The following is a 56,064-nucleotide window of genomic DNA, read 5'->3' as shown; positions in this document are numbered from 1 at the left end:
CCCGGTAATCTGCGTCGCCGCCTCCGAACACAGGAACACCACCGTGCCGCCCAGTTGCCCGACCGTTGCGAATTCGCGGCTCGGCTGCCGCTCCAGCATCACCTTCTTGATCACCTCGTCCCGGCCCATGCCGTATTTCTCCATGGTGGCCGGAATCTGCGCCTCGACGAGCGGTGTCAAAACATAGCCCGGGCAGATCGCATTGCAGGTGATCGGCTCTTGCGCGGTTTCCAGCGCCACGGTCTTGGACATGCCCACAACCCCGTGCTTGGCCGCGACATAGGCCGCCTTGAAGGGCGACGCGGTCAAGCCATGTGCGCTGGCGATATTGACCACCCGTCCCCAGCCCCGCTTGCGCATGTGCGGCAGTGCGGCGGCGGTGGTATGAAAGGCCGAATTCATGTTGATCGCGATGATCGCATCCCACTTGTCCACCGGGAATTCGTCAATCGGTGCCACGTGCTGGATCCCGGCATTGTTCACCAGAATGTCACAACCGCCCGCCTGTTCGATCAGCGCACGGCACTCCGCGCCCCTGGACATATCCGCCTTGACATAGCGCGCCTCAACCCCGAATTCCCGCGCGACCTCGGCGGCCAGCGCGTGGTCTTCGTCGCTGTCGGTGAACGAATTCAACACCACGTTCGCGCCCGCGCGCGCCAGTTCCCGCGCGATCCCAAGCCCGATGCCCGAATTGGATCCTGTGATGATCGCCGTCTTGCCGTTCAAAGTCATGCCTCTTCCCTTTCAATTCGCAGGCGCACCATAGCAATGCTGCGAACGCAAAATAAGGGGGCAATGTCGGCTTACGTATTCCTACGGAACTTTTCGATCGGGCCAAAAAAACCCCGGCACAAGGCCGGGGTATAGTTATTGAGGCAGGTTTCATACAGGCAAGAAACCTATCGAGCAGTGACTCCTTTATAAGCAATCACGCGCTCAGAGTCCAAGCTAAAAGTTTGATAACCCACGAATCCACCGCTAGTTTTGCGCTCATAAAACAAGGGCACAAAAGGATTGTTCGGGCAATGGCACCAGTATGTTTCTCAGTCGCAAGGCGCATTTGCGCGGCTTTGGCCGTTGTTTTCATGGCCGCGCCCGCCTTCGCTCAGCCCGCGCACGGCATCGCCATGTATGGCGCTCCGGCGCTGCCCCCGGATTTCGCCGCGCTGCCCTATGCCAATCCCGACGCGCCAAAGGGCGGGCGAATCGTTACCGGAAATACCGGCGGGTTTGATTCGCTCAACCCGTTCCTGCGCAAGGGAACCTCGCCCTGGCAACTGCGATTCCTCGCCTACGAATCACTCATGGGCCGCAACTGGGACGAACCCTTTGCACTGTACGGCCTGCTAGCCGAATCCATCCAGACCCCGCCCGATCGCAGCTGGGTCGAATTCACGCTCCGTCCCCAGGCACGTTTTTCCGACGGCAGCCCGGTCACGGTCGAGGATGTCATCTGGTCCTACGAAACGCTCGGCACGGTCGGGCATCCGCGCTATCTCGGCTTCTGGACACAGGTCGAATCGATCCAGGCCACCGGGCCGCGTTCGGTGCGCCTCACCTTCAACACCGACAATCGCGAACTGGCCCTGATCGCCGGGCTGCGCCCGATCCTGAAAAAGGCCCAATGGGACACACTTGATTTCACCGCGGCTACGCTGTCGGACATTCCCATCGGTACAGCCCCCTATGTCGTGTCCGATTTCGAAGCCGGAAGGCAGGTCACACTTAGCCTCAATCCCGATTATTGGGGCGCCGATCTGCCCCTGCGCCGCGGCACCAACAATTTCAACGAGATCCGCATCGATTTTTATGGTGATGGCGATGTGCTGTTCGAGGCGTTCAAGGCCGGCGAGCTGTCCTATATACGTGAATTCAACGCCGAAACCTGGGCAAGCCGCTACGATTTTCCCGCCGTCACCTCGGGCGACGTGGTCAAATCCGAGATACCGCATCAAAAGCCCTCCGGCATGACCGGCTTCGTGATGAACGCGCGCCGCGCTCCCCTTGATGACATCCGGGTGCGCGACGCGCTGATCCACGCCTTCAACTTCGAATTCATCAACGACACCATGACCGGCAATCGCCAGCCGCGCATCACCTCCTATTTCTCGGGCTCCCAACTGGCCATGCGCCCCGGCCCGGCCACGGGCCGCGTGGCTGGCCTGCTGGCGCCCTTCGCCGACCAGCTGCCCCCTGACACGCTCTCTGGCTATGAACTGCCCACGTCGGATGGCTCTGCCCGCAACCGCCGCAATTTCCGCAAGGCGCTGGACCTGTTCGAAGACGCCGGATGGCAAGTTGTCGACGGCCGGATGCAAAACGCCAATGGCAATCCGCTGACCCTGACGATCCTGCTGCGCCAGGGCGACAGCCAGAACAAGGCCATCATCGACATGTACCGCCCGACGCTCGAACAGCTGGGCATTACCGTCAATCTCGATCTTGTGGATAACGCGCAATATACCCAGCGCGTGAATGCGTTCGATTTCCACATCACTGATTTCCGCCGGGCCCTCTCGCTCAGTCCCGGCAATGAACAGACACTTTACTGGGGCAGCGACGCCGCCGATCAACAGGGGTCGCGCAACCTGATGGGCCTGAAATCGCCCGCCGTCGATGCCATGATTGCCGCCATGCTCACCGCGCAGGGCCAGGACGACTTTACCGCCGCCGCCCGGGCGCTGGACAGGGTGCTTACCGCCTCTCGGCTTGTGATCCCGATATGGACCTACGCGGTGGGGCGGATCGCGCACAAGCGCGCGCTGCGCTATCCCGGCGTGGTGCCGATCTATGGCGACGGCGCGGAATGGATGCCCGCCCTTTGGTGGTACGAGGAGTAACCCGATGCTGGGCATCCTTTTGCTGGCCGCCGGTAAATCCTCGCGGATGCGCGGGCAGGACAAGCTGATGCAAACCGTTCAGGGCACGCCGCTGATTGCGCACATGGCGCGGCGCGCCCTGGCCACGGGCTGCCCTGTCATCGTCTGCCTGCCGGGCAATCCGGGCGCGCGCGCCGCCGCACTGAACGGAATGGACCTGCACCTGTTGCCCGTGGCTGACGCCGATCAGGGCATGTCCCACACGATCCGCGCCGGCATCGCGGCCCTGCCGCCACAATGCACCGGCGCCATGATCCTGCCCGCCGACATGCCGGACCTCACCGAAACCGATCTGGCAACGATGATCGACGCGCATGACACCCACCCCGACGCCATCCTGCGCGGCGCGTCCGCGGACACGCGCGCCGGACATCCGGTCGTGTTCCCCCGCGCGACATTTTCCGCCTTCGATGGCCTGTCTGGCGACACCGGCGCGCGGGCGGTGATCGCGGCATTTCCGGGGCGGCTGCGTATCGTGGCCCTGCCGGGTCTCCACGCCATTACCGATCTTGACACCCCCGAGGATTGGGCCGCCTGGCGCGCCCGTCAGGGCTGACCGATCGACGCCACCCCAACCGGATGACATGGACGCAAAAACAGCGTGCAGGCTGATCCGGCCCCATATTTCCCTAGCCGATCCACACCGCCTATGGCACAGTGACACCACTCTGAGCAGTCACAACAAGTCTAGAAAAAACAGTCATATGTCAGATCAGCCTGCCCAGCTACTCGGGCAAAAATTCTGCGAGGCGCTGGACCTCGATTTCGAAACCACATTCCGGTATCAATTTGTATGGCATGACAGTGCGCACGCCCTGCCCGGCTTTGGCACGCGCGCTTTTGGCGGGCGTTATCTGCATGTCAGCCCGGAACTGCATGTCACCGAAATCACCTCGCGCGAGGGCACGCCGCTGGGGCTGGTTCTGGGCCGCGCGATTGATGCGGATGGCACCCTTCTGGGGGAACGGATCCGGCTGGGCCTGTCGGCCAGCGCCCCCGATCTTGCCTCCGGGGTCGAAGCCTGGGTGAAATGGCTTGGCGGGCGCTATGCCGTGTTGCTTGACCTTCCCGGTGACACGCCGGTTCGGCGCGCCTATCACGATCCTCTCGGCTCTTTCGGGCTGGTCTATGATCCGCACAACCGCCGCCTTGCCACCAGCCTGCTGCTGTGTCTGGACCGCGACATCGATCCCAGCCCCAACTATCGCCTGCATGACGATGTTCTGGCCGATCCGCAACTGGCCGAACTCTTGCCTGATTTCGATCCCGACCTGCCGCCCGGCGGCTTTGGCTTTGGCGAAACCGCCGACCGGCATATCCGCCGCCTGCTCGCGAACCGCTATGTCGATCTCACCGATTTTGCAGAGCGCCGTTTCTGGCCCATGGACGAGGGTTTTGCCCCCCTCTCAATGCCCGACGCGGCCGAAATCGTCGTGCACCGGCTGCGCCAGATGATGAAACCCATCGTCACCGATCTGTCGGGCTATTTCGCCATTTCCGGCGGCCGTGACAGCCGCATGTTGCTGGCCGCCTGCCCCGACATGACCGGCAGCGATCTCAAACTTTACTGCTATGCCAACAACTATATCACCACGCTGGATCTGCGGGTGGCCGAGGAACTGGCCGCGCAGGTGGGACAGCCGATGCTCTCGCAGGTGCCCGGCGACGGATTTCGCGGCAGCTTTCTGCCGCGCCGGCGCCGCGCCATCCCGTTGCGCCACCGCTTTGCCGTGGCCTCGGGGCTGATGCATATGGGTGACGACTGGTGGCAACGCGGATTTGCCCGCAAACTGGATGCCGGCGGCGTCTGGGTGCGTGGCAATTTTCTTGAAATCGCCACCGCCCGCTGGTGGCCCCGCCGTCCCGGCACCCGGGACGAGGATATGGCCTTTGCGCTGGAACGCATTCGCATCGGGCTGGGCGACGCCGCCGACCGGGCCCGCAAGATGGAACAGCTGCGCGCCTGGGCAAACAGTTTTTCCTACGATCACGATCGCCATTTTCATGATTTCACCTACATGGATCTCACCACCGCCCCGCCCCAGGCGAATTTCCACGGCTACAATCACATGTTCTATCTGCCGCCCGGATCGGATCGCCTGATTTTCCGCACTTCGATGCAGGTGCATTGGAAATCCCGCCAGCGCACCCGGTTCTATGACGAGATCATGCGCCAGCTTGATCCCGACATGCACGCCATTCCGCTGGCCCGCCCCGCGGCCTATCAATCCCGCGGCACCGGCATCGGCGCGGCCGAATTTCTCGAACAAAAGATCAGCGATTACCACGCCGCCAAAACCGCCTGACCGCCCGCAGGGAACCAAAAAAGGCAGCGCCGGATGCCCCCGGACGCTGCCTTTTCATGGTACCCAAGGCCGGACTCGAACCGGCACGCCCTCGCGGGCGGGGGATTTTGAATCCCCTGCGTCTACCATTCCGCCACTTGGGCACTGGCCCTGATCTACCCAAGCCCGAAGGCGGCGTCCAGCCCAAATTGCACAGCCCGCTTCACCGATTATTTGCTTGCACTCCGCCGTCAAATCCCTACGCAAGACCACATGACAGGACAGCGGAGCAGGGATGCTGCAAGGGCTTTATAACTGGACAATGCGGCTTGCCGATCACCCGCGCGCCCTGTGGGCGCTGGCGCTGGTCAGCTTTGCCGAAAGCTCGTTTTTCCCGATCCCGCCCGATGTGCTGATGATCCCGATGATCCTGGCCCGCCCGTCACGCGCCTGGCTGATCGCGCTTGTGGCGCTGGTGTCATCGGTGCTGGGCGGACTGCTGGGCTATGCCATCGGCGCCTTTGCCTTTGACACGATCGGACAGCCGATTCTGGCGGCGCTGGGCAAGGCCGATGCCATGGCCGAATTCAACGCCCGGTTCAACGATATCGGATTCTGGGCCGTGCTGGGCGCGGGTGTCACCCCCTTCCCCTTCAAGGTGATCACCATCATGTCCGGCTGGACAGCCATGCCCCTTGGCACATTCCTTGCCACAGCCATCCTGGCGCGCGGCATCCGCTTTTTCCTGGTTGCCGCGCTGCTGTGGAAATTCGGCGCCCCCGTGCGCCTTTTCATCGAGCGTCGCCTTGGCCTTGTCACCACCGTCTTTTTCGTGCTGCTGATTGGCGGCTTCTTCCTTGTGAGCGCTCTATGACCCTCAACCGCCGTACCCTGTTCGTGCTGCTCACCGGCTTTTCCGTGGCCATGATCCTGGGCGCCTGGGTGTTTCAGTACGTGTTCGGCTATGCCCCCTGCAAGCTGTGCTTCTACCAGCGCTATCCGCACTGGGCCGCCGTCGGATTCGGGCTGTTGGCAATTGGCCTTGGCGGCACGCTTCTGCCGTATCTCGCCGCGCTGTCCGTCGCCACCACCGGCGCCATCGGCGTCTTTCACAGCGGGGTCGAGCGCAAGCTCTGGCAAGGCCCCTCCACCTGCACCTCGTCCAGCATCCAGGGTCTGTCCACGGATGACCTGTTTGACCAGATCATGGCCGCCCCGCTGGTGCGCTGCGATGACATCCCCTGGGAAATGTTCGGCCTTACCATGGCCAATCTGAACGCCCTGTTCTCGCTCAGCGCCGCCGTGCTCTGGGTTGTCGCCGCGCGCATGGTCCGCCGCTAACCGGATTTGCGCGTCGCCAGCAACAGGTTTGTCTCGCTGGTCGCCACCCCGTCCAGCCGCCGGATCTGCGCCAGCACCTCGTCAAGCGCCTCAAGCGTGTCCGTGCCCAGTTCCAGGATCAGATCCCAGCGCCCGTTGGTCGAGTGGATCGCCCGCACCGCCGTCAGGCCGGTGAGCTGCCGCACGATCCGGTCCGTGCCCCGCCCCTCGATGCCCAGCATCATCAATCCGCGCACCGGATCGCGCTTGGTATCATCCTGCAAGACCACGGTGAATCCCACGATATCGCCCCGCTGGCGCAACCGTTCGATCCGCCCCCGCACCGTGGTGCGCGACACTCCCAGAAGAATCGCCAGATCGGACAGGGACGCACGCGCGTCATGGCGCAGCGCGGAAATCAGCCGGCGGTCTACATCATCCATTTTGGCACCCCTTGCGTTCACTTCGTCTATTGAGCGACCATTCTGTGCAAATTAGCCGCTGCGCTTTTTCCCGTTTCGGACGCATTTATAGGAAACACGAAACACGCGACACAGCAAAATCAGCCATGACCCACAAAACCTGTCTCCTGATCGGCGCCCCGGTGGACTCCGGCAAACGCCGCCGCGGATGCCTGATGGGCCCGGATGCCTACCGTACCGCCGGCCTCGGCCAAAGCCTGTCCGAACTTGGCCACCAGGTGATCGACCTGGGAAACCTCGCCCCCGCCCCGCATGACCCGGACACAACCAACGCCCCGGTCTACGCGCGCAACGAAACCATCGGCTGGACACAAACCCTCGCCGCGGTCGCCGACACGGCCATGGATCGCGGCGTGCCGCTGTTCCTGGGCGGCGATCACAGCCTGTCCGCCGGATCGGTCAGCGGCGTGGCCAATCACGCCGCCCGCAAGGGGCGCCCGCTCTTCGTGCTCTGGCTCGATGCCCATACCGATTTCCACACCCCCGCCAGTTCCGGTTCTGGCCATCTGCACGGCACTCCGGTGGCCTATTTCACCGGCCGCCCGGGTTTTGACGGCTTTCCCCCCGTCCACAACCCGGTGCCCGAGGAAAACATCTGCATGATCGGGCTGCGCTCGGTCGACCAGGCCGAACATGACACGATCCAGGCCAGCGCCATCCGCTGCCACGACATGCGCCGGATCGACGAACACGGCATCGCCCCGCCGCTCAACGCCTTCCTGGCCGATGTCGCCGCCGCCAACGGCATGCTGCATGTCTCGCTGGACGTGGATTTCCTCGACCCCGCCGTGGCCCCCGCCGTCGGCACCACCGTCCCCGGCGGCGCCACCGTGCGCGAGGCCCATCTGGTGATGGAACTGCTGCATGACAGCGGCCTTGTCACCTCGATGGATCTCGTCGAACTCAACCCATTCCTGGATGAACGCGGCCGCACGGCCAAGCTGATGGTGGATCTCGCCGCCTCCGCCCTGGGCCGCCGCGTCTTCGACCGTCCGACCCGGAGCTTCACATGACCCAACCTTCCGCCAAGGCCCTCGTGCCCTTCGTCAGCGTCGACAACATGATGCGCCTGGTGAATCACATTGGCATCGAACAGGTGCTGCGCGATCTCGCCACCTATATCGAAGAGGATTTCCGCCGCTGGGAGCTGTTCGACAAAACCCCGCGCGTCGCCTCCCATTCCGATGTCGGCGTGATCGAGCTCATGCCCACATCAGATGGCGAGGCCTACGGCTTCAAATATGTCAACGGCCACCCCAAGAACACCTCCGAAGGGCTGCAAACCGTCACCGCTTTCGGCCTGCTGGCCGATGTCTATACCGGCTATCCTGTGCTGCTGACAGAGATGACCCTCCTCACCGCCCTGCGCACCGCCGCCATGTCCGCCGTCGCCGCGCGCTACCTCGCGCCCAAAGGGGCCGATACAATGGCCATGATCGGCAATGGCGCGCAGTCCGAATTCCAGTCCCTGGCGATGAAGGCCATTCTCGGCCTCAAAACCGTACGACTCTATGACAAGGACGCCGCCGCCACCGAGAAATGCGCGCGCAACCTTTCAGGCACCGGTCTCACCGTCGTGAAATGCACCACCCCGGAAGAGGCGATCCGGGGCGCCCGGATCCTCACCACCTGTACCGCCGACAAACAGAACGCCAGGATCCTGACCGACAATATGGTCGGCGCCGGGGTCCACATCAACGCCATCGGCGGCGATTGCCCCGGCAAGACGGAATTGGCCAGCGGCATCCTCTCCCGCGCACAGGTGTTTGTGGAATACCCCGAACAAACCCGGATCGAGGGCGAGATTCAGCAAATGCCCCCGGATTTTCCCGTCACCGAACTCTGGCAGGTGCTCGCCGGCACCGCCCGGGGGCGCAGCGATGACCGCCAGATCACCCTGTTTGACAGCGTCGGTTTCGCGATCGAGGATTTTTCCGCCCTGCGTTATGTCCGCGACAAGGTCCGCGACACCCCCTACCATACCGATCTCGACATGCTCGCCGATCCGGACGACCCGCGCGACCTGTTCGGAATGCTGCACCGCGCCAGCCTCTGACCCACCCTTCTTTTGGCAAGAAATATCCCGGGGAACGTTGAAAATCCCCGGATTTTCAACGTTGGGGCAGCGCCCCACACCCGCGCGCCAGCGCGACAGACTGCGCGCCCGCAACGCGGGCGCCCTATCTGGATCACGCCTGCAATTCGGCGTCCCAGTACAGAAAGTCCATCCAGCTTTCATGCAGGAAATTCGGCGGAAATCGCCGGCCCAGATTGCGCAGTTCCTCCGCCCCCGGCTGCCGTGGCGGTTTGCGCAGCCGCATCCCGGCCCGTCGCAGGCTTTTTGATCCCTTCTTCAGATTGCAGGGCGAACAGGCCGCCACCACATTCTGCCAGCTGGTCACACCGCCCGCCGCGCGTGGCACCACGTGGTCAAAGGTCAGATCGCCCTTGCCACCGCAATACTGACAGCGGAACCCATCCCTCAGAAACAAGTTGAAACGCGTGAAGGCCACGCGCTTTTGAGGTTTCACATAATCTTTCAGAACCACCACACTCGGGATGCGCAGCTCGGTCGACGGACTGCGCACCACCGCGTCATATTCGGCCACGATATCCACCCGGTCCATATAGGCCGCCTTGACCGCATCCTGCCAGGGCCACAGTGACAGCGGGTAATAGGACAACGGGCGATAATCCGCGTTCAACACCAATGCCGGATGCTGTTTCAACCCCGCAGAGGGCCTTGTGAATTCAGTTCTGAAATCGCCGTCCATGGTGAGTCGTTCTCCGCCCGGTCCGCCTGTTATCCGACACCGAGACGGGCGCCCCCGCCCCAGCTCTTTGTTCTACTATATATCGTGGCAGACATCTGGCAAGCCTCACCATCTATGGCATCTTGCCGCCAGCCTGCCACACCGGCATGACGTTCCCATGACATTTGGAACAGGATTGCACACCATCCAGGCCCGGACGAAAAATCAATTCAAGACAACACTTTGCGCAAGATCAATCCGCACGCAGACGCCTGCCAATCGCAAAGCGGCACAGCCCGGTCAGGCACCGCCTTACGGGCGCCCATCTGTTTTACCAGCGTTTCAGCCCGGTCAGATCGAAGGTCTTGGTCAACATGACCGAAAAAAGCACATCGTCCTGGGCCAGCATCGTTCCGATCCCCTCGCGGCCAACCGCGTTGGTCGCCATGGCATCCATGGCAAATCCGGACTGCCCGAAATTGTACCGCAGCCCCGCGGCCCAGGTTGGCGTGCTGGCATCCATGGCAACCGGCGTTGCCTCGGCAATCAGCTCCAGCGACTCCGACAGCGCATAGTTCAGCCCAAGCCCCAAACCGGCCACGCGCACCTTGGAATACCCGGCCACCTTCGGGGCCGCCGTCAGGGTCAGCCGGCCTCCGCTCATCTTGTAGCCCGCGAGCCCCTCGATGAAAAATACGCCAATCCCCGGGTTCGCGTTGATCTGACGACCATAAAGCACCCGCCCGGTCAGGCTGAACGGGTTGCCGTTATCCTGATCCATGAACCGCAGCTTTCCGCCGATCATGTACCGCATATTGGTTCCCGGCACCAAGGCCGACGCGGTGGCATTGTCCGAATACTTGTCCCAGGCAAACTGGATCTCTGCATCGCGATCCGGGCTGAATGCCACGATGCCACCCAGCGTATTGTCCGCCCCGCCCCAGGCACCCAGACGCATCGTGCCCGGCTCAAGTATATCCGCGCGACCCAGCGTGAATCCGTCCTGTTGCAGGTTGACCTGCCGCCGCGTCACCGGCGCCGGCGTGCCCCGATAGCTCACCGGGCGGCTGGCGCCCGGTGTATAAACCAGCTGCGCGCCCAGCAGGACCGTGTCGCCATCCGGCCAGAAGGTCAGAATGGATGTCGCCGGCGTGCTTCCGATGCCATTGGTCACATAGCCTTCCAGGGCGATCTTCGGCGTCACGTTATAGCGCGCACCCGCCGTCCAGACCGGCACTTTCTTGAACGTCGCACTCTGTGTCAGCGTATTGCCGCCGCTCACAGGCATGTCCACAGACCCGTAAAGCGTCAGCCGCGGGTTGGGCTTCACACTTGCCCCCAGACCAAGACTTCCGATCGTGCCATAAAAGGCCGAGCCACCCAATGTGGACGGGAAAACCGACACGGCAGGGGTCACATGCAGCGCCAGCGTGTCGGACGCCCGATAGGTGATCGGCAGCTTTGCGGCCCCGACAAATACACCCCGGTTGTCGCCCCCCCACAAGGGCGAGCGCAGCTGCACCACGTCCTCCAGCGACAGCAGCGCCGAAACCGTCACCCGCTCGCCCATATACAGGCGGTACTTGCCCCACAGCGCGGCGGTGTTCATCTTGATCGGCGGATAGGATCCGTTGATCGGCTTGAGCACCGGATCTTCATAGGTCGACAGATCGATCCCAAAGCTGAACCGGTCGTTGACCGCATAGGATCCGCCCCCGAAATACAGCTGGTTCCCGGTGGCGTTCGAAATATTGGGGTCGGTCTGCATCGTCCCGACCTTCAGTTCCAGCGTTCCCGCGGAATAGGTCTCGGCCGTTTCCATAGTGAACAACCGCACCGGCTGATTTTCCAGCGGTACATCCTGCGCAACCAACGCGCCGCCGGATCCAAGCACCAGGGCCGCCACGCCACCCGCCAGAACCGCCTTGTGTCGCGGCAACGGCAAAGTGTTCAAAATCCGGTGGAACATCACGCACTCCAATAGTCAAAACAATCGGTCTGATCCGTTCATAAACGCCATCTGACATTTCTGAAAGCCTGTTGGCGCGAATCGCCGCGCCGGGCGCCCTTGCCCGGCCACGTTATGGCAGAATTACCACGTCCCGACCCCTCCGAAGCCGCTCAAAGATGCAGTTTGTCGCGCATGAAGGCCAGCGCCACGCTCAGCCCGTCCGGCGCGATGCCATGCGCCGTGCCCTTCATGATATGGGCATACACATCCGTGAAACCGGCCTTTTGCAGGGCTTCGGCGGCTTCAGGAAGCGACTGCACCGGCACCACGTCATCCATGTCCCCATGCACCAACAGGATCGGCGGCTTGCTCACCACCTCGTCCTCCAGCAGTTCCGGCGCCATCAACCGCCCCGAGAACGCCACGATCCCCGCCATCTCGTCCTCGCGGCGCAGCCCGACATGCAGGCCCATCATCGTGCCCTGGCTGAACCCGAACAGCACCACCTGTTCGGGCAGCACATCCTCGTCCACCATCACCGCGTCCAGAAACGCATTCAGATCATCCGCCGCCGCCGCCATGCCGCGCGCGCTTTCCTCCTCGGACGATCCGTCGATCCACGGGATCGGAAACCACTGCCGCCCCATCGGCATCCCCGGAATTTCCTCTGGCGCGTCCGGGCTCAGAAACAACGTGTCTGGCAAATGCTCCGCCAGCGGATCGGCCAGCCCGATCAGATCGGCCCCATTGGCGCCATACCCGTGCAGAAAGATCACCACCGACCGGATCTCCCCCGATTGCGGTTCCCGGCGGAGTGTATTGAGTACGCGAGTCATCGGATCCCTTCCCTGTCCTTGGCCACCCGGTAGTAGGCCCATAACAGCCGCGCCGCAACCGATCGCCAGGGCGCCCAGGCTTCGGCCATTTGCCGCAGCACCCGCTCCTTTGGGCGGTCCGGTAATTCAAACAACAGACGCGCCGCCTCCTGAAGCGCCAGGTCGCCCGGCGCAAACACATCCGCCCGCCCCAGCGAAAACATCGCATAGATTTCCGCCGTCCAGGCACCGATCCCCGGCACCTCGGTCAGCCTGGCCACCACCGCCCCATCGGGCGCAATGCGCAAGCCGGCGAAATCGATCCCCGCCGCCGCCAGCGCCCGGGCATAGCGGATCTTCTGGCGGCTCAACCCGCAGCCCCGCAATTCTTCGTCACCGGCCGCCATGATCCCGCGCGGCCCGGTCAGCCGCGCTGCCTCCAGCCGCTTCCAGATCGCCGCCGCCGAGGCCACGCTCACCTGCTGGCTGACGATTGCGCTCAGCAACTGGTCAAACCCGTCCGGCCTGCGCCGCAACGGCAACGGCCCGGTCAGCGCCAGCGCCGCCGCCAACCGGGTATCGCGCGCCGCCAGCCACGCCGCCCCCTCGGCCACGCATTCGTTTGTCTCGATGATCCGCCCGACACCCATACCACCCTCTTTTTCCGCCACGTTACGCCTGTGCGACCCCGCGTCGCAAGCTCTGGACCTCTACTGCTTAACAAGCTAACGCTTTTGCGCATGAGTCACGCGATCGACGATACCAGCGCCCGGCGCACCGTGTTCATCCTGGTCCTTGCCCAGGCCTTCCTGGGCGCGCAGATGCCCATGATCTTCACCATTGGCGGGCTGGCCGGGCAATCGCTGGCGCCCAATGTCTGCTTTGCCACCCTGCCGATCTCGCTGATCGTGCTTGGCTCGATGCTCTCTGCCACCCCGCTCTCCGCGCTCATGCAGCGTTTCGGGCGCCGCGCCGGGTTCATGGTTGGCGCCGGCGGCGGCGCAATTGGCGGCGCGGTCGGTGCCTACGGGCTTTATCTCAATTCCTTCACCGTCTTTCTCGCCGGCTCGTTCCTGACCGGCATCTACATGAGCGCGCAAGGCTTCTACCGCTTCGCCGCCGCCGACACCGCCTCGGATGATTTCCGCCCCAAGGCGATCTCCTATGTCATGGCCGGCGGCCTTGCCTCGGCCATTATCGGGCCGCAACTGGTCAAGGTCACATCCGATTCTATGGTGATCCCCTTCATGGGCACCTATCTGGGCGTGATCTTGATCAACGTGATCGGCGCCGCGCTGTTCCTGTTCATCAACATCCCCAAACCGGCACCAGTCGCCGCTGACGCCCCGCGCGGGCGCACCCGCTGGGAACTCATCACCACGCCCCGGATCGCCGTGGCGGTGATCTGCGCCATGGTCTCCTATGCTCTGATGAACCTCGTGATGACATCAACCCCGCTCGCTGTCGTGGGCTGCGGCTACCAACAGAACAACGCCGCCGATGTCGTCACCGCCCATGTGCTCGCCATGTTCGCGCCCTCCTTCTTCACCGGCCACCTGATCGCCCGCTTCGGCGTGGAAAAGATCGTCGCCACCGGCCTCGTCATCCTCGCCGGGGCCGGCGCCGTCGCCCTGCAAGGCGTCGAACTGGGCAATTTCTTCATTGCCCTGATCCTGCTTGGCCTCGGTTGGAATTTCGGCTTCATCGGCGCCACCACCATGCTCGCGGGCGCGCATGAACCGCATGAACGGGGCCGGATGCAAGGCATGAACGACCTGATCGTCTTCGGCGGCGTCACCGTCGCCTCGCTGGCCTCGGGCGGGCTGATGAACTGCTCGGGCGGCGATGCCGTCACCGGCTGGACCAGCGTCAACCTCGCCATGGCCCCCTTCCTGATGCTCGCAGGCGCGGCTCTCATATGGCTTGTGCTGCGCCCGCAAGAGGCCTGACCGCACCCCTTCATTTTGCCGAAAATACTCTGGGGAGTCGGCGCAGCCGACGGGGCAAAGCCCCTACCAGCGCCCGCTCATCGCGCGCCACATCAGCCCCGCCTTTCGGGCGAATTCGCTCTGCCCCAATGCGCCATCCTTCACCCGCTCCGGCGCCTCTGCCGCCTGACGCAACACCGCCTCCGCCTGCCACCCGGCCAAAAGCGCCTGCCCCGCCGCCCGGCTCACCGCGCCGCGCTGCCGCCGCGCCGCGCGCAACCGCGCCAACCCCGCGCGTGCCAGTTCCGCCACCGCCCCGGGCCGCCCGTCCACAAGCGGCACCCGGCCCCGCGCCTCCAACTCCGGGATCGCGCGAAACCAGTTCGCCAGCCCCAGCGCATAGCCAACCTGGCGCGCCACGCTCTCCTCCACCGGCCCCAGCGCCCGCGCCGCCACAAAGGTCAGCCCGCCCGCCGTTTTTTCAAGATAGTCGTCAAACTGCGCCGCATCGGCAAACGGCGCGCGATAGATATCCCAGCGTCGCGCCTCGACAAGCTCCGCCAGCACCGCCGCGCCGGTCGCGTCCAGCACCCCGGCCAACGGCGTCACAACTTCATGCTTGCGCACCGCGCCATGGGCGCCGATCTCGTCCACCGCGTCGCGCCACCATTGCAGGCGCATCTCCGCAATCATGCTTTCTTCCGTCACCCAGGGCGCCCGCGCCACCTCGACATTGAACGCATAGATCGGAAACAAAACGTCCCGCGCCGGCGGGCTTGCCGCCATCACCGCCAGAAAACGATCCGCATCGCCCCGCGCCACCAGCCCGGCGCAGGCGGCAATATCCTCACCCGCCGCGTCGGTCACACCAGTCGCCCCAGCAGGCGCCGGGCACGGCCAACCCGTGAACAGAAATCAATACCCATGCCTCACCCGGTCCGCACCGCGCCGTCGCGCATCAGCTTCCAGTTCAGCGCCTCCAGCAACGCCTCGAAACTCGCATCCACGATATTGGCCGACACCCCCACCGTGGCCCAACGATGCCCGCCATCATCCTCGAAATCGATGATCACCCGAGTCACCGCCTCGGTGCCGCCATTGGTGATACGCACCTTGAAATCCACCAGCCGCACATCGTCGATCAGGCGCTGATACGGCCCCAGATCCTGCTTCAGCGCCTGCCACAGCGCGTTGACCGGACCATCATCGCTCATTTCCTCGGAATGCTCGTTCTTGAAATACGACGTGCGCTTGGCCCCGCTGGGCAGTTGCACCGTGACAACCGCTTCGGATTCCACCACCAGATGCCCGCGCGCATTGCGCCGCCGTTCCGAGATCACCCGATAACGTTCCACGTCAAAGAACTTCTCGCGCAGCCCAAGCTCATCGCGCGCCAGCAACTCGAAACTCGCCTGGGCACTGTCATAGCTGTATCCGACCGCCTCACGCGCCTTGATCCGGGTCAGGATCCGCCCCAGCGCCGCATCGCCCTTCGCCACGCTCAGCCCCGCATCCGCCAGCCGCTTGCGCAGGTTCGATTGCCCGGCCTGGTTCGACATCGGAATGACGCGCTCATTGCCCACCACAGCCGGATCGACATGCTCATAGGTCGTCGGATCCTTCAGGATCGCGCTGGCATGCAGCCCCGCCTTGTGGGCAAAGGCCGAGGCCCCCACATAGGCCGCCTGCTTCGCCGGAACCCGGTTCAGGATATCGTCCAGAACCCGGCTCGCCCGCGTCAGCCCCGCCAGCGCCTCGACCGTGACACCAGTCTCGTACCGGCTGGCATAAGGCTCCTTCAAGAGCAGCGTCGGGATCAGCGTCGTCAGGTTGGCATTGCCGCACCGCTCACCCAGCCCGTTCAGCGTGCCCTGCACCTGCCGCGCCCCCGCATCAATCGCCGCCAGCGATCCGGCCACCGCGTTTTCCGTGTCGTTATGCGTGTGAATGCCCAACCGGTCTCCCGGAATGCCCGCGCCGATCACCGCCGCCGTGATCGCGCCAATCTCGGCCGGCAAGGTGCCGCCATTGGTGTCACACAACACCACCCAGCGCGCACCTGCGTCAAAGGCCGCCTTCACCGCCGCCAGCGCATAACCGGGATTGGCCTTGTACCCGTCAAAGAAATGCTCCGCGTCAAACAACGCCTCGCGCCCCTGCGCCACCAGATAAGCCACCGACCGCGCGATATTGTCCGTATTCTCCTCCAGCGTGATCCCCAGCGCGGTCTCCACGTGAAAATCATGCGTCTTGCCCACAAGGCACACCGCTTGTGTCCCGGCATTCATCACCGCCGCCAGCACATCGTCATTCTCCGCTGACATGCCGGCCCGCTTGGTCATGCCAAAGGCGGCAAATGTCGCCTCCATCTCCGGCTTCAGCTCAAAGAAATCGCTATCCGTCGGATTTGCCCCCGGCCAGCCGCCCTCGATGTAATCCACCCCCAACGCATCCAGAACTTCCGCGATCTGCACCTTCTCGGGCGTGGAAAATTGCACCCCCTGGGTCTGCTGCCCATCGCGCAACGTCGTATCATAGATAAACAGGCGCTCCTTCATACCACCACGCCCCGCGCTTCTTTTGGCCCCAAATATCCTCGGGGGGGCCAGCGCAAATCCAACGGATTTGCGCTGTGGGGGGCAGACAGCCCCCCGGTTCCAACCTCCGCCAACATCACAACACCCCCTCCAGTTTCACCGCGTCAAACCCGGCCGCAGGCAGCAGCTCCACCCCCGCCTTGCTCATGCGCACCTCAACCCCGGCCGCGACCAAAGCCGCCTTCAGCCGGTCCACCTCCGCAAAATCCTTGCTCACCATCGCCGCCTCCCGCGCCCCGGCCAAGGCCGCCTCATAGGGCGACAAATCCACGCCCCGCGCCCAATCACCCATCTCTTCTGTCAGCAAACCCAACAACGCGGCCCCGGCCTTCAGCCCCGCGCCATCGCCCGCCCCCGCCAGCCGATGCAGCTCTGCAATCGCCCCGGCGGTGTTAAGATCATCGGCCAGGGCCGCCACCACAGCGGCCGGCACGCGGCGCGCTGGCTCAACGCCCGCGCCCAGCGTCCGCCATTTGCGCAACGTCGCCTCCGCCTCGCCAGCCTTCTTCGCGGTCCAGTCCATCGGCTTGCCGTAATGGGTGCTCAGAAACACGAACCGGATCACCTCACCGGGCACCCCCTGCTCCAGCAGATCCCGCACGGTAAAGAAATTGCCCAGCGATTTGGACATCTTCCTGCCCTCAACCTGCAACATCTCGTTATGCATCCAGTACCGCGCAAACTCCCCCTCAGGATGCGCACAACAGCTTTGCGCGATCTCGTTCTCGTGATGCGGGAACATCAGATCATTTCCCCCGCCATGAATATCGAACGATGCCCCCAACAATTCATACGACATCGCCGAACACTCGATATGCCAGCCCGGACGCCCCCGCCCCCAGGGGCTGTCCCACCCCGGCACATCATCGCCCGACGGCTTCCACAGCACGAAATCCATCGGATCTTCCTTGTAGGGCGCCACTTCCACCCGCGCCCCCGCGATCATGTCGTCCACGGAACGCCCGGACAGCGCGCCATAGCCGGCATATTCGCGCACCCGGAACAACACATGCCCATCCCCCTCATAGGCAAAACCCTTCGCCATCAGGTCTTCGATCATCGCCACCATCTGCGGAATATACTGCGTCGCGCGCGGCATGGCATCCGGCTCCAACGCCCCCAACGCCCCCATATCGTCCAGATACCACTGCGTCGTCTGCGCCGTGATCTCGCCAATCGCACGCCCGCTCTGCGCGGCGCGCGCGTTGATCTTGTCATCCACGTCGGTGAAATTGCGCACATAGGTCACATGATCCCCACCATACACATGGCGCAACAGCCGATACAGCACGTCAAACACCACCACCGGGCGCGCATTGCCGATATGAGCACGGTCATACACCGTCGGCCCACAGACATACATGCGCACATTACCCGGGTCGATCGGCTCGAAAACCTCCTTCCGGCGGGTTCTGGTATTGTGCAGTCTGATCGTCGTCATGTCTTGTCCTTCGTGGCGTGCAACAGGGCGCAGCGACGCTCGCGGCGGGCTTAACAACTTCAGATCATGTTTGGAATAGAAGAACAGCCCGCCTGATTGTCTCAGCAGGGAATGCAGCAGATAATGAGGATGCGTGCACCGTTCATGGCCACAGCCTTACGCGCAACACGCCGCGCTGGTCAAGAGACTTGACGCATCCCCCCGCCCACGCCACCGTCCCGTCATGAGCCGCAACACCGTCAACCGCCTCTGCGCCGCCCTGCCCGGGGCCGAATGGTCCGAACCCTTCGGTCCGGGCCATGACGTGTGGAAAGTCGGCGGCAAGATCTTCACGGCCATCGGCGCCGCCGGCACGGGGGTCTCGGTCAAGACCCCCGATATCGACACCGCGCAAATGCTGATTGACGCCGGTGTCGGCACCAAAGCCCCCTATTTTCACCGCAGCTGGATTCATCTCCCGCTGGACACCGCCCCGGACGAACTGCGCCACCGCATTCAGGTGGCCTATGACACCATCCGCGCCGCCTTGCCCAAAAGGACACAAGCCAGCCTGCCGCCACGCGCCGACTGACCGCGCGACGACGCCCGCAAGGGCGCAGGAGCCGCCCGCCCCAGCATCATTCTTGCCCGCGTCACCCGCCCCAACAGGTAGCCCCTACACATAGCTGACCACCTCATATTCGATCCCGTCCGGCCCGTCGAAATAGAATCTCCGGCCCGGCTCGTAATCGCCGTGGCTGTGCGGCACATACCCGGCCGCCTTCACCCGCGCCTCGACCGCGTCCAGATCCTCCACCACAACCCCGATATGGTTCAGCCCGGCCAGATGGTGATATCGGCGGCTTTCCGGCTCCAGCGCCCAGGCGGGCGTGTAAAGCGCCAGATAGCCATCCTCGCTGCCCACATGCACCGTATATCCCTCATCCTTGGCCGGGCCTTCCCACCGGACATGCCAGCCAAACAGATCGATCAACACCGCCGCATGGGCCCTGGCATCGGGCACACAGATATTCACATGTTCCAAATTCATCTGGGTATTCCCTTCTTCTCTTCTTGACTTCCTCCAGTCTAGTTCTTCAAGTTAACTTGAGGTCAAACGAAAAATACCTATGAAAAACAAAATATCCAAACGACACGGCCTGACAATCGGCGAAATCTCGGCCCGCACGGGCCTGGCACCCTCCGCCATCCGATTCTACGAAGACCAGGGTCTGGTCCACCCATTGCGAACCGACAGCGGCCAGCGCCGCTTTGACCGCGCCGACATCCGCCGCCTGTCTTTTGTGATGATTTCCCAGAACCTTGGCTTCTCGATCGCCGAAATCCGCGCCGCGCTCGACTCCCTGCCGCAAAACCGCACGCCCACCAAACGCGACTGGCAACGCATATCCGCCCGCTTCCGCCGCCACCTTGACGCCCGCATCGGCCAGCTTACGGCCCTGCGCGACAAACTGGATGGCTGCATCGGCTGCGGCTGCCTCTCCCTGCAAAACTGCGCGCTCTACAACCCGGATGATCGCGCCCGCGTCCACGGCACCGGCCCGCGCTACCTGCTCGGGGACACGCCTGCCCCGTCCTCACTCAACGCGTAACGCCGCGTCACCCGTCTTCCGGGCGGGTTGCTCCGGTGCCCGCCCTTGGGCACCCTCCGCGCATCACACCGCACCAGGAAAACGACCATGATGACACCCCCCGACGATGTTCCCTTCATCCCCTTCGAAAGCTTCGAGCCGGGCCAGACCCGCCGTTTTGGCGCCTACAAGGTCACGCGCGAAGAAATCATCGAGTTCGCCGGCAAATACGACGCACAGTTCTTCCATCTGGACGACGAAATGGCCAAATCCTCGCTGTTCGGTGGCCTGTGCGCCAGCGGCTGGCACACCTGCGCCATGACCATGGCAATGATGGTCGAGGACATGGAAACCCGTGGCCGCTCCCTGGGCTCTCCCGGCGTCGACGAGTTGCGCTGGATCAAGCCGGTCTATCCCGGCGACACGCTCAGCGTGGAAATGACCGTACTTGACCTGAAAGCCTCGCAAAGCCGCCCCGGGATCGGCTTTGTCACCAGCCGCACAACCGTCAGCAACCACAAGGGCGAGCCGGTCATGCGTTTTGTCAGCAAAGGCATCTTTCCCCGTACCCCGCCAGAGTGACAAGCGCACCGACGTAATACCGACGCAATACAGACGCCGCGCCGACAAGCCCCGATGACGCCCCGAAATCCCGCCCATCACGAAATCTGAATTGACGAATCCTTGCTGCTCTGGCCCCCTGAGCCACGGATCGGATATCGGATCAGGGAAATATAATGGAACTATCTCAACGTATTACACATCTGACGGGGGGTGGTTCCGATGGCTGGGACGTGTTCTACAAGGCCCGCCGCATGATCGCAGATGGCTTCCCCGTGACCGAACTGACCATCGGCGAGCACGATATCCGAACAGACCCCGCCATCCTCGCCGCCATGAACCACGCCGCCACCAGCGGCCACACCGGCTATGCGCTTGTGCCCGGCATTCAGGGCTTGCGCGAGATCGTCGCCAGCCGGATCGAGGAAAGAACTGGCGTTCCAACAACTTACCGCAATATCCTCATCACGCCCGGCGGGCAGTCGGCGCTGTTCGCCGCGCATATTGCGGCCTGCAATCCCGGTGACCGCGCCCTGTTCATCGATCCATATTACGCCACCTATCCCGGCACGCTGCGCGGCGCCGGCGCGCGGCCCGTCCCCATCCCCACCCGCGCCGAAAACAATTTCCTGCCGGACCATGACGCGATTGCCCGCGCCGCCCGTCCCGGCGCCGCCTCGCTGCTGATAAACACCCCCAACAATCCCACCGGAACGGTTTATGGCATTGATACCCTTAAGGAAATCGCTCGCGCCTGTATCACCCACGATCTCTGGCTGATCTCGGACGAGGTCTATGACACCCAGGTCTGGGAAGGCACTCATATCAGCCCCCGTGCCCTGCCCGGCATGGCCGAGCGCACCCTGGTGATCGGCTCCATGTCGAAATCCCACGCCATGACCGGCAGCCGCATCGGCTGGATTGCCGGGCCGGAACACGCCATCGACCACCTGGTCAACCTGGCCACCCATACCACCTATGGCGTGCCCGGTTTCATTCAGGATGCCGCCCTGTTTGCGCTATCCCAAGGCCCCGGAATAGAAGAGAAAATCGCCGCCCCCTTTCGCCGCCGCCGGGCGCTGGCGCATCAGATCCTCGCCCAGCAAAACAGCGTCGGCCTGATCCCGGCGCAAGGCGCGATGTACCTGATGCTCGACATCCGCGCCACCGGCCTCAGCGGCGAGGGCTTTGCCACAAGCCTGCTCGATACCCATCTCATCGCCGTCATGCCCGGCGAAAGCTTCGGCAGTTCGGCCTCGGGCCACATCCGCGTTGCCATGACAGTGAATGACGACCGGTTTTCCATGGCCTTGCAAACCCTTGTCGATCACGCCGCGCGGATCACCACCTGATCCAAGCCCAAAAACGACAAACAACATATGTCGCAATCGGAAAAGACGATCCAGACGCCCGCGCTCACACTGCCTGAAAAAGGGAGACGCGATGCACTCGGACCGTTGCAAGATCCAATTGGTCAGCCGCACCATTGGCGCGGACAGGGGCCGCGCCGCGCGTGGGCGCCCGACCACAGTTTGAGACGGTTCGTTTTCAAACTTTTTCAACAGGATCACCCAGCACATGACTTCCCCACGCCGTTCCGGCGGTCGCGCCGCCCGTCGCGCCGCGCGCGCCGCACCGCTGTCCCGGGACATCCGCCCGGTCCGTGCCGGTCTCACCGGCGGCACATACCGCCCCCTTTCCGATCACGACATGCAGCGCATTCACGCCACCGCGCTGGACGCACTCGAACAGATCGGCCTGGCCGACGCCCCGCCCTCCGGCGTCGAAATCCTGACCAGCGCGGGCGCGCGGCTCGGCGAAGACGGGCGGTTGCGCTTCCCGCGCACCCTTGTTGAAGATGCCATTGCAAAAGCCTGTAAAGACATAACCTTACACGGTCGCGATGCACAACATGACCTGCATCTGAATGACGCGAGGGTACATTACGGCACCGCTGGCGCCGCCGTTTCCATGGTCGACGTGCAGGGGCGCGCCTACCGCGACAGCACGGTTCAGGATCTCCACGACGCCGCGCGCATCTGCAATGTGCTCGACAATATCCACTTCGTGCAACGCCCCATGGTCTGCCGCGATATCGCTGACAATCGGGACATGGATCTCAACACCATCTATGCCTGCTGCTCCGGCACCACCAAGCATCTTGGCACGTCCTTTACCGATCCCGCCTATGTGGCGGACGCGCTGGAGATGCTGCACATGATTGCGGGCGGCGAAGACAAGTGGCGCGAGCGCCCTTTCGTCAGCAATTCCAATTGCTTCGTCGTTCCACCCATGAAGTTCGCCACCGAATCCTGCCAGGTGATGGAGGCCTGCATTAGCGGCGGAATGCCCGTTCTCCTGCTGTCGGCGGGCATGGCCGGGGCCACCGCGCCCAGCACCATCGCCGGGGCCATCATGCAGGCCTGTGCGGAATGTCTCGCCGGTCTTGTCTATGTCAACGCCATCGCGCCCGGCCACCCGGCGATTTTCGGCACCTGGCCCTTCGGCCTCGATCTGCGCAGCGGCGCGATGACCGTCGGCTCGGGTGAACAGGCACTGCTCTCGGCAGGCTGCGCCCAGATGCATATATTCTACGGCCTGCCCGGTGGGGCCGCTGCTGGTGCCTCCGATTCCAAATTGCCCGACATGCAGGCCGGCTGGGAGCAGATGTGTTCGGCTGTCATGGCCGGTCTCTCCGGGCTCAACATGGTTTATGAGGCCGCCGGAATGCACGCGTCACTGCTCGGTTTCTGCCATGAATCGCTGATCCTGGGAGATGATCTCCTTGGCCAGGCCCTGCGCTGCGTGCGCGGCATCGAGGTGGATGACGCGACGCTCGCTCTGGATCAATTACATGATGTCTGCCTTGGCGGGCCCGGCCACTATCTCGGTACCGACGCGACCCTCAGCCGAATGCAAATTGACCATGTCTATCCGACACTTGGCGACAGAACCTCACCCAAGGAATGGGCCGAAAAGGCCAGACCGGACCTGATCGCCAAGGCCACCGCCCGCAAGGAACAGATCCTGTCCGAACCTTCCAACGCGCGCTTTGACCCCACGCTCGACCGCGCCCTGCGTGCGCGGTTCAACATCCATCTGCCCGCATGATCTTCATTTTGCCGGAAATACTCCGGGGGGTCCGGGGGGCTGGCCCCCCGGCTTCACCCTCCCTCCAACCCAAAAAATTGGGGGGCAATCCGCCCCCCAGTTTCGCCATTCAGGCTCACTCTATATACCGCTCGATGTTTTTTGCCTGCGGCCTGAATGTCGTCGGAGCGAGCGCACCCGCCCCGTGTTTCGTCCTTCTTGTTTCGTCGGGGGCCGAAGCCCCCTACCCAAGGTCTCCCCCCAGGATCAGCTGCACCCGCTGGTTGCCCCGCAAGTGTTGCATTTCATGCAGGTGCCGTTGCGCACCAGCGTATAGTTCCCGCAATCACCACAAGGATCGCCCTCATAGCCCTGCATCTTGGCCTTGACGCGCGCGTCCATGCGCACCGTGCCGCTGGCTACCGCGGTTGTGCTCGCCACACCCGCCGCCGCCGTGCCCACCGTGACAGAGGTCTCGGGCACAAGCGTCTGCAAGGTCGCGACCGGATCCATCGCACCGCCACCGCCATTCAGCACCACCAGTTCCTGAGGCAGACGCTTGCGCAGATATCCGGTCGAGGAAATCTGCTTGAGCACTTCCAGCGAGCGCGTCGCGGCCGTTTCGCTCAGCTCTGTCAGGTTGGACACACCCTCTTCCTCGCCACGGCCCAGATCGTCAAACATCGTGCCTTCCGGCTTGATATGTGCCAGATCGGTGCGGTCCAGATAAGACACGGCCAGTTCGCGGAAGATATAGTCCAGGATCGAGGTGGCATTCTTGATGCTGTCATTGCCCTGCACCATTCCCGCCGGTTCGAACTTGGTAAAGGTGAACGCATCCACGAATTCCTCCAGCGGCACGCCATATTGCAGACCCACACTCACAGCGATGGCGAAATTGTTCATCATCGCCCGGAACCCGGCGCCTTCCTTGTGCATGTCGATAAAGATTTCGCCCAAGGAGCCGTCGGAATATTCTCCGGTACGCAGATACACCTTGTGCCCGCCAACAACCGCCTTCTGGGTATAACCCTTGCGGCGTTCGGGCATCTTCTCGCGCCCGCGCGCCACTTCCTTGATCACGATCTTCTCGATGATCTTCTCGGCCAGAACCGTGGCCTTTTCATGCGGGCTGCCGCTTTCCAGCGTTTCCGCCGCCTCGTCATCATCCTCAACCAGCGCCGCCGCCAGCGGCTGGCTCAGCTTGGAGCCGTCGCGATACAACGCATTCGCCTTGATCCCCAGCGACCAGCTCAGCTCATAGGCGTTCTGGCAATCCTCGATCGTCGCGTCGTTGGGCATGTTGATCGTCTTGCTGATCGCCCCCGAAATGAACGATTGCGCCGCGGCCATCATGGTGATGTGGCTGTCAACACTCAGATAACGCTTGCCTTTCTTCCCGCAGGGATTGGCACAATCAAAGATGTGATAATGCTCTTGCTTCAGGAACGGCGCGCCTTCCAGCGTCATGGTGCCGCAAACATGATCGTTCGCCGCCTCCACATCGCGGCGCGCATAGCCAAGATGCGCCAACAGGTCAAATCCCGGATCGTTCAGCTTGTCGGCCGGAATGCCCAGCACGTTGGTGCAGAACTCGGCGCCCAGCGTCCACTGGTTGAACACGAACCGGATGTCGAATGCCGATCCCAGCGCCGCCTCGATCTTGTCGATCTCGGTCTGACCGAACCCATGCCCCACCAGCGAGCTGTGGTTGATCCCCGGCGCATTGCCCAGGCTGCCATGGCCCACCGCATAGGATACGATCTCCTCGATCTGCGCCGAGGAATACCCAAGATTTTCCAGCGCCGCGGGCACCGACCGGTTGATGATCTTGAAATAGCCACCCCCGGCCAGCTTCTTGAACTTCACAAGTGCAAAATCCGGCTCGATTCCCGTGGTGTCACAATCCATCACCAGGCCAATCGTACCCGTCGGCGCGATCACCGACACCTGGGCGTTGCGATAGCCGTGCTTTTCGCCCAGCGACAACGCCTCGTCCCAGGCTGATTTGGCCAGCGCCACCAGCGTCTGGTCCGGGCAGTTGCCATGATCCAGCGCCACCGGCTTGACCGCCAGTTTTTCATACCCGCCGGTTTCGCCAAAGGCCGCCCGGCGGTGGTTGCGGATCACCCGCAGCATGTGCTGGCTGTTGCGCCCATAGCCCGAGAACGCGCCCAGCTCGCCTGCCATCTCGGCGCTTGTCGCATAGGCCACGCCAGTCAGGATCGCGGTCAGCGCCCCGGCTATCGCCCGGCCCTCGGCGCTGTCATAGCCATGCCCCATGTTCATCAGCAACCCGCCGATATTGGCATAGCCCAGGCCCAGCGTACGGAAATCGTATGACAGCTGCGCGATTTCCTTGGACGGGAACTGCGCCATCGTCACCGAAATCTCCAGAGTCACGGTCCACAGGCGCGTGGCGTGGATATAATCCTCGGCCTGGAATTCCCCATCCCTAAGGAACGCCAACAGGTTCATCGACGCCAGGTTACAGGCCGTATCGTCCAGGAACATGTATTCCGAGCACGGGTTCGAGCCGCGAATCTCGCCATCTTCGGGGCAGGTGTGCCAGGCGTTGACCGTATCGTGATACTGAATGCCCGGATCGGCACAGGCCCAGGCCGCATGGCCCACATCTTCCCACAGCTTACGCGCCTTGATCGTTCTGGCGACGCTGCCATCGGTCCGCCGGATCAGTTCCCAATCCGCATCGTCCCGGACCGCTTTCAGGAACGCATCCGTAACCCGGATCGAATTGTTCGAGTTTTGCCCGGACACGCTGGCATAGGCTTCTGAATCCCAGTCCGTGTCATAGGTCGGGAATTCGATACTGGCATAGCCCTGCCTGGCGTAATCCAGCACCCTCTTGACATAAGTCTCTGGGATCGCAACCTTTTTCGCCTCGCGAATGGCCGCTTTCAGCGCCGCGTTCACTTTGGGATCATAGGCATCCGCTTCGGCGCCGTCCCAGGCCTTGATCGCCGCAAAAAGCCCGTTCAGCTTTTCTTCGTGCATTTTCGAGCCGGCGACGATGCTGGCAACCTTCTGCTCTTCCTTGACCTTCCAGTTGATATATTCCTCGATATCCGGGTGGTCGGCATCGACAATCACCATCTTGGCCGCGCGGCGCGTGGTGCCGCCGGACTTGATCGCGCCCGCCGCCCGGTCGCCGATTTTCAGGAACCCCATGAGGCCGCTGGACTTGCCACCGCCCGACAGCGGCTCGCCATCGGCGCGCAGCGAGGAAAAATTGGTGCCCGTGCCCGAACCATATTTGAACAGACGCGCCTCGCGCACCCACAGATCCATGATGCCGCCATCACCCACCAGGTCGTCGCTGACCGACTGGATGAAACAGGCGTGTGGCTGGGGGTGTTCATAGCTCGACCTGGATTTGGTCAGCTTGCCGGATTTGAAATCGACATAGTAATGTCCTTGCGCCGGTCCATCGATGCCATAGGCCCAATGCAGGCCGGTGTTGAACCACTGAGGCGAATTCGGCGCGGCGCGCTGGGTTGCCAGCATATAGCGCATCTCGTCGAAATAGGCGCGCGCATCTTCCTCGGTGCTGAAATAGCCGCCCTTCCAGCCCCAATAGGTCCACGCTCCTGCCAGCCGGTCGAACACCTGCTTGGCGCTGGTTTCGCCGCCAATCTCGGTATTGTCATTGGCCGGAACCGAGCGCCACAGGAATTCGGGGACTCCCTTTTCCTTCACGCGCTTGAGCGCCGCAGGCACGCCCGCCTTGCGAAAGTATTTCTGGGCAATCACGTCGCTGGCCACCTGGCTCCAGCTGGCCGGCACCTCGACCGCGTCCAGACGGAACACAACGGTGCCGTCCGGGTTACGGATTTCGGACTCGGTGGTCACGAAATCCAGCTCTGCATATGCGTCCTGCCCTGCCTTGGTAAATTTTCTTTCGATTTTCATCGCTGCCTCACGATCCCAGCTACAAGTCCCCAAACCGCGCGTCATTGCGCGCGCCTCGTGCGGTCAAAAACAGGCAAGAACGCGAAAACCAGCGCCACGTGACACGGAGATGCGTGTCGCATGTTTCGTTCCGGTATCCCGGAAATGTGTTTGGTATCTGTCCCTGCCCGGTCCGGCACCACTACATCTTGTGGCAACCCGGCACCGCCCCCACAATCTGACGTATGTGCGCCTAGACGGTCAACGACTTTATTTGCGATTTTTTCACTTTTTCACGGTTGACCGGCGGGGCATTCCCTGTCCCGCCAAAGCCACGCCCCGATTCCAAAAGGTAACGCGCGAAGGGCCTTGCCGAGGCACCGCCTCAACCCCTTCCAAGAACCGACTGGAACCTAAGAAGAATTCGCGACGGGGGTTTTTTCCGGCCGCGGTTATCCACAATATGTGGGGACAACCCGCACCTTCACGCAACATATATTCGCGCGTGATGGTTTCGTCACACACCGACGGCGGCGCATGGGCGATTCGCCCGCGCCATGCGCTATCGTAGGGTGTTGAAGAGAAAATGGTCGGGACGGCAAGATTCGAACTTGCGACCCCCTGTACCCAAAAAAGTTCTGCGGTAAGTATTCATAAAGCTTGATACGTCTTATATGACTGATTTTTATACATTTTCACCCTAATCCCCATATTGATAAATCCCCAAAAAGCGCCATATAGTGCGGTAACGTGGATACTAATTGGATACTAAAATCGCACCTAGGGGGATCAAATGGCCCAACTATTGTTGAAGGCAGACGTTGTTCGGGATTTGCCACTGGCTACTAAAAAGCAGGAATATTACCTAGACACGCAGACCAAGGGGCTGGGCGTTCGCGTGGGCACCCGCAAGAAGGTGTACTTCTATGAGGGCCGCATCGGGGCCAAGAAACCCCGTGTCACGTTGGGCGATGCTGACCAGATCACTTTGAACGAAGCCCGCAAGCTGGCCAAGAAAGCCGCTTTCGATCTGCTGAACGGGATCAACCCCAACGCAGAGAAGGCCAAGGAACGGGCCGCTACGCTTACGCTGGGGGCCGCTCTGGACCTGTACGAACAGGACCACGACTTGAAGGACAAGACCGCTGCCGAGAACCGCCGCCTGATCAATGCCGACTTTTCGGATTGGCTGGATAAAGATGTGAAGGGGATCACCCCCAGCATGATTGTGCGTCGGTTCGACCAGATCACCGAACGCAGCCCCAGCATCGCCAACAATGCCTTCTATGTCCTGCGGGCCGTTCTGAACTATGCCCGCATTGCCACCAAGACGGACGCAGGCGAATACACCCTGCCCCCGAACCCCTGCCAGCGCCTGACCGATTTGAACCGCTGGCATAAGCCCAACGCCAGAACCGGACGCCTGACAGAAGAACAGTTCCCGAAGTTCTTTCAGGCATTGGCAGACGCCAAAGACCCGAAGTATGCCGATTACATGGAACTGCTGGTGCGTGCAGGGCTGCGCAGAACTGAGGCTGCATCGCTGGCATTTGCCGACGTGAACATGACCGCCAAGACGTTCACAATCACCGCCGAGAAATCGAAATCGGGCAATCCCCTGACCCTGCCCATGTCAGCGCAGATTGAAGCCATATTCCAGCGCCGCAGGGAAGCCGACCCAGAGGCCGTTCATGTGTTTGGCGATGCCAAGCGTTACGACCCGCGCAAGAGCCTGTCAGCCCTGCGCAGGGCCGTGGGCAGCGACCTTTCGTACCATGATTGTAGGCGCACGTTCCTGAGCATCGCAGAACAGCAAGAAGTGCCGTATGGCATTCTGAAAAAGATGGGCAACCACAGTGCGGGCAATGACGTGACCTTGAAGCACTATGCCAACACCGTGGAGCATGAAACGCTGCGGCCCTACATGCAGCGGGTATCGGATCAGATCGACCGGCTGGGCGGGATCGACAATAGCGAACTGAAAATCAGGGATCAGATCGAACGCCTGAACCAGACCTGCGAAGCACTGGCAGAGTTTGACCAATACGCTGGCGAAATCGAGACCTTGCGGGGCGTCGTTGACCGGCTGGCAGAGGGTTTGCACGACACCTGACACCAGCCGCACAGGGCCGCTCAGCGTCGTACTGGTGCACAGCTTGCACCACTTTGAGAACGCTTGTTGACATACGACCCCCAACAGCAAAAATGTGCGTAGACGAACGTGAACAAGGATTGGCGTTTCCGACTTTTCGGCCTTCTGCGGTGGGCAAGGAATGATTGGAACCGTTCGCAGGAACCCGCGCCAAGTGCGCAGCGAAACGCCAATTGAAGGACCGTTCACATGTCGTTGACGATGAACATCAAGCCGAAGAACCAAACCCCCGAACCGAACAAGCACAGCACTGCCCCGAGCCTGTCACCGCAGAACGTGGAGCAAGTGACCGGGGGCGCAATCACCGCTGGCCAACTCAAGAATGACCGCTTTGAAGCTGGCCAGAACGGCACCCCGCCGAAAATCCCGTTTTACCGTCTTGGGCACCGCACAGTGCGCTATCGCCCCTGTGACGTGTGGGCCTATCTGGAAACGCTGCGGGTAGAGTGACCATGCGAGCCGATGCACAAGAGAGGCACACAAAGCTGTGTGCCCTCATTCAAGGTGTGGTGGACACAGACGGGCAGGAATTCGAAGGCAACAAGTGGGCAATCCTGCCCTTATCCGACTGGGCGGAACAACTAGGCGTCACCACCAAGACCGTTTCCCGCCTGATCCGGCACGAGCCTATCCAGTTCACCAAGACAATGGTGGAAGGTGTGCCTGCCACGCTCTTGCGAGTTGGCAAGAAGGGCAAGCAATCCCCCCGAGAACTGGCCAACATCATGGCCACCCTGTTCAAGAAGCACACGGGCGCGGACAAGGTATCGCGGGTTCAATGGGGTATGCTGCACGGTTTGGCCGAGGAATGGCCCGAGGGCTATCAGATCGCCATATTCAAGCACATGATCACCCCACAGGGCTGGCGTTCCTTCATGGCTGCACTGTCCCTGTATGTGCACGTACAGCAAGAGGCCGAGGGCAACACCAGCCTGTTCAAGCGGTACTATGACAAGCCCACTATCTCAGTGCTGCGTCGGTTCTGGCAGGTGGCTGCTGATGCCTACAAGACAGATATGCAGGGCAAAGGCATGAAGCACGATCCGGATTATGATTGGTTTATAGACCTTTAGCGACCCAACGGACACTTATGCCCGAATTGACGGACAGTTCCCAAGTCAGGAAGTGTCCGAAACCATCCTGTCCCCTGTAGTATTAGTTCTTCTTACTATCCCTATTACTCATTTCAGGGGACAAGAAGAAAGGGACAGTAATAGAGATCGTCAGAAGAACTGCCCCCTAGCGGGGTCAGTCTTGCAGACCGAACAACCAACCAACTCCCCTTGTGAACAGAAAGAGGTTGTGAGGATAACGCGCGGGCGCACGCGGGCAGGATGATTGCACGCCACAGCCCCCGCAGCCGTTTCGGGCCGCTTGGCAGTCGTTTGCACAGATCACCGTGCAAACACTCAATTATGTGCATTGACGCACATGTTGGAAACAGGGTAATCTACCGTTGGACCGCACAGGCGTGTAGTTCGCCATCGCCCCCGCCTGTTGTGCTTTGGATCAGCGCAACGCCAGACCCTTGCGCAATCTCCTTGTTCAGTGTCTGGCAGGCGGGGGCAACCAAACTCAAATCCGTGCAATCAAGTTAAGGGAACCCTGCCGGGGGAGGAGAGGGTCACGTATGTATCGGAGCGGAGCGAGGCACTTTTGTCACTCTTTTGGGCGAAACTAAATGCTACATGCCGATCTTGAGTTGAATGTCGTTAGGCTGTGTTTTTAGGGTGGGTAAAATCAAACCCAAAGAAGGACCAGACAGTGAAGAAGTTATTTGCCCTAGTTGCCAGTCTTACAGTATTAGGTGCATGTGAAGTCGCTCAAGTAAATGAATACAAGCCGATACCGCTTTCATCATCTCTCTACGCAAAGGCGCAGGCGGCGGTAAAAAAAGACTTGCTTGATCCTGAAAGCGCGAACTTTAAAGACCCGTATGCGGCGCAATTTACGGCATCACGTGGGGAAGCGACGAAAAGTGGTGTCATAGTTTGTGGTTACGTAAATGCAAAGAACAGAATGGGTGGCTATGTGGGATACACCCCGTATGGTGTGATCTTCCAGAATGGAAAAGTGGTATCAAAAGACGTTTCTGATAGCACTATTTATGATTGCCAAAAAGTAGGATATAATCCATCTTGATACTTGCGTTCTGATAATTAGACGCAAATGCTGGCTACCGAGGGCAACAAGCATCGTGTTTGGTAGCCAACAAAGTTAACCTGAACCGACGCCATGGAGGGCAAGTGTTCTCGAAAGAGGGACTTGCGCTATGGCTTTACGGCTGGCGAAACCGACCAAGAAGCCCTACACCGCCCCGGCGGACCCGGTTGAGCTGCTTACCGCTTGGGCTGCTGACACCTTCACCATTCCCGCCGGAATCAGCCGTGGTCAGCCGTTCCGCCTTCACAGTTTCCAGAAGGATTTTCTCCGGGCCTACCTGAGCCGTGATCCAGACGGGCCGACCTACCGCACCCTGATTTACTCGACGCCGCGCAAGCTGGGTAAGTCCACGCTGCTGGGCCTGCTGCTGCTGTCGCACATGTGCCCTGACAGCCCCTTGTACATTTCCGGTTTCGTCGGGGCCGTTGCTGCCCCAACTGAGAAACACGCGGGCTACATCGCCGCCGCCATGTCGGCCCTGCTGGAAACGGCAGACCGTCAAGACGAACTCACCCGCCGCGCTGATCCACGACCCGGTAAAATCGAGATTGCAGACTGCGTTTGCTTTCTGTCCACCGGCTCTATCAAGCAAGGCCATGGTCTCGACCTCGACCTTGCCCTGATCGACGAATGCGGGCTGATCGAAAAGAACCAAGGCGAACTGATCACCGCGTTCTTTGACGCGCTGGCGACCAAAGACGGGCAATTGATCCTGACCGGCACCCGAGGGGACAGCCCGTCATACAATGACCTGATCGACAACCCCGACAAGCGAACGCACGTCACGCTGTACGCAGCGGACAAGGCCGATGATCCGGCTGACCCCCAGGTATGGGCGAAATCGAACCCCGCTCTGGGGGAAATCAAATCGGCCCGGTTCATGGCTGACGCATTCGACAAGGCGCAGGCCAGTGGCAGCACCACAGAATTCGAAGTCTGGCACCTGAACAAGCCGCTTTCGCCAACCCGGCAACTGCTGCTGGACTACGCCACCCTTGCCAAGTCCTACCGGGATGCCCCCCAGCCGATACCCGGTGAACCCGTGCACATCGGCATTGATCTGGGCGGTTCTGCGTCGATGACAGCCGTAGTTATCGCCTATGAACAATCCGGCTTGATCCGATTGTTGGGGGCGTTCCCCGGCGCTGAACTGGATCTGATCACCCGAGGCAAGCGGGATCAGGTGGGCACCCTCTGGCACGACGCAGCCCAAGACGGCGACCTTATGGAAACCTCTGGCAGCGTGTCGGACCTGAACGAATTCCTGCCAGCCGTGGTCAATCTGGTGGGCAATCATCCCGTGGCGTCGGTTTCCTGTGACCGATACCGGCAAGCCGAATTCGCCACCGCCATGGCACGGCAGCAACTGGCATGGCCCGTCACCTATCGGGGAACCGGCCCCCGTGACGGGGATCAAGACATTCGCGCCACCCGTCGCTTGTTCCTTGCCGGGGCCGTCCAGATGCGGCGTTCCCGGCTGCTGGAAGGGTCTCTTGGGGAAGCTGACGTGCGTGTCAGCACGACCGGGGCCTGCCAACTCGACAAGAGCCACAACACGGCCCGAATCGACGTGGTGAGCGCCCTAGTGCTGGCCTGTTCCGCCGTGGTGCGGGCCAAGGATGCCCCAGCCCCCGAATACACAGTGGAGGTGATCTAGCCATGATGAAGACCCTTCCTGCCCTTTCGAAGCCGTACCAGAACATCCACACGCACGATTGGCGGCACAAGCTGCGCCAGACCGTAGCGCACCGGGCGTCATTCCGCTGCGAACACTGCCACCAGTTTCTTGGGATGCATGGCGACGTTGACCACCGTGTTTCCCGCCGTGAACTCGAAGCCCAAGGCGGCAACCCGTGGGACGCCGACAACCTGCAATACCTCTGCACGTCCTGCCACAGCGTCAAGACGAACAAGGAACGCTGGGATTGGGCAGGACGCCGCCAAGGGCCGAAGCCGTGGAAGCGCAGCAAGGTAGCAGGCCGCAACCTCATGCTGGCAATGGCGGGGGTGAAACCATGACCTGAGAACCGTTGCCCCCCGAACCACCCGAAGTCCACGGAAATTGAAGGAAACTGACATGTTGAAGTCGCATGAAATCCAACTGGCGCAGTCGCAGCGCCGGGAACGTATGGCCGAAATCCAAAAGGCCGAAGAAATCAACGATGAGGGTCGCACAGAACTGCGCAACCTCACCGATGCCTATCAGGGGGCCGAAGTCGAATTGCGGACCGCTCTGATCCTCGAAAACGAGGAACGCGACAAGATCAAGGAACCGGACAAGGCCGAAACCGACTTTGACCGCGAATGCCGCCAATTCAGCCTGTCGGGGCTGGCCGCTTCTGTGACTGAAGGCAAGCCGCTGGAAGGCCGCGAACTGGAAGTGTCGCAGGAACTGGAACAGCGCAATGGGCCGTCGCAGAAGGGTGGCGTTCAAGTGCCGTGGGCCGTGTTCGATCTGGAAGAACGCGCCGATGCCGTGACCGATGCCAGCGCGGGCACGTCGCAGGAACTGGCCAGCCGTCCGGTGATGAACCACCTGCAACGGTTCTTCGAAGGGTCGGCAGCTGCACGGTTTGGCGTAAAGGCCATTCAGGTGTCGGGCACCCCGGCGTTCCCTGAAATCACCGGGGGCGGTTCAATGTCGTGGGTGGCCGAAGGTTTGGGCAGCGATGCCGCCGCAATCACCACCACCAGCCAAACCCCGACCATCAAGACCGCGAATGCCCGCTATGTCGTGACCCGTCAGGCCGCGAAACAGAACCCGGCGATTGAAAGCATTCTGCGCCGTGATCTGGCGGAGGTTATGCGGGAAGGTATCGACCTTGCAGCCTTCCAAGGCACCGGGGCCAATGACCAGCCCACGGGCCTTGAAAACGCTCTGACCGGGGCGCGGGCAATCGACGTGTCGGACGTGGCCAGCTTCACCGAACTACACCTCCAGGCAACGACCCTTTGGGCAAGCGCCAAACTGTCGGATGCATCGGGGATCAACTTCGCTGGTGCACCTATCGTTCGCCAGACCCTGATTGACAGCCTGATCACCGGCACCGCTGTGAGCGAATACGACCGCTTCAAGTCTGCGGGTTTCTCTGGCGTCTGGTCGCAACAGGTGAGCGCACAGGGCGCACGGGATGCCACCGGCAAGGGCGCAAGCAACGTGTACCTGTCGGCAACCGGGGGCCATGCCTTCATGCCGACATGGGGCAGCGTGGAACTGGTGATTGACCCCTACAGCGAAAGCAAGACGGGCAAGATCGCTATCACCGCGTTCGCGTTCGTTGACCTGCTGTTCCAGCGCCTGAGCACGCATTTCCTGAAACTGGAAAACGTGCAGGACCGCGCATAATGGAACGCCGCACCATATGGGCCGCACAATCCCTAGAGGTGCGGCAACAAGGGGGGCGACCCACGATTGTGGGCCGCTTCCCTTACAACACTTGGGCTGTGCTGGCAGATCGTGGCACCGTCCGAAAAGAAGAAATCGAGCCGGGGGCGTTCGACTTCACACTGCAAGATGACACGCGGGAAGTTCACCTGCTGTTGGGTCACAGCTTCGACAAGCCCTTGGCCAGCCGCAGGGCGGGCAGTCTTGAGTTTCAGGACAGCGAAACGTCGCTGGAATTCCGCGCGACCATCCCCGAAGCCGCAGAAAAGGCCAGCCATGTGCAAGACGCCTTGGCCTTGTTGGCCTCTGGTCTGGTGGCGGGCGTGTCACCCGGTTTCAGAGTGCCCCCCAAGGACGTGGTGCCCGATGCCGAACGGCTGGAACCCGAACCCGGCAACCCCGGCGTGATGATCCGCAAACTGTCTGCGCTGGTGCTTTACGAACTCTCTCTGGTGACGCGACCCGCCTATGAGCAATCCCAAGCCGAATTGCGGGCCTTGGAACGGGCACAGATTCACCAGCCGCATAGAAGGATCATTCTGCCATGATCGAAGTGCTGGAAACCGAATTCACCTATGGCGATGCCCCGGCTGGTATCGTGGCGTCAGAAGTGGCCCTTGAGGCGGGCACGTCCGAAGTCGAAGCCGCTGCCATGCTTGCCGCAAGCTGGATACAGGCTGAAACTTTCTGCAACCGTGCCTTTCGTCCTGTCGAAACGGGCAAGGTGATTGTCAAAGTCGCACGGGAACAGGCTTACCGCTGGCCCCGCTACCCGTATCCGGATGGGCTGACCATTGAAGTTTACATGAACGGTTCGTGGCTCTCGCACAGCGAAACCTACATTCCGTCTGCCGGTCTGGTGGAACTGGTGCCGTGGACGCTCTACCGGCTGACACAAACCAGCACCGTGACACCACCGGCCCCCAGCGCCAACGTGCTGCAAGCCGTGCGGAATCTCGCCCTGTATCAAATGATCCAGATGCCCCACAGGCGGGAATTCAAGAACCAAACCGCTGGCGACACCAGCCTGACCCGTGAAGGCTTGCAGGGCCTGTTCTGGGCCTCCGGTGCGGGCATTCTCTTGGCAAGTGAGGTGCGGCAATGATCTGGCCATTCAGGAAGAAACCCGATCTGGAACAGCGCAGCGGCTTTCCGAACGTGACGCAGACTTACATCGACGCCAGACGCCGCAACCTGCAATCGGACGGTTCTGCGGCCCTGTCTGCCACCGTCGCCACCTGTGTGGGCATGTGGTCGCGGGGCTTCACCATGATCACCCCAGCCCCCGCCGATCTGCTGACCCCTGACGTGATGGGGGCGATTGGCCTTGACCTGTGCCTCCGGGGGGAAAGCGTCTGGCATATCCGCATTGAACAGGGCGTGGCCAAGCTGGTGCCGGTGGCGTACTGGGATGAACTCGGCAACGGGCGCTATCATCTGCATATCGCCCGCGTGAACGCCACAGAGAGCGTCAGGGCCATTGAACCCGAGGTGCTCAAGCTCAGGATCAACCCGGACCCGGCGCAGCCTTGGAAGGGGCGAAGCCCGTTCACCCTCATGGGCCTGTCGCCCACGCTCATGGCCGAAGTGGAAGCCGCCATATCGGGGGCCATGCCGATGGCAGGCAAGGGCCTGTTACCCATGTCGGCAAACATACCCGAGGAACAGCAGAGCAAGGTTCTGTCGGGGCTGCGCACCGGATCGCTGGCCACCGTCCTGAGTAAGCAAGACTTCGGCCACCAGACCGGCGGGGATCGCAGCGAACTGCGCCGCGTCGAACTCACCCCCGATCTGCAACGAATGGACCTGAACCCGGCGACGGACAGCCTGCACAATCGGGTTCTGAGTGCTTGCGGTATTCCCCCGGCACTGGTGACTGCATCGGGCAACGCTGGGGCCATGCGGGAAGCCTACAGGCTGTTTGCCATTCAGACCTTGGAACCGCTGGGGCGTCAGCTTCTGCCGGAACTCAAGGACAAGCTGAACGTGGCCACCCTGAACAGCGACGACATGATGAGCGCAGACACCGCAGGCCGTGCCCGATCTGTCGGCACATTGGTGAAGGCTGGTGTTCCCGTGCAAACCGCCATGGAACTGGTGGGCTGGCGTGGTGTGAACATCCCCGAGCCGAAGCCCCAGCCTGAACCGAAGCCCCAGCAAGAGGGGGCCGAAAAATGAGCCACGCCGCCAACCTGAAACGCGCTGCAAGGTTCAATCCGGCTTGGCAGGATGCCCGCATTTACGAACACGCGCTGGACATTGACGGCAATCCCCTGCTGGCCAATGGCGAATACCGTTTTGATCTGCGGGAAATCACCTATGGATACCGCGACCTGAAACCGGAAACCACGTTCACCATTTCCCAAGTGTATCAGGGCAGCACCGTGGTGTGCGTGATCACCGAGAACCCCCCGGATAGTTCGCACCTGATCCTGTTGGGAAACACTTGGTACGCACCGCAAGAGGTGCGGGCCTCTGACGCCTTGGGCGCAACCGTGTCCTACATCGCTCAGGCCATGGAAACCGCCCCAGACATTCGGAACGATACGCTATGAACCCGAACCCCCAGATACCGCAAAAGCCCCACGTAACCGCCACAGATGCCGAGTGGCGGGCCTATCTGGGGGAACTGTTGGACGTTGCCAGCGCACAGGGCGTTCCGGCTCTGAGGCTGCAAGGCTTCACCGATCCTGAGATATTCGAACTGCGCAGGCTGGCCACCGTGTACCGCAAGGGCACAGGCACCACCCAAGACCTGCAATCGCTGCGCAACATTGCCGACAAGTTAGGACCGATGCAGTGCCCGGCAGAAGTCAAGTAATCGCCCCCTTTGCCTTCCATCCTGCGCAAGAGGCCAGACGGAACGCACAGCTTGCGGCAATCGGCAATTACGTGCCCCCGGCCCCGTCCATGGCGGAACCCCAGCCTGACCCCAACAGGTTCAGCCCCGATGACTACAAGGCACTTGCCCCCGATATGCGGGCCACAATCCGCAACCCCGTGGCCCATTCTCAATTCACCGAACTGTTCCTGTTGCTGCGACCTGAACGGGCCGAAACCCTGTTGGCCAAGGGCGTGACCGTGGACACCTTCACCAAGCTGAAAGAGGTTGTGGCGTATTACCGCAGCCGCGCCTATGGCGATGCCCCACGGGATCACAAGCTTGAAGCGGCCCGCAGGGCAGTGCTGGGGGAAATCATTCAGAAGGTGCGTTCAGCTACTAAGTGAGTGATTTGGATACTATGTGGATACTAAAACCAAATCACGGATAACCCGGTAAAACCGAGCTTCCGTAACTTGTTGTTTTTTATTTGTTATTTGGTCGGGACGGCAAGATTCGAACTTGCGACCCCCTGTACCCAAAACAGGTGCGCTACCAGACTGCGCTACGCCCCGGACCGTGCCGCTGTCTACCCTTGCTGACCGCAATTGAAAAGCCCCAAAACGCGGCTCAGCACGGCCAGGCCGCCCGGTCCTGTTCCAGTGCGGGATGGTGCAGCTGGCTGCCCTCCGTGATGCCCATGGCGCGGGCCAGACCGCCGTTGATTTCCACCACATACCGAATGGCGTCGCCGCCGGGAATCGGGGTTTCGTCCAAAGGAATCGCGTTGCTGTGAATGCGCGTGACCACGCCGCGTTCGTCTGCAAACAGCATGTCCAGCGGGATCAGCGTGTTGCGCATCCAGAAGGCGACACGCCCGGTGCGCTGATACACAAACAGCATTCCTGCGCTCGAGGCCATGGACGGGCGGTTCATCAACCCGCGCGCGCGCTCGGCCTCGGTATCGGCCACTTCGACACTGAACCGCGCCTGCCCCCAATCGCCCCGGATGAAAAGCGCACCCGGCGCGCAGGTCTCGGCGCGCACCAGCCCCGCGCTCAGCGCCCAGATCGTCAGCGCCAGCAATGCCAGCGCGCGACGCGCTTGCCCTATTCCCGCGATACCGCGTTTTCCCATGCCATCACCTCTGTTGCCATGCGCCCCCGCTGCCCGTCGATCACCCGAAGCGCCAACGCCTCGCCCGGTTGCAGATCCGACAGGCCGGACCGGCGCAGCACTTCTATATGTACAAAAATGTCCTCGGCCCGGCCAAACACGTTGGCAAAGCCAAAGCCCTTGCCCTTGTCGAACCACTTCACCCGCGCCGGCTCCAGCGGCGCCGCGCGAATGGCCTCTTCGTCCAGATGTTCGAAATCCGAAAGCGGAACGGGCGATTGCTGGCGGGGTGGATCGATACGAAACACCTCCACCGCCTGAACCCCGCGTTCGGTCTCCTGGATCGCAAGTTCCACCCGCGCGGAATCCGCGACCGAGCTTTGCCCGTAATTGCGCAATACGTTGGCGTGCAACAGGATATCGGGGCCACCGCTATCCGCCACGACAAAGCCAAACCCCTTTACGGGATCGAACCATTTTACTTCACCAACGATTTTCGTGACGCCATCTTCTGTCGTCGTCAAAGCCTCAACCTTGTTCATTTATCATCCCCATGATGGCCGGGACTCTGCGGCAAATCACCTACGGCGGCAAGGGAAAAATGACAGCCCTTTCAAGGCTTTGCAATTCACGTCACGTGAGCGTCACGGGTTGAGGCGGTCAATTTCCCAAGCCATTTCAGGGGTTTCCCGGCGCCAGCGGAACCGGTCATGCAGTCGAAACGCACCATCGGCCCAGAACTCGATTTCCAGCGGCACGATACGATAGCCGCCCCAGAACGGCGGCCGTTTCGGATTGGGGCCGTGCCGGGCTGTAATTTTTGCCACTTGCGCCATCAAATCCGTGCGCGATCCCAGCGGTTGGGACTGCCGCGAGGCCCAGGCCCCCAGCCGGCTTTTGAGCGACCGCGACATGTAATAGGCATCCGCCTGCGGCCCCTCTTCTCGCGTGACCCGCCCGCGCACCCGGATCTGGCGCCGCAAGGATTTCCAGTGCATGACAAAGGCCGCCTTGCCGGCGCTGTCGATTTCACGCGCCTTGGCGCTGCCGTAATTGGTATAGAACACAAAGGCCCCGCCCTCGATATCCTTTAGCAGGACCATGCGCGCATTGGGCAGCCCGTCGGCATCCACCGTCGACAGTGCAATCGCGTTGGGATCGTTCATCTCGCTTTTTTCTGCCTCGGCCAGCCAGGCCCGCGCGATGACAAACGGATCGTCGCCTGCAAAAATTCCGGTTCTGTCGCTCATCAGCCTCTCCGCCCGTTTATCGGTGTCGCCGCGCCATTCATGCCGCCCGGCGCACTTGATGCAACAGATTCTATCGCCTAAAGGGGGCTGATAACAAATTTTGCGACGGAGTATTCGGGGATGTCCAATCAACTGATGGCAGGCAAGCGCGGGCTGATCATGGGGCTGGCCAATGACAAGTCGATTGCATGGGGCATCGCCCAGGCCTGTGCCGACGCGGGGGCAGAGCTGGCATTCTCCTATATGGGCGATGCGTTCAGGAAACGTGTCGAACCGCTGGCCGCCAAGCTGGGTGTGGATACGCTGATCGATTGCGACGTGTCCGACCCCGACTCGATCGATACCGCCTTTGCCGGGATCGAGGCGAAATGGGGCAAGCTGGATTTCATCGTGCACGCCATCGGGTTTTCCGACAAGAACGAACTGCGCGGGCGCTATGTGGATACCAGCCGCGACAATTTCCTGATGACGATGGATGTTTCGGTCTATTCCTTCACCGCCGTGATGCAGCGCGCCGAGAAACTGATGGGCCAGGGCGGCAGCGCGCTGACCCTCACCTATTACGGCGCCGAACAGGTGATGCCGCATTACAATGTCATGGGCGTGGCCAAGGCGGCGCTGGAAGCGTCGGTCAAGTACCTGGCCGAGGATCTGGGCAAGGACGGGATCCGCGTCAATGCCATTTCCGCCGGCCCGATCAAGACGCTGGCCGCCAGCGGCATCGGGGATTTCCGCTATATCCTGAAATGGAACGAGCTGAACTCTCCCCTGCGCCGCAACGTGACCATCGAGGATGTGGGCAAGTCCGCCCTCTACCTGCTGTCCGATCTGGGGTCGGGCACCACCGGGGAAAACCTGCATGTGGATGCGGGCTACCACGTGGTCGGCATGAAGGCCGTGGACAGCCCCGACATCGATGTCGCCACCGGGAGGAAATGAGATGAGCGAACGTCTGCCCCACGAGAAAGGGTTTCACATCAGCTGGGACCAGATTCACCGCGACAGCCGCGCGCTGGCCTGGCGGCTGGACGGACATGGCCCGGATGACGGCGCCTGGAAAGCGATCGTCGCCATTACCCGTGGCGGCATGGCCCCGGCGATGATCGTGGCGCGCGAACTGGATGTGCGCACCGTTGATACGATCAGCGTGAAATCCTATCACCATCAAAGCCAGGGTGAGGCCGTCGTGCTGAAATCCCCTGACAAGGAGATGATGGGGGATGGCACCGGCATCCTGGTGGTGGATGATCTGGTGGATTCGGGCAAGACCCTGGAACTGGTGCGCCAGCTTTATCCCAAGGCGCATTTCGCCACGGTATATGCCAAGCCCAAGGGCCGTGCGATGGTGGACACGTTCATCACCGAAGTGTCGCAGGATACGTGGATTTTCTTCCCATGGGACATGGCGTTGCAATATGTCGAACCCTATCGCGGAACGGACTGAGCAATGCCCGTTGCGGCGGCGGGATGCCTCCGGCGGAAGTATTTCCGGCAAAATGAAGAAATGGGGGAATTGCCCCATTCGCGGGCGGCCCTTAGGGTCGCCCGTAATGTTATTGCAAAGGTGAGCCGATGACCCTGCCCCGTACCGCGACAACCTTTGCGCCACCGGTCATGGAGGCGCGCCGCTGGCTGGACGGGATGACTTTCACGCCTCAAATGCCGCTCATCAATGTCAGCCAGGCGGCGCCTGTCGATCCGCCGCCCGCCGCCCTGCGCCAACACATCGCGGAGACGGCGCTGAACCTGGACAAGGCGCATCTTTATGGCCCGGTGCTGGGCCTGCCCGATCTGCGCGCCGAAGTGGCGCGCCAGTGGTCGACGGCCTATGGCGGCGAGATCAACGCGGCAAATGTTGCGATCACGTCGGGCTGCAACCAGGCGTTCTGCGCGGCGATCACGGCCCTGGCTGGCGAAGGCGACGAGATCATTTTACCCACCCCGTGGTATTTCAATCACAAGATGTGGCTGGACATGGCGGGTCTGAAAGCGGTGCCGCTGGCCACGGGGGACGATCTGCTGCCCGATCCGGACCGCGCCGCCGCGCTGATTACATCGCGCACCCGCGCCATTGTGCTGGTCACGCCGAACAATCCGGGCGGCGTGGAGTACCCGGGCAAGCTGGTACAGGCGTTCCTGGAATTGGCCCGCGCGCGGGGCGTGCGGCTGATCGTCGATGAAACCTACCGGGACTTCCACAAGCAAAGCGGCGCACCGCATGGCCTGTTCCGCGATCCGGACTGGGCCGATACGCTGATCCAGCTGTATTCCTTTTCCAAGGCCTATCGACTGACCGGGCACCGCGTGGGCGCCATGGTGGCCGATCCGGCTTTGCTTGGCCAGGTCGAGAAGTTTCTCGACACCGTCACCATCTGCCCCAACCAGCTGGGCCAGCACGCCGCCCTTTGGGGCATGCGCAACCTGTCGCAATGGCTGGCCGGCGAGCGCGACGAGATTCTCGACCGGCGCGCCGCGATTGGCGAAGCGATGCCGCGCCTGACCGCACGGGGCTGGCGCCTGATGGGAGCCGGGGCCTATTTCGCCTATCTGGAACACCCGTTCGACATGCCCTCGGACCAGCTTGCCCCGGCGCTGGTGCGCGATCACCACCTGTTGTGCCTGCCGGGCACCATGTTCATGCCTGGTTCCGATCCGGCGGGCCGGAATCAGCTTCGGATTGCCTTTGCCAATGTCGATCGGGCCGGAATCGGCACGCTGTTCGCGCGGCTTGCCCGGGCGTCCTATTGACCTGCCCCTTGCCCCCCTTCCAGCAACCGCGTAGACATCCGCGAAACCGATGAAATCACCAACCCGCAGGGGGCGCGAATGTCCAAGGGAAAAACCTCGAAAACTCTGGTCTGGATCCTCATGGCCTTGCTCATACTGGGCCTGGGGGGCTTTGGCGTGACCAACCTGTCCGGCGCCGTGCGCACCGTTGGGGATGTGAATGGCAAGGAAATCACGATCAACGAATATGCCCGTGCGCTTCGCGACGAAATGCGTTCGCTCGAGGCCCAGACCGGGCAGACGATCACCTTTGCCCAGGCCCAGACATTCGGATTGGAACGGGCCGTGCTGGGCCAGTTGGTGGTGCGCAAGGGGATGGAAGCCGAGGCCGATCGCATCGGGATTTCCATTGGCGACGAGAATCTGCGCCGCGAGCTTCTGGCCATTCCCGCATTCCAGGGGCTGGATGGCGGCTTTGACCGTGACGCCTATTCCTTTGCCATGGATCAGGCCGGCATCAATGAACGCGCGTTCGAGGATGGCGTGCGGGCGCAGGCGGCGCTCAACCTGCTTCAGGGGGCCATAGTGTCGGGCGTGTCCATGCCCGCATCCTATGCTGACACGCTGATCAACTATGTGGGCGAGCAACGTGATTTCACCTGGGTTCGGCTTGGGGCCGACAACCTCACGCGCCCCGTTCCCGCGCCGACGGAAGAAGATATCACCACGTATTACGAGGCGGCTCAGGACAAGTACATGATTCCGGCCACGCGCCAGATAACCTATGTCTGGCTCAGCCCCGAAATGATCATCGACAGTGTCGAGATCGACGAAGATACGTTGCGGGCGCTGTATGACGAGCGCGATGCCGAGTTCAACCGCCCCGAACGGCGCCTTGTCGAACGTCTGGTTTTTCCCGATCTCGCCTCCGCCGAAACCGCGAGGGCCCAGCTGGATGCGGGCCAGACCAGCTTTGAAGAGCTGGTTCAGGGGCGCGGGCTTGACCTGTCGGATGTGGACATGGGCGATGTCGCCAAGGACGATCTGGACGAGGCTGGCGAGACGGTGTTCGCAGAACCGATCGGGGCGCTGGCCGGGCCGGTGGATACCGAACTTGGCGCGGCCCTGTTTCGGATCAATGGTGTGCTTCCGGCCCTGTCTGTCAGCTTTGAGGACGCCCGCGCGGAACTGCGCGAAGAACTGGCCGCCGAGCGCGCGCGCCGTCTGATCGATTCACAGATCAGCGATGTCGACGATCTGCTGGCCGCCGGTGCCACGCTGGAGGAACTGGCCGCCGAATCCGACATGCAGATGGGCACGTTGGACTGGCACGAGGGCGCAGAAGAGGACATCGCGGGCTACGAGGCGTTCCGCGCCCTCGCCGCAACCGTGACGGCGGATGATTTCCCGCAGGTCGAAACGCTTGAAGATGGCGGAATCTTCGCGCTGCGTCTGGACGGCGAAACCGCCGCCCACCCGGCCCCGCTTGCCGATGTGCGCGATCAGGTCGCCACCGACTGGCGCGACGCGCAGATCGCAACGCGGCTGGAAGAGCTTGTGACCCGGCTGAAGCCGCGTCTGGAGGCCGGGACTGATTTCACCTCGTTCGGCTTCAATGCCATCGTGGAAACCGGTCAGGATCGTTCGGCATTTGTGCCGGGCACACCGGCGGACTTCATGCCACAGGTGTTCCAGATGCAGCCCGGAGAGCTCCGTGTGATCCCGGACACCGCCGGGTTGGTTCTGGTTCGCCTGGACGGCGTCACCATGCCGTCACCTGACGCGCCCGAGGTGGCCTCTGTCGCGGACGGGATCACCCAACAGCTTTCGGCCGGCATCTCCCAGGACATCTTCGAGGCCTATGCCCAAAGCCTGCAAGCGATGTATTCGGTCACGATCAACCAGCAGGCACTGAACGCAGTGCATGCCCAGATGCAATAAGCCGAAAGGGCCGCCGCCTTGGATCTCGTCCCTTCCTTCGAGGATTTCGCCCGGGCCTATGACGCGGTACAGAACCAGGTGGTGTATACCCGCCTGGCCGCCGACCTGGACACGCCGGTATCCTTGATGCTCAAACTGACCGGCGCCCACAAGGATGCCTTCATGCTGGAATCCGTGACCGGTGGCGAGGTGCGCGGGCGCTATTCCATCATCGGAATGAAGCCCGATCTGATCTGGCAATGTCATGGATCCAGCAGCCGGATCAACCGTGCAGCGCGTTTTGATCCGGACGGGTTTCAGCCCCAGGACGGCAACCCGCTGACCAATCTGCGCGCCCTGATCGGGGAAAGCCGGATCGACCTGCCCGAAGACCTGCCACAGGCTGCCGCCGGGCTGTTCGGCTTTCTGGGCTATGACATGATCCGGCTGGTCGAACATTTGCCCAACGTCAATCCCGATCCTTTGGGCCTGCCCGATGCCTGCATGATGCGACCCTCGGTGGTGGCCGTTCTGGATGGGGTCAAGGGCGACGTGACGGTGGTCTCTCCGGCCTGGGTCAGCGACGGCCAATCGGCCAAGGCCGCCTATGCCCAGGCCGCCGAGCGGGTGATGGACGCGGTGCGCGATCTGGAACGCGCCATGCCCCAGGCCGCCCGCGATCTGGGCGACGCCGATGAAATCGCGCCGCCGGTGTCCAACTTCACCAAAGAAGGCTACATGGCCGCCGTGGAAAAGGCCAAGGACTATATCCGCGCGGGCGACATCTTTCAGGTGGTCCCGGCGCAACGCTGGACACAAGAGTTCCGCCAGCCACCGTTTGCGCTTTACCGTTCCCTGCGCCGCACCAACCCGTCGCCTTTCATGTTCTATTTCAACTTCGGCGGCTACCAGGTGATCGGTGCCAGCCCCGAAATTCTCGTGCGGGTCTTCGGTAACGAAGTCACCATCCGTCCCATCGCCGGCACCCGCCCGCGCGGCGCCACCCCCGAGGAAGACAAGGCACTGGAGGCCGATCTGCTGGCCGACAAGAAAGAGCTGGCCGAACATCTGATGCTGCTTGATCTGGGTCGCAACGATACCGGGCGCGTGTCCAAAATCGGCACCGTGCGCCCGACCGAGCAATTTATCATCGAACGCTACAGCCACGTGATGCACATTGTTTCCAACGTCGTCGGCGAACTGGCCGACGACAAGGACGCGCTCGACGCCTTCTTTGCCGGCATGCCCGCAGGCACGGTCTCCGGCGCCCCCAAGGTGCGCGCCATGGAAATCATCGACGAGTTGGAGCCGGAAAAACGCGGCATCTATGGCGGCGGCGTGGGCTATTTCAGCTCGGGTGGCGACATGGATATCTGTATCGCCCTGCGCACCGCGATCGTGAAGGACCAGAAACTCTATATTCAGGCCGGTGGCGGTGTCGTCTATGACAGCGACCCCGAGGCGGAATATATGGAGACCGTGCACAAATCCAACGCCATCCGCCGCGCGGCGGCCGATGCGGCGCGCTTTTCCGGTAATGGCAACGGGTGACATCCCCTCGCCCTCGGTGAGGGCTGGGTTTCGTCAAAGCCCCGGAAGCAGAGCGTGATTCAGCCGACGCCAAACTGACATGGCCGGCGTATATGCGACAAAACCGGGTGTCGCCAGCCTATTTGGCGGTCGTTTTGGCGGCCGTGGCCCGGGGCTTTGCCCGCGCGCGGCCGGGTTTCGCGGCAACTGTGTCTTCTGGTGTCGCGGCCTCTCTTTCCAGACGGGCCTTGCGAAGACGGGAGGTTTTCAGCAGGCGTTGTTCCGCTTCTTCGTCAATGATTCCACGCACAATGCGCGTGGTCTTGTCCATCAGCGTTTCCGCGCGCGGGGGCGCGGGTTTGAACAATGTCGTTTTTGTAAGCCTGGTCATCTGTACGTCTCCTCAACGGACGGTTTCTTCGGGGGCACACCAATTTGCCGCAAATGGAGCAACAGGCGCGTTCCACGGGGGGTGTCTTGCGCCTGGCCGGGGCAGATCCAGCGGCATCAGGGGCTGTTGGCCGGTCCCGCGTTTGGCGTGTCGGGTTTGAAACCGGCGGTCCGTGCCGCCGAAACAAACGCCTCGCGCGCCACGCCAACCGGTATCAGGCACGACATCGCGGCATCGATCTGCTCGATTGCGAATTCTCTGCACGAATCGGCCACCGGCCATTTCTTGCGAAGCCAATAGGACGCCTGCTCGATCGTTGTGAATTGCTGAGTGCCGCCTGCGGGGGACAGGACAAAGGTCATTGGATTTCCCCAGTTAAGTTCGATCACGTTTTTCTTTCCAATCGGTTTTCGGGATTGGCCGCAGTGACACGCACCAGGCCAGATCATGGGAACTGGCGGGAACAGCGCATTCGCCGCATCCGCCTTGAAATCTGCCGGAACCTTGGCTCAGGCCAGCGCGAGATTGAACGCAGTGTCACGCCCCTCGCGGTCGCTCTCGATGTCGAATGTCACGTTCTTTCCTTCATCCAATGGATGAAGTCCGGCCCGCTCCAGCGCGCAGACATGGACAAAAATTCCCTTCGAACCATGCGCGGGGGCGATATAGCCAGAGCCTTTTTGGGTGTTGGACCATTTAACGCTGCCATTGGCCATCGTGTTGTCTCCTGAAATCGATTGCCATCCACACAACGTGACAGCCCGGCCCAGTGTCGTCATAGGATCAACTGGGGCCATCAGGAAACAGAAGGTCATAAGAAGAAGCTTGCGCTCCTGAGATAAGAGGCCAACGCGCAAATTTCAAGAGATCGGGCCGCCGCCGTGAAAAGAATGCAGCACCGGGATGCATCTCAAGCCGCTTTGCCTCCCGGACCGCTTGCGCGGCGGCAGATACGGAACGACCGCTCCCCGGCCTTCTTTCCGGCCTTCGTGACATGCGCGTATCCATATACCAGACACCGCCGCACATCCGGCCAGGGAGCGCCGGGACAGGGTCGGATCCGGCAAGACAGCGTCTACCCAACGCGCGCCAGAAACGCCTCCATCGCGGCATTCACCGCCAACGGTTCCTCAATCGTCGAACTGTGCCCCGCCCGTGGCAGCCGCACCAGCTCGGATCCGCCGATCGCCGCGTGCATCCGTTCGGATTTTTCCGGCACGGTCGCCACGTCCTCTTCCCCCACCACGATCAGCGTTGGCAGGTCGATCTTGCCCAGTTCCGGCAGGATCGGCGCACGCTTTACCACGCCCATCACCGCCCGCGTGATTCCGATCCGGTGATTGGCGATCATCGCCGCCTTCCAGCGCGCCCTCTCTGCGGCGCGCGCCGGATCGTTCAGAAAAGTCTGGCCAAACATGATCGGCATCACCTGCCCGGCCACTGCCCACAGCCCGATCCAGCGCGCGACAAAGTTCAGCCGCCTGTATTTCGGCCCGTTCTCTTCCGGTTCCCCATCCGCCGAGGTCTCCAGCAGGATCAGCGATTTCAACAGCCGGGGATGGCGCGCCGCCAGCCGCATGCCGACAAAGCCGCCCATCGACAGCCCCGCAAAGTGGCACGGCGCCACCCCAAGATGCGCGATCAGCTGCGCCGCATCCTCGCTCAGCGTGTCCATGTCATAGCCCGAGTCCGTCACGCCGCTCTGCCCCTGCCCGCGATGGTCAAAGGTGATGCATCGAAATCCGAGATTGCTGAAATGGTCCACCTGCGCGGCGAACATCTCGCCGCTCCACAGCAACCCGTGCGAGAACACGATCGCCGCGCCATCCCCTCCGGTGTCCGTGTAGTGAATTCGCGCTCCGTTCAGATCCGCATAGGGCATTCGACGACCTCCTTGTCGAATCGGGTCAAAGTGCGACCGTACCACACCCAATCCCAGGTCCTGCCATCCCGTTGATGCCCCGCACGCCGCCAAAACCACGCATATCAGTGTAACCGCGCCGCCGCGATACCGACATGATACCGACGCGCTGCCGATCCGCGTTCACAAACAAAATCAACCTGTTAACGATGATTCGGCACAAGAGGTCAGTCGATGGTGTTCAACGCCGCCGACACCGGCGCCAGCGCCACGGTTCGGGCCCGGTCCTGCAAGCCCCACAATAACAGGGCAGAAACCGTTTCCGCACGCAACCGGCCCAGCATCACCACACCGTCTTCCTGCCCGGCCTTGAAAGCCGCCTGATCCAGGAACCGCCGCATCACGACCTCTGATTGGCCCTTGCTGTCAAAATCCCGAAACACCGTGGCCGACGGCACGCCCGCCTTGGCCGCCAGTTTCTGCGCCGTGTTCAGACCGTTGGGCAACATCAGCAGCCCATAGCCCGCCTGCGCCAGCACCTCCGACACCTGGTCCGACACGGGCTTGCTGCCTTGCAAGCCGTCCCCAAGCCCCTCTATCACCGCGACCGCCTCGGGCATGACCGACAGATGCGCGGCCATCGCCACCTCGACATCGGCGGGCGCGGCCGCGCCCGGTATATCGATCATGGCCAGAACCTCAAACCCACGCGCCCGATATTGCGCCGCTTTTTCAGAAGCTTGCGGGTCAAGCGTGGAAATCGCGATACTCAGCGGGTAGGGAAAGGCCGACAGCGCGTCCAGATCCACGCCGCCATCCCCCAGATCCACCAGCACAATCGCCATTATCGGTTTGCCCTCTGGGTTTTCCAGCGGTTCGGCATTGGCCAGAACCGGGCGCAGCACCGGGGCTTGTGTCGCCGTGGGCTCGGCCTGCGCGCCATCCCCGGCAATGGTTGGCAGCCGTTCCGATTTGCGCTGCGGGAATGCCTTGCCCAGGTCGCCGGCCGGTTTCATCACCGGGGCATCCTCCGGTTCGGGCGGCGGTGCGCCGGCTTCGGCCTCGGGTGTCAGATCGGCTGTTTCGGCACTGTCCTCGGCAGGTTGCGGCGTGGGAAACGCCTCCTCTTCGACAACCTCCGGCACCTGAGGCTGGGGCGGGTTTGTCGAGATCGAGGGGTCCTCCTCGGCGTCCGGGGCATCCGGGGTTTCGGCCTGCGGATTGGGCAGGACCGGGCTATCCCCCACAACCCGCACCGCACCGCCCTCGTCCGGGTTCTCCGGCGCGTTCAGATCCGCCTCTGGCCCGCCCGTTTCCGGACGCGGCGCGGGATCGGTATCTGCCAGCGGCGGCGCCTCGCCTTCCGCCGGCGCGGCGGCATCCGGCTTGGCCGGACCGTCCACCGCGGCATCCGCCCGCGACGTACCTTCCAGCGCGCCCGCGGTCTCGGGTTCCGTGGCCCCCGCTGTCCCCTGCACTGCCGATGTCTGCGGTGTCACGGTTGCGGGCAACGGTGCCAGCAGCGACGCGGCACCGACCACGATCAGCACGACAATTCCGCCCCAGATGATCCCCGACAAAAATCCACGCAACATGTGTCCTGCCCTCTGCTTGGCCCTGTTTTTCGGGGCGATCCTGCCCGCGCCCCCCTTGACCCTCATCGTCAAGCCTGAACATGTATACCGCGACGTTGGCCCCGGCCTCCACCCCTTTCGCACCTTTGGGACAAGAACCAGGAAAATGCTGCTTCTCATCGATAATTACGACAGCTTCACCTACAACCTCGTGCATTATCTGGGCGAACTGGGGGCCGATGTGCAGGTCTGGCGCAACGACGCGCTGACAGTACAGGACGCAATGGGCTTGAACCCGGCAGGAATTCTTCTGTCGCCCGGCCCCTGCGACCCGGATCAGGCCGGTATCTGCCTGGCCCTGACCAGGGCCGCAGCCGAGACAAGAACCCCTCTGATGGGGGTCTGTCTGGGCCATCAGACCATCGGCCAGGCCTTTGGCGGCAAGGTGGTGCGCTGCCACGAGATCGTGCATGGCAAGATGGGCGTGATGCACCACACCGGCAAGGGTGTCTTCTCTGGCCTGCCCAGCCCGTTCGAGGCCACGCGCTACCATTCCCTGGTGGTGGATCGCGCCACCCTGCCCGACTGCCTTGAAATCACCGCGGAACTTGAGGACGGTACCATCATGGGCCTGCAACACCGCGACCTGCCGATCCAGGGCGTGCAGTTCCATCCTGAATCCATCAAGTCCGAACACGGCCACGCCATGCTGGCGAATTTTCTCGACATGATGCCCAAGACCGAAGGCGTGCCCGCATGATTGACGACATCAAACCCCTTATCGGCGCTGCGGCCGACCGCCCGCTGACCCGCGCCGAGGCCGAAGCCGCCTTTACTTTCCTGTTCGAAGGCGAGGCCACCCCGTCCCAGATCGGCGGCCTGCTGATGGCGCTGCGCACCCGGGGCGAAACCGTGGATGAATATGCCGCCGCCGCCGCCGTGATGCGCGCCAAATGCAACGCCGTGAAGGCACCCAAAGGCGCGATGGATATTGTCGGCACAGGTGGTGACGGCAAACACACGCTCAATATCTCGACGGCCACCGCCTTTGTCGTGGCCGGCGCCGGCGTGCCCGTGGCCAAACACGGCAACCGCAACCTGTCGTCCAAATCCGGCACAGCCGACGTGCAGACCCAGATGGGCATCAACGTGATGGTCGGACCGGACGTGGTGGAAAAGGCACTGGCGACCTGCGGCATCGCCTTCATGATGGCACCGATGCACCACCCGGCCATGGCCCATGTCGGCCCCGTGCGGGCCGAACTGGGCACGCGCACGATCTTCAATATCCTCGGCCCGCTGACCAATCCGGCCGGGGCCAAACGGCAACTGACCGGCGCCTTCACCCGTGGCCTGATCCGCCCCATGGCGGAAACACTGGGACAGCTTGGCAGCGAACGCGCCTGGCTGGTGCACGGCTCTGACGGCACGGATGAGCTGACCATCACCGGGATCAGCTGGGTCGCCGCGCTGGAGGAAGACGGCAGCATTCACGAAACCGAACTGCACCCCGAGGATGCGGGGCTGCCGGTGCACCCTTTCGAGGATATCGTCGGCGGCACGCCCGAGGACAACGCCAATGCCTTCCGCGCCCTGCTGGGGTGCGCGCAATCGGCCTATCGCGACGCCGTCCTGCTGAACGCCGCCGCCGCGCTGGTGGTGGCTGGCGCCGCAGGCGATCTGCGCCAGGGCGTGACCATGGCGCGGGAAAGCATCGACAGCGGCGCGGCCCGCGCCAAGGTCGAGGCGCTGGCCAAAGTCACCTCGGCGGCGGCTTGAGCGCAATGCGGAATGAGCCGCGCATCGCTGCCACGCGCGCACGCAGCCGGTCGCTGTCCGGCACCACACCCGGACCGGCCCAATGACCCCACCATCCGCCTGGTCCCACCTGCCCTTCTTCACCGACACCTTGCCCGGCATCAAGACGGCACTGGCCACGGAAACGCGCGCCATCCTGCCGCCAGCGTCCCAACGCTTTGCCGCGCTCGACCAGACCCCACCCGGCGCCGTGCGTGTCGTGATCCTCGGCCAGGACCCCTACCCGACTCCGGGCCACGCCCACGGGCTGGCCTTTTCGGTCGCTCCCGATCTGCACCCCCTGCCGCGCTCGCTTAACAATATCTTCAGGGAAATGCGCGACGATCTCGGATCGGCGCCCGCCACCGGCGATTTGCGTTTTTGGGCCGCCCAGGGCGTTCTGCTGCTTAACACCGTATTAACCGTTCCGGCCGGAGAGGCGAACGGGCACAGGGCGCTTGGCTGGCAATCGCTGGCGCATCAGGTGCTGAAAGAGGTGTCACAGCGCCCCACCGCCTTTGTTCTTTGGGGAAAACAGGCCCAGGCCCTTGCACCTCACATTTCATCCCCTAAAACTGGCGCCAACCGTGACAGCGGCCATCTGATGATCGAAACCGCCCATCCTTCGCCGCTTTCGGCGCGGCGCGGCTTTTTCGGCTCCCGGCCCTTTTCGCGCATCAATTCCTGGCTTGCCGCCCGCGGCGAGCAAGACATAAACTGGACCAATCAATGACTGAAACCGTTCTCGACCGGATCAAGGCTTACAAGCTGGAAGAAATTGCCGCCGACAAGGCCGCCAAACCGCTTGAATCGGTCGAGGCCGACGCGCGCGAGGCCGGTCCGGTGCGCGGGTTTGCCGACGCGCTGCGCATGGCGTCGCGCACCGGCTATGGTCTGATCGCCGAGATCAAGAAAGCCTCGCCCTCCAAGGGCCTGATCCGCGCCGATTTCAATCCGCCCGAACTGGCCCGCGCCTATCAGGCGGGCGGCGCCACTTGCCTTTCGGTGCTGACCGACGCGCCCAGCTTTCAGGGGGACAAATCCTTTTTGACAGCCGCGCGCGATGCCACCGGCCTGCCTGCGCTGCGCAAGGATTTCATGTATGACACCTATCAGGTTGCCGAGGCGCGCGCGCTGGGGGCCGACTGTATCCTGATCATCCTCGCCTCAGTCAGCGACTCGCAGGCGCAAGAGCTTGAAGACGCGGCCTTTTCCTGGGGCATGGATGTTCTTCTCGAAGTCCACAACCAGGAAGAGCTTGACCGCGCCAGCCTGCTCAAATCCGAACTGATGGGCATCAACAACCGTAATCTCAAGACCTTCGAGACCACGCTCGACACAACCCGCCAACTGTCCAAGCGCGTGCCCGCCGACCGGCTTATCGTGTCCGAAAGCGGGCTCAACACCCCCGCCGATCTGGCCGACATGGCCCGCTATGGCGCCCGCATCTTCCTGATCGGCGAAAGCCTCATGCGTCAGGACGACGTGGCCAGGGCCACAAGCGGCCTGTTGGCCAACCCACTGACCGCGGGGGCGATGTGATGGCCGGTCTCACACATTTCGACGGCAAGGGCGACGCCCATATGGTCGATGTTTCCGAAAAGGCGGTGACAAGCCGCGTCGCCACCGCCGAAGGCTGGGTGAAGATGGCGCGGGAAACCTTTGATATCATTACCGAAGGCCGTGCCAAGAAGGGGGATGTTCTGGGCGTGGCCCGGCTGGCCGGGATCATGGGCGCCAAACAATGTGCCAGCCTGATCCCGCTTTGCCACCCGTTGCCGATCACCAAAGTGTCGGTCGAACTGGCCCCCGATGCCGCCTTGCCCGGCATCCGCATCCAGGCCACGGTCAAGACCACCGGCCAGACCGGCGTTGAAATGGAGGCCCTCACCGCCGTCAACATTGCCGCGCTCACCGTCTATGACATGTCCAAGGCCGTGGACAAGGCGATGGAGATCGGAGGCATCCGCGTGATCCTCAAGGATGGCGGCAAATCGGGGCGGTACGAGGCACCATGATCTCCGTCAGCGAGGCTCTGAATCACCTCTTTGCGCTGGCGGCACCGCTGCCGGCCGAATCCGTGGCCCTTGCCCAGGCCAATGGCCGTGTTCTGGCGGCCCCCGTGCGCGCCGCGCGCGACCAGCCGCCTTTTGCCTCATCCGCCATGGACGGCTATGCAATCGTCGCGGACGGCGCCGCCCCCGGCGCGCGCTATACCGTGATCGGCGAAGCCGCCGCCGGCCACGCCTTTGACGGCTCGGTCGGTCCCGGCCAGGCCGTGCGTATCTTTACCGGCGCCCCGGTGCCGGCGGGCGCCAGCCGCGTCATCATCCAGGAGGATGTCATCCGCGACGGCGATACCATCACCCTGTCGGACAAACTCGACCAGGGGTTTCACATCCGCCCCCTGGGCGGTGATTTCCTTTCCGGTCAACAGGTTACAGCCCCGCGCACCCTGCGCCCCGCCGATATTGCCCTGCTGGCCGCAATGAACGTCGCCACCGTGCCCGTCACCCGCAAACCCCGCATTGCCATCCTGTCCACCGGTGACGAACTGGTCATGCCCGGCGAAAATCCCGGCCCCGACCAGATCATCGCCTCCAACAGTTTCGGGCTTCAGGCGATGCTGCGCGATCACGGCGCCGATATGCGCATGTTGCCCATCGCCCGCGACAATCGCGCCGCGCTGGAAATGGCCTTTTCGCTGGTGGATGATGCCGACCTGCTGCTCACCATCGGCGGCGCTTCGGTGGGCGATCACGATCTGGTCGGCGAGGTTGCCGCCGGTCTGGGAATGCAGCGCAGCTTCTACAAGATCGCCATCCGCCCCGGAAAGCCGCTCATGGCCGGGCGACTGGCCAATGGTGCCATGATGATCGGCCTGCCGGGCAACCCGGTTTCGGCCATGGTGTGCGGTCATGTTTTCGTGCTGCCGGTGCTGCGCGCCATGCTGGGCCTTGGCGCCGCCCTGGCGCCCGAACTCCGCGCGCCGCTGGCCGCCCCGGTCGGTCCGAACGGCCCGCGTCAGCACTATATGCGCGCCCGTCTGGACAACGGCACCCTCACCGTGTTCGACAATCAGGACAGCTCGCTTCTCTCCGTGCTGGCCCGGGCCAATGCGTTGGCAATCCGCCCGCCAAATGACCCGGCGCAACCGGCCGGCAGCGAACTGACCTATCTGCCGATCTGAGCCGTCATTCCGGCTGCATCAGTTCCACCTCGTCCCCCGCGCGCACCGCCGTGAAAAAACAGCTGCGCCGGTTGGTGTGGCAGGCCGGACCGGTCTGGTTCACCGTCACCAGAATACAGTCGCGATCACAATCAACGCGCAGATCCACCAGGCTTTGCACATGGCCCGAGCTTTCGCCCTTGATCCAGAACGCCTGACGCGAGCGGCTCCAATAGGTCACGCGCCCGGTTTGCAGCGTGCGCGTCACCGCCTCGGCATTCATCCAGGCCATCATCAGGATTTCGCCGCTTTCAGCGTCCTGCGCAATCGCCGGGATCAGCCCGGCCTCGTTATAGGTCAGTGACTTTGGATCAAATCCCATACCATTGTCCCCTTTGCATCGCGGCTTTTGCCCTCTATCTAGGAATCAGGCAACAAAGGAAACCGCGATGTCCGGCGACAACGACCTGATCAAGCTTTATTCGGGACAAATCCTGCAACTCGCCGCCGCGATTCCCCATACCGACCGGCTGACCTCCCCTGACGCGACCGTCAAGAAACGCTCGCCGCTTTGCGGCTCTACGGTCACGGTGGATATCGTCGTGCGGGACGGGCGGGTTACG

At 62.4% G+C, this 56,064-nt stretch carries 58 protein-coding genes and 2 tRNA genes (2 of these 60 only partly in view); 38 read left to right on the top strand and 22 right to left on the bottom strand.

Going from position 1 to position 56,064, the window contains the following annotated elements; genetic code table 11:
* Window positions 1-735: the 5' portion of a 3-hydroxybutyrate dehydrogenase gene (locus I3253_RS12490; protein ID WP_197918009.1), read on the bottom strand. Its footprint begins 39 nt before the window's first position; the window shows 735 of its 774 coding nt (coding positions 1-735); it begins with the start codon at window positions 733-735; its stop codon lies beyond the left edge, outside the window.
* 293 nt (window positions 736-1,028) lie between these two features.
* Between I3253_RS12490 and I3253_RS12485 the strand changes: the two genes are divergently transcribed.
* The 3 genes from I3253_RS12485 to I3253_RS12475 all read left to right on the top strand — a co-directional run bounded on the left by I3253_RS12485 (window position 1,029) and on the right by I3253_RS12475 (window position 5,188).
* Window positions 1,029-2,843, top strand: a complete 1,815-nt coding sequence (locus I3253_RS12485) for an extracellular solute-binding protein (protein WP_197918008.1) — start codon at window positions 1,029-1,031, stop codon at window positions 2,841-2,843.
* 4 nt (window positions 2,844-2,847) lie between these two features.
* On the top strand, window positions 2,848-3,438 hold the full coding sequence (locus I3253_RS12480) for a nucleotidyltransferase family protein (RefSeq protein ID WP_197918007.1): 591 nt from the start codon (window positions 2,848-2,850) through the stop codon (window positions 3,436-3,438).
* A 148-nt stretch (window positions 3,439-3,586) separates the two neighbouring features.
* Entirely contained in the window at window positions 3,587-5,188 is a 1,602-nt protein-coding gene (locus I3253_RS12475) for a hypothetical protein (protein ID WP_197918006.1), read from the top strand.
* 57 nt (window positions 5,189-5,245) lie between these two features.
* Here the strand turns inward: I3253_RS12475 and I3253_RS12470 are convergent.
* A tRNA-Leu gene (locus I3253_RS12470) sits at window positions 5,246-5,331 on the bottom strand.
* A gap of 131 nt (window positions 5,332-5,462) precedes the next feature.
* On the opposite strand from I3253_RS12470, the gene I3253_RS12465 reads away from it, so the two are divergent.
* Together I3253_RS12465 and I3253_RS12460 are read left to right on the top strand one after the other, a co-directional pair.
* Window positions 5,463-6,041, top strand: coding sequence for a YqaA family protein (locus I3253_RS12465; protein ID WP_197918005.1), 579 nt, complete (start codon window positions 5,463-5,465; stop codon window positions 6,039-6,041).
* A complete protein-coding gene (locus tag I3253_RS12460) occupies window positions 6,038-6,508 on the top strand; it encodes a disulfide bond formation protein B (protein WP_197918004.1) in 471 nt (156 codons plus the stop codon). The genes I3253_RS12465 and I3253_RS12460 overlap by 4 nt, the downstream gene beginning before the upstream one ends.
* On the opposite strand, the gene I3253_RS12455 is transcribed toward I3253_RS12460, so the two are convergent.
* Window positions 6,505-6,930, bottom strand: a complete 426-nt coding sequence (locus I3253_RS12455) for an Lrp/AsnC family transcriptional regulator (protein ID WP_197918003.1) — start codon at window positions 6,928-6,930, stop codon at window positions 6,505-6,507. The two genes, I3253_RS12460 and I3253_RS12455, sit on opposite strands and share 4 nt — an antisense overlap.
* A 125-nt stretch (window positions 6,931-7,055) precedes the next feature.
* Between I3253_RS12455 and rocF the strand changes: the two genes are divergently transcribed.
* Window positions 7,056-7,982 (top strand): arginase, encoded by a 927-nt coding sequence (rocF, locus tag I3253_RS12450; protein ID WP_197918002.1) that lies wholly within the window; start codon window positions 7,056-7,058, stop codon window positions 7,980-7,982.
* Window positions 7,979-9,025, top strand: a complete 1,047-nt coding sequence (locus I3253_RS12445; protein ID WP_197918001.1) for an ornithine cyclodeaminase — start codon at window positions 7,979-7,981, stop codon at window positions 9,023-9,025. The genes rocF and I3253_RS12445 overlap by 4 nt, the downstream gene beginning before the upstream one ends.
* A 133-nt stretch (window positions 9,026-9,158) precedes the next feature.
* Here the strand turns inward: I3253_RS12445 and I3253_RS12440 are convergent, their stop codons facing one another.
* The 4 genes from I3253_RS12440 to I3253_RS12425 all read right to left on the bottom strand — a co-directional run bounded on the left by I3253_RS12440 (window position 9,159) and on the right by I3253_RS12425 (window position 13,138).
* A complete protein-coding gene (locus tag I3253_RS12440) occupies window positions 9,159-9,743 on the bottom strand; it encodes an HNH endonuclease (protein ID WP_197918000.1) in 585 nt (194 codons plus the stop codon).
* Window positions 9,744-10,053: 310 nt separating this feature from the next.
* Window positions 10,054-11,691 carry a hypothetical protein gene (locus I3253_RS12435; RefSeq protein ID WP_197917999.1) on the bottom strand — a complete coding sequence of 546 codons (1,638 nt, stop codon included), beginning with the start codon at window positions 11,689-11,691 and terminating at the stop codon, window positions 10,054-10,056.
* A gap of 152 nt (window positions 11,692-11,843) precedes the next feature.
* Entirely contained in the window at window positions 11,844-12,509 is a 666-nt protein-coding gene (locus I3253_RS12430; protein ID WP_197917998.1) for an alpha/beta hydrolase, read from the bottom strand.
* Complete coding sequence (locus I3253_RS12425) at window positions 12,506-13,138, bottom strand: DNA-3-methyladenine glycosylase family protein (protein WP_197917997.1); 633 nt, start codon at window positions 13,136-13,138, stop codon at window positions 12,506-12,508. The genes I3253_RS12430 and I3253_RS12425 overlap by 4 nt, the downstream gene beginning before the upstream one ends.
* A gap of 90 nt (window positions 13,139-13,228) precedes the next feature.
* Here I3253_RS12425 and I3253_RS12420 point away from each other — a divergent pair, with 90 nt between their 5' ends.
* Window positions 13,229-14,437, top strand: a complete 1,209-nt coding sequence (locus tag I3253_RS12420; RefSeq protein ID WP_197917996.1) for an MFS transporter — start codon at window positions 13,229-13,231, stop codon at window positions 14,435-14,437.
* Between the two features lie 63 nt (window positions 14,438-14,500).
* On the opposite strand, the gene I3253_RS12415 is transcribed toward I3253_RS12420, so the two are convergent.
* From I3253_RS12415 to cysS, 3 genes are all read right to left on the bottom strand, one after another.
* Complete coding sequence (locus I3253_RS12415) at window positions 14,501-15,283, bottom strand: squalene/phytoene synthase family protein (RefSeq protein WP_332255689.1); 783 nt, start codon at window positions 15,281-15,283, stop codon at window positions 14,501-14,503.
* Between the two features lie 62 nt (window positions 15,284-15,345).
* Window positions 15,346-16,974: a citramalate synthase gene (gene cimA / locus I3253_RS12410; RefSeq protein ID WP_197917995.1), complete on the bottom strand. Its 1,629-nt coding sequence runs from the start codon at window positions 16,972-16,974 to the stop codon at window positions 15,346-15,348.
* Between the two features lie 115 nt (window positions 16,975-17,089).
* A complete protein-coding gene (gene cysS / locus I3253_RS12405; RefSeq protein ID WP_197917994.1) occupies window positions 17,090-18,454 on the bottom strand; it encodes a cysteine--tRNA ligase in 1,365 nt (454 codons plus the stop codon).
* Window positions 18,455-18,677: 223 nt separating this feature from the next.
* Here cysS and I3253_RS12400 point away from each other — a divergent pair, with 223 nt between their 5' ends.
* Entirely contained in the window at window positions 18,678-19,025 is a 348-nt protein-coding gene (locus I3253_RS12400; RefSeq protein WP_197917993.1) for an MmcQ/YjbR family DNA-binding protein, read from the top strand.
* A gap of 84 nt (window positions 19,026-19,109) precedes the next feature.
* On the opposite strand, the gene I3253_RS12395 is transcribed toward I3253_RS12400, so the two are convergent.
* Window positions 19,110-19,484, bottom strand: coding sequence for a VOC family protein (locus I3253_RS12395; protein ID WP_197917992.1), 375 nt, complete (start codon window positions 19,482-19,484; stop codon window positions 19,110-19,112).
* Between the two features lie 79 nt (window positions 19,485-19,563).
* Between I3253_RS12395 and soxR the strand changes: the two genes are divergently transcribed.
* The 4 genes from soxR (at window position 19,564) to I3253_RS12375 (ending at window position 23,697) form a co-directional block, all read left to right on the top strand.
* On the top strand, window positions 19,564-20,046 hold the full coding sequence (soxR, locus tag I3253_RS12390) for a redox-sensitive transcriptional activator SoxR (protein ID WP_197917991.1): 483 nt from the start codon (window positions 19,564-19,566) through the stop codon (window positions 20,044-20,046).
* An 87-nt stretch (window positions 20,047-20,133) separates the two neighbouring features.
* On the top strand, window positions 20,134-20,607 hold the full coding sequence (locus tag I3253_RS12385) for a MaoC family dehydratase (RefSeq protein WP_197917990.1): 474 nt from the start codon (window positions 20,134-20,136) through the stop codon (window positions 20,605-20,607).
* Window positions 20,608-20,762: 155 nt separating this feature from the next.
* Complete coding sequence (locus I3253_RS12380) at window positions 20,763-21,938, top strand: pyridoxal phosphate-dependent aminotransferase (protein ID WP_197917989.1); 1,176 nt, start codon at window positions 20,763-20,765, stop codon at window positions 21,936-21,938.
* A gap of 226 nt (window positions 21,939-22,164) precedes the next feature.
* Window positions 22,165-23,697 carry a trimethylamine methyltransferase family protein gene (locus I3253_RS12375; RefSeq protein ID WP_197917988.1) on the top strand — a complete coding sequence of 511 codons (1,533 nt, stop codon included), beginning with the start codon at window positions 22,165-22,167 and terminating at the stop codon, window positions 23,695-23,697.
* Window positions 23,698-23,943: 246 nt separating this feature from the next.
* On the opposite strand, the gene I3253_RS12370 is transcribed toward I3253_RS12375, so the two are convergent.
* Entirely contained in the window at window positions 23,944-27,606 is a 3,663-nt protein-coding gene (locus I3253_RS12370; RefSeq protein ID WP_197917987.1) for a vitamin B12-dependent ribonucleotide reductase, read from the bottom strand.
* 772 nt (window positions 27,607-28,378) lie between these two features.
* Between I3253_RS12370 and I3253_RS12365 the strand changes: the two genes are divergently transcribed.
* The 13 genes from I3253_RS12365 (at window position 28,379) to I3253_RS12305 (ending at window position 38,513) form a co-directional block, all read left to right on the top strand.
* Window positions 28,379-29,698, top strand: coding sequence for a tyrosine-type recombinase/integrase (locus I3253_RS12365; RefSeq protein ID WP_197917986.1), 1,320 nt, complete (start codon window positions 28,379-28,381; stop codon window positions 29,696-29,698).
* A 228-nt stretch (window positions 29,699-29,926) separates the two neighbouring features.
* Complete coding sequence (locus tag I3253_RS12360) at window positions 29,927-30,187, top strand: hypothetical protein (RefSeq protein WP_197917985.1); 261 nt, start codon at window positions 29,927-29,929, stop codon at window positions 30,185-30,187.
* Between the two features lie 56 nt (window positions 30,188-30,243).
* A complete protein-coding gene (locus I3253_RS12355) occupies window positions 30,244-30,810 on the top strand; it encodes a hypothetical protein (protein WP_197917984.1) in 567 nt (188 codons plus the stop codon).
* A 691-nt stretch (window positions 30,811-31,501) separates the two neighbouring features.
* Entirely contained in the window at window positions 31,502-31,879 is a 378-nt protein-coding gene (locus tag I3253_RS12350; RefSeq protein WP_197917983.1) for a hypothetical protein, read from the top strand.
* Window positions 31,880-32,009: 130 nt separating this feature from the next.
* A complete protein-coding gene (locus I3253_RS12345; RefSeq protein WP_197917982.1) occupies window positions 32,010-33,557 on the top strand; it encodes a terminase TerL endonuclease subunit in 1,548 nt (515 codons plus the stop codon).
* A gap of 2 nt (window positions 33,558-33,559) precedes the next feature.
* Window positions 33,560-33,919, top strand: coding sequence for an HNH endonuclease (locus I3253_RS12340; protein ID WP_197917981.1), 360 nt, complete (start codon window positions 33,560-33,562; stop codon window positions 33,917-33,919).
* Between the two features lie 58 nt (window positions 33,920-33,977).
* The gene (locus I3253_RS12335) at window positions 33,978-35,246 is read left to right on the top strand and encodes a phage major capsid family protein (protein ID WP_197917980.1); all 1,269 of its coding nucleotides are present in this window, start codon (window positions 33,978-33,980) and stop codon (window positions 35,244-35,246) included.
* Window positions 35,246-35,833 carry an HK97 family phage prohead protease gene (locus I3253_RS12330; RefSeq protein ID WP_197917979.1) on the top strand — a complete coding sequence of 196 codons (588 nt, stop codon included), beginning with the start codon at window positions 35,246-35,248 and terminating at the stop codon, window positions 35,831-35,833. The genes I3253_RS12335 and I3253_RS12330 overlap by 1 nt, the downstream gene beginning before the upstream one ends.
* Window positions 35,830-36,390, top strand: a complete 561-nt coding sequence (locus I3253_RS12325) for a hypothetical protein (protein WP_197917978.1) — start codon at window positions 35,830-35,832, stop codon at window positions 36,388-36,390. The genes I3253_RS12330 and I3253_RS12325 overlap by 4 nt, the downstream gene beginning before the upstream one ends.
* Window positions 36,387-37,463, top strand: a complete 1,077-nt coding sequence (locus tag I3253_RS12320; protein ID WP_197917977.1) for a phage portal family protein — start codon at window positions 36,387-36,389, stop codon at window positions 37,461-37,463. The genes I3253_RS12325 and I3253_RS12320 overlap by 4 nt, the downstream gene beginning before the upstream one ends.
* The gene (locus I3253_RS12315) at window positions 37,460-37,840 is read left to right on the top strand and encodes a hypothetical protein (RefSeq protein ID WP_197917976.1); all 381 of its coding nucleotides are present in this window, start codon (window positions 37,460-37,462) and stop codon (window positions 37,838-37,840) included. Before I3253_RS12320 ends, I3253_RS12315 begins: the two co-directional genes overlap by 4 nt.
* Window positions 37,837-38,106, top strand: a complete 270-nt coding sequence (locus tag I3253_RS12310) for a hypothetical protein (protein ID WP_197917975.1) — start codon at window positions 37,837-37,839, stop codon at window positions 38,104-38,106. The genes I3253_RS12315 and I3253_RS12310 overlap by 4 nt, the downstream gene beginning before the upstream one ends.
* A gap of 89 nt (window positions 38,107-38,195) precedes the next feature.
* Entirely contained in the window at window positions 38,196-38,513 is a 318-nt protein-coding gene (locus I3253_RS12305) for a hypothetical protein (protein ID WP_197917974.1), read from the top strand.
* 91 nt (window positions 38,514-38,604) lie between these two features.
* Here I3253_RS12305 and I3253_RS12300 read toward each other — a convergent pair.
* The 4 genes from I3253_RS12300 to pdxH form a co-directional block, all read right to left on the bottom strand.
* Window positions 38,605-38,681, bottom strand: a tRNA-Pro gene (locus tag I3253_RS12300).
* 55 nt (window positions 38,682-38,736) lie between these two features.
* Window positions 38,737-39,243, bottom strand: coding sequence for a DUF192 domain-containing protein (locus tag I3253_RS12295; RefSeq protein ID WP_197917973.1), 507 nt, complete (start codon window positions 39,241-39,243; stop codon window positions 38,737-38,739).
* Window positions 39,216-39,764, bottom strand: a complete 549-nt coding sequence (locus I3253_RS12290) for a cold-shock protein (RefSeq protein ID WP_197917972.1) — start codon at window positions 39,762-39,764, stop codon at window positions 39,216-39,218. Before I3253_RS12290 ends, I3253_RS12295 begins: the two co-directional genes overlap by 28 nt.
* Window positions 39,765-39,866: 102 nt before the next feature.
* Window positions 39,867-40,472: a pyridoxamine 5'-phosphate oxidase gene (pdxH, locus tag I3253_RS12285; protein ID WP_197917971.1), complete on the bottom strand. Its 606-nt coding sequence runs from the start codon at window positions 40,470-40,472 to the stop codon at window positions 39,867-39,869.
* A 120-nt stretch (window positions 40,473-40,592) separates the two neighbouring features.
* On the opposite strand from pdxH, the gene fabI reads away from it, so the two are divergent.
* The 5 genes from fabI (at window position 40,593) to trpE (ending at window position 46,670) form a co-directional block, all read left to right on the top strand.
* Window positions 40,593-41,411 (top strand): enoyl-ACP reductase FabI, encoded by an 819-nt coding sequence (fabI, locus tag I3253_RS12280; RefSeq protein ID WP_197917970.1) that lies wholly within the window; start codon window positions 40,593-40,595, stop codon window positions 41,409-41,411.
* A 1-nt stretch (window position 41,412) separates the two neighbouring features.
* Window positions 41,413-41,916, top strand: a complete 504-nt coding sequence (gpt, locus tag I3253_RS12275; protein ID WP_197917969.1) for a xanthine phosphoribosyltransferase — start codon at window positions 41,413-41,415, stop codon at window positions 41,914-41,916.
* Between the two features lie 128 nt (window positions 41,917-42,044).
* A complete protein-coding gene (locus I3253_RS12270) occupies window positions 42,045-43,220 on the top strand; it encodes an aminotransferase (RefSeq protein ID WP_197917968.1) in 1,176 nt (391 codons plus the stop codon).
* 78 nt (window positions 43,221-43,298) lie between these two features.
* Window positions 43,299-45,140: a SurA N-terminal domain-containing protein gene (locus tag I3253_RS12265; RefSeq protein ID WP_197917967.1), complete on the top strand. Its 1,842-nt coding sequence runs from the start codon at window positions 43,299-43,301 to the stop codon at window positions 45,138-45,140.
* A gap of 18 nt (window positions 45,141-45,158) precedes the next feature.
* A complete protein-coding gene (gene trpE / locus I3253_RS12260; protein WP_197917966.1) occupies window positions 45,159-46,670 on the top strand; it encodes an anthranilate synthase component I in 1,512 nt (503 codons plus the stop codon).
* 118 nt (window positions 46,671-46,788) lie between these two features.
* Here the strand turns inward: trpE and I3253_RS12255 are convergent, their stop codons facing one another.
* The 5 genes from I3253_RS12255 to I3253_RS12235 form a co-directional block, all read right to left on the bottom strand.
* The gene (locus I3253_RS12255) at window positions 46,789-46,980 is read right to left on the bottom strand and encodes a hypothetical protein (RefSeq protein WP_197917965.1); all 192 of its coding nucleotides are present in this window, start codon (window positions 46,978-46,980) and stop codon (window positions 46,789-46,791) included.
* A gap of 176 nt (window positions 46,981-47,156) precedes the next feature.
* Window positions 47,157-47,402 (bottom strand): DUF982 domain-containing protein, encoded by a 246-nt coding sequence (locus tag I3253_RS12250; RefSeq protein WP_232237025.1) that lies wholly within the window; start codon window positions 47,400-47,402, stop codon window positions 47,157-47,159.
* 147 nt (window positions 47,403-47,549) lie between these two features.
* The gene (locus I3253_RS12245; protein WP_197917963.1) at window positions 47,550-47,756 is read right to left on the bottom strand and encodes a cold-shock protein; all 207 of its coding nucleotides are present in this window, start codon (window positions 47,754-47,756) and stop codon (window positions 47,550-47,552) included.
* Window positions 47,757-48,115: 359 nt separating this feature from the next.
* Window positions 48,116-48,922, bottom strand: coding sequence for an alpha/beta fold hydrolase (locus tag I3253_RS12240; protein ID WP_197917962.1), 807 nt, complete (start codon window positions 48,920-48,922; stop codon window positions 48,116-48,118).
* Between the two features lie 206 nt (window positions 48,923-49,128).
* Window positions 49,129-50,496, bottom strand: a complete 1,368-nt coding sequence (locus I3253_RS12235) for a polysaccharide deacteylase family 2 protein (RefSeq protein WP_197917961.1) — start codon at window positions 50,494-50,496, stop codon at window positions 49,129-49,131.
* 145 nt (window positions 50,497-50,641) lie between these two features.
* On the opposite strand from I3253_RS12235, the gene I3253_RS12230 reads away from it, so the two are divergent.
* The 6 genes from I3253_RS12230 (at window position 50,642) to I3253_RS12205 (ending at window position 55,462) form a co-directional block, all read left to right on the top strand.
* On the top strand, window positions 50,642-51,235 hold the full coding sequence (locus I3253_RS12230; protein ID WP_197917960.1) for an anthranilate synthase component II: 594 nt from the start codon (window positions 50,642-50,644) through the stop codon (window positions 51,233-51,235).
* Window positions 51,232-52,254, top strand: a complete 1,023-nt coding sequence (gene trpD / locus I3253_RS12225) for an anthranilate phosphoribosyltransferase (RefSeq protein WP_197917959.1) — start codon at window positions 51,232-51,234, stop codon at window positions 52,252-52,254. Before I3253_RS12230 ends, trpD begins: the two co-directional genes overlap by 4 nt.
* Window positions 52,255-52,336: 82 nt before the next feature.
* Complete coding sequence (locus tag I3253_RS12220; protein ID WP_197917958.1) at window positions 52,337-53,005, top strand: uracil-DNA glycosylase; 669 nt, start codon at window positions 52,337-52,339, stop codon at window positions 53,003-53,005.
* Window positions 53,002-53,814 carry an indole-3-glycerol phosphate synthase TrpC gene (gene trpC, locus I3253_RS12215; protein WP_197917957.1) on the top strand — a complete coding sequence of 271 codons (813 nt, stop codon included), beginning with the start codon at window positions 53,002-53,004 and terminating at the stop codon, window positions 53,812-53,814. Before I3253_RS12220 ends, trpC begins: the two co-directional genes overlap by 4 nt.
* Complete coding sequence (moaC, locus tag I3253_RS12210; protein WP_197917956.1) at window positions 53,814-54,290, top strand: cyclic pyranopterin monophosphate synthase MoaC; 477 nt, start codon at window positions 53,814-53,816, stop codon at window positions 54,288-54,290. The genes trpC and moaC overlap by 1 nt, the downstream gene beginning before the upstream one ends.
* A complete protein-coding gene (locus I3253_RS12205; protein WP_197917955.1) occupies window positions 54,287-55,462 on the top strand; it encodes a molybdopterin molybdotransferase MoeA in 1,176 nt (391 codons plus the stop codon). The genes moaC and I3253_RS12205 overlap by 4 nt, the downstream gene beginning before the upstream one ends.
* Before the next feature lie 4 nt (window positions 55,463-55,466).
* On the opposite strand, the gene hisI is transcribed toward I3253_RS12205, so the two are convergent.
* Entirely contained in the window at window positions 55,467-55,823 is a 357-nt protein-coding gene (hisI, locus tag I3253_RS12200) for a phosphoribosyl-AMP cyclohydrolase (RefSeq protein ID WP_197917954.1), read from the bottom strand.
* Window positions 55,824-55,890: 67 nt separating this feature from the next.
* Here hisI and I3253_RS12195 point away from each other — a divergent pair, with 67 nt between their 5' ends.
* Window positions 55,891-56,064: the 5' portion of an iron-sulfur cluster assembly scaffold protein gene (locus tag I3253_RS12195; RefSeq protein WP_197917953.1), read on the top strand. 279 nt of this gene lie beyond the right edge of the window; only the first 174 of its 453 coding nucleotides appear in the window; it begins with the start codon at window positions 55,891-55,893; the stop codon falls past the right edge of the window.

It is taken from the genome of Thiosulfatihalobacter marinus (genome assembly GCF_016019955.1).
Lineage (GTDB): Bacteria > Pseudomonadota > Alphaproteobacteria > Rhodobacterales > Rhodobacteraceae > Shimia > Shimia marinus_A.
Note: the sequence above shows the minus strand (reverse complement) of the source record. Positions and strands in the feature narration are given on the sequence as shown.

Bases quoted from the DNA above. Each gene is read 5' to 3' on its own strand.
- I3253_RS12485 (WP_197918008.1), top strand. From the start codon at position 1,029: ATGGCACCAGTATGTTTCTCAGTCGCAAGGCGCATTTGCGCGGCTTTG.
- I3253_RS12480 (WP_197918007.1), top strand. From the start codon at position 2,848: ATGCTGGGCATCCTTTTGCTGGCCGCCGGTAAATCCTCGCGGATGCGC.
- I3253_RS12475 (WP_197918006.1), top strand. From the start codon at position 3,587: ATGTCAGATCAGCCTGCCCAGCTACTCGGGCAAAAATTCTGCGAGGCG.
- I3253_RS12465 (WP_197918005.1), top strand. From the start codon at position 5,463: ATGCTGCAAGGGCTTTATAACTGGACAATGCGGCTTGCCGATCACCCG.
- I3253_RS12460 (WP_197918004.1), top strand. From the start codon at position 6,038: ATGACCCTCAACCGCCGTACCCTGTTCGTGCTGCTCACCGGCTTTTCC.
- I3253_RS12455 (WP_197918003.1), bottom strand. From the start codon at position 6,930: ATGGATGATGTAGACCGCCGGCTGATTTCCGCGCTGCGCCATGACGCG.
- rocF (WP_197918002.1), top strand. From the start codon at position 7,056: ATGACCCACAAAACCTGTCTCCTGATCGGCGCCCCGGTGGACTCCGGC.
- I3253_RS12445 (WP_197918001.1), top strand. From the start codon at position 7,979: ATGACCCAACCTTCCGCCAAGGCCCTCGTGCCCTTCGTCAGCGTCGAC.
- I3253_RS12440 (WP_197918000.1), bottom strand. From the start codon at position 9,743: ATGGACGGCGATTTCAGAACTGAATTCACAAGGCCCTCTGCGGGGTTG.
- I3253_RS12435 (WP_197917999.1), bottom strand. From the start codon at position 11,691: ATGTTCCACCGGATTTTGAACACTTTGCCGTTGCCGCGACACAAGGCG.
- I3253_RS12430 (WP_197917998.1), bottom strand. From the start codon at position 12,509: ATGACTCGCGTACTCAATACACTCCGCCGGGAACCGCAATCGGGGGAG.
- I3253_RS12425 (WP_197917997.1), bottom strand. From the start codon at position 13,138: ATGGGTGTCGGGCGGATCATCGAGACAAACGAATGCGTGGCCGAGGGG.
- I3253_RS12420 (WP_197917996.1), top strand. From the start codon at position 13,229: ATGAGTCACGCGATCGACGATACCAGCGCCCGGCGCACCGTGTTCATC.
- cimA (WP_197917995.1), bottom strand. From the start codon at position 16,974: ATGAAGGAGCGCCTGTTTATCTATGATACGACGTTGCGCGATGGGCAG.
- cysS (WP_197917994.1), bottom strand. From the start codon at position 18,454: ATGACGACGATCAGACTGCACAATACCAGAACCCGCCGGAAGGAGGTT.
- I3253_RS12400 (WP_197917993.1), top strand. From the start codon at position 18,678: ATGAGCCGCAACACCGTCAACCGCCTCTGCGCCGCCCTGCCCGGGGCC.
- I3253_RS12395 (WP_197917992.1), bottom strand. From the start codon at position 19,484: ATGAATTTGGAACATGTGAATATCTGTGTGCCCGATGCCAGGGCCCAT.
- soxR (WP_197917991.1), top strand. From the start codon at position 19,564: ATGAAAAACAAAATATCCAAACGACACGGCCTGACAATCGGCGAAATC.
- I3253_RS12385 (WP_197917990.1), top strand. From the start codon at position 20,134: ATGATGACACCCCCCGACGATGTTCCCTTCATCCCCTTCGAAAGCTTC.
- I3253_RS12380 (WP_197917989.1), top strand. From the start codon at position 20,763: ATGGAACTATCTCAACGTATTACACATCTGACGGGGGGTGGTTCCGAT.
- I3253_RS12375 (WP_197917988.1), top strand. From the start codon at position 22,165: ATGACTTCCCCACGCCGTTCCGGCGGTCGCGCCGCCCGTCGCGCCGCG.
- I3253_RS12370 (WP_197917987.1), bottom strand. From the start codon at position 27,606: ATGAAAATCGAAAGAAAATTTACCAAGGCAGGGCAGGACGCATATGCA.
- I3253_RS12365 (WP_197917986.1), top strand. From the start codon at position 28,379: ATGGCCCAACTATTGTTGAAGGCAGACGTTGTTCGGGATTTGCCACTG.
- I3253_RS12360 (WP_197917985.1), top strand. From the start codon at position 29,927: ATGTCGTTGACGATGAACATCAAGCCGAAGAACCAAACCCCCGAACCG.
- I3253_RS12345 (WP_197917982.1), top strand. From the start codon at position 32,010: ATGGCTTTACGGCTGGCGAAACCGACCAAGAAGCCCTACACCGCCCCG.
- I3253_RS12340 (WP_197917981.1), top strand. From the start codon at position 33,560: ATGATGAAGACCCTTCCTGCCCTTTCGAAGCCGTACCAGAACATCCAC.
- I3253_RS12335 (WP_197917980.1), top strand. From the start codon at position 33,978: ATGTTGAAGTCGCATGAAATCCAACTGGCGCAGTCGCAGCGCCGGGAA.
- I3253_RS12330 (WP_197917979.1), top strand. From the start codon at position 35,246: ATGGAACGCCGCACCATATGGGCCGCACAATCCCTAGAGGTGCGGCAA.
- I3253_RS12325 (WP_197917978.1), top strand. From the start codon at position 35,830: ATGATCGAAGTGCTGGAAACCGAATTCACCTATGGCGATGCCCCGGCT.
- I3253_RS12320 (WP_197917977.1), top strand. From the start codon at position 36,387: ATGATCTGGCCATTCAGGAAGAAACCCGATCTGGAACAGCGCAGCGGC.
- I3253_RS12315 (WP_197917976.1), top strand. From the start codon at position 37,460: ATGAGCCACGCCGCCAACCTGAAACGCGCTGCAAGGTTCAATCCGGCT.
- I3253_RS12310 (WP_197917975.1), top strand. From the start codon at position 37,837: ATGAACCCGAACCCCCAGATACCGCAAAAGCCCCACGTAACCGCCACA.
- I3253_RS12305 (WP_197917974.1), top strand. From the start codon at position 38,196: ATGGCGGAACCCCAGCCTGACCCCAACAGGTTCAGCCCCGATGACTAC.
- I3253_RS12295 (WP_197917973.1), bottom strand. From the start codon at position 39,243: ATGGGAAAACGCGGTATCGCGGGAATAGGGCAAGCGCGTCGCGCGCTG.
- I3253_RS12290 (WP_197917972.1), bottom strand. From the start codon at position 39,764: ATGAACAAGGTTGAGGCTTTGACGACGACAGAAGATGGCGTCACGAAA.
- pdxH (WP_197917971.1), bottom strand. From the start codon at position 40,472: ATGAGCGACAGAACCGGAATTTTTGCAGGCGACGATCCGTTTGTCATC.
- fabI (WP_197917970.1), top strand. From the start codon at position 40,593: ATGTCCAATCAACTGATGGCAGGCAAGCGCGGGCTGATCATGGGGCTG.
- gpt (WP_197917969.1), top strand. From the start codon at position 41,413: ATGAGCGAACGTCTGCCCCACGAGAAAGGGTTTCACATCAGCTGGGAC.
- I3253_RS12270 (WP_197917968.1), top strand. From the start codon at position 42,045: ATGACCCTGCCCCGTACCGCGACAACCTTTGCGCCACCGGTCATGGAG.
- I3253_RS12265 (WP_197917967.1), top strand. From the start codon at position 43,299: ATGTCCAAGGGAAAAACCTCGAAAACTCTGGTCTGGATCCTCATGGCC.
- I3253_RS12255 (WP_197917965.1), bottom strand. From the start codon at position 46,980: ATGGACAAGACCACGCGCATTGTGCGTGGAATCATTGACGAAGAAGCG.
- I3253_RS12250 (WP_232237025.1), bottom strand. From the start codon at position 47,402: ATGACCTTTGTCCTGTCCCCCGCAGGCGGCACTCAGCAATTCACAACG.
- I3253_RS12245 (WP_197917963.1), bottom strand. From the start codon at position 47,756: ATGGCCAATGGCAGCGTTAAATGGTCCAACACCCAAAAAGGCTCTGGC.
- I3253_RS12240 (WP_197917962.1), bottom strand. From the start codon at position 48,922: ATGCCCTATGCGGATCTGAACGGAGCGCGAATTCACTACACGGACACC.
- I3253_RS12235 (WP_197917961.1), bottom strand. From the start codon at position 50,496: ATGTTGCGTGGATTTTTGTCGGGGATCATCTGGGGCGGAATTGTCGTG.
- I3253_RS12230 (WP_197917960.1), top strand. From the start codon at position 50,642: ATGCTGCTTCTCATCGATAATTACGACAGCTTCACCTACAACCTCGTG.
- trpD (WP_197917959.1), top strand. From the start codon at position 51,232: ATGATTGACGACATCAAACCCCTTATCGGCGCTGCGGCCGACCGCCCG.
- I3253_RS12220 (WP_197917958.1), top strand. From the start codon at position 52,337: ATGACCCCACCATCCGCCTGGTCCCACCTGCCCTTCTTCACCGACACC.
- trpC (WP_197917957.1), top strand. From the start codon at position 53,002: ATGACTGAAACCGTTCTCGACCGGATCAAGGCTTACAAGCTGGAAGAA.
- moaC (WP_197917956.1), top strand. From the start codon at position 53,814: ATGGCCGGTCTCACACATTTCGACGGCAAGGGCGACGCCCATATGGTC.
- I3253_RS12205 (WP_197917955.1), top strand. From the start codon at position 54,287: ATGATCTCCGTCAGCGAGGCTCTGAATCACCTCTTTGCGCTGGCGGCA.
- hisI (WP_197917954.1), bottom strand. From the start codon at position 55,823: ATGGGATTTGATCCAAAGTCACTGACCTATAACGAGGCCGGGCTGATC.